Genomic DNA, 56067 nt, shown 5'->3' on the forward strand with positions numbered 1-56067 from the left:
CGACAACCCGCCTTCAACCGCAGCGACGACACGGTCGCGAAGATCACGCGATAAGGCTCGACCCATCCCTGCCGGCCTCCTTCGCCCGCACGGATCGTGAATCAGAAAACCGCGCCCATGTGAATCCCCATCGATTCAACCCGCTCGAAAATCGCTCCAGCTTCACGCTGCCGCGGCTGACTCGGCCATTCGGTTGCGGCACAAGAACCAGCACAGCCATCGACTTGCCGCAGCCGCTTTCGCCGACGACGCAGAACGCCTCACCCGCCGCCACGCGGAAGCCCGCGCGGTCCAACACCCGCACCGCGCCAAACTCGACGCTGAGATCCTGCTCCTCCAGCTGCGCGCTCATCGCTCGCGCCGCCTTGGACTCAGCCCGTCATTCAGGCCGTCGCCGATCAGTCTCCAGCATGTCAGCGCGGTTGAGGCCGAGGAAGCTGAGCCCGCCCTCGAACAGGATGGCCGCGCCGATGGTTAGCGTGCCCGAGATCCTCAGCGGCGGCAGCGCATTGGGCAGGATCAGCCGCCACAGGATCCGCCCGTCCCGCACGCCGGCGGCACGGGCGGCGCGCACAAAATCCAGCTCGCGCAGGTGCGGCACCTCGGCCCGCGCCGGCCAGAGCGCCAAGGCCCATGGTGCCCCCCTTGCCCTGGCCGACGAAGGAGCCGCAGCGCTGGAGGCGGTGGGCTGACTGCTCCGCCTCCTCCTCTTTGGCAGCCCCCGGGGTGTGGATGCACCGGCATGGATCCCCTGGGGTGCGGCCGGTGAAGATCAAAGGGCCTTCTCTCCCAGGCTCAGAAGCCGCCGGGCAGGAATGCGGCAGGGGCGGCGGCTGGCGGGAAGGGGTTGAAGCCGGGGGGTGTCATGGCGCGAGGCTTCCAGGAGGCGAGGGGGCGGCCTGGGCCGCCCCGCTCCCCCCCCCTGAAAATCTGTTCTCATGGCGCATGGATACGGTTTCTGATGGCTGGCGCGGGATACCGCTCAGAGGCGTTCCAGCGCCAGGGCGATGCCCTGGCCACCGCCGATGCACAGCGTCACCATGCCGCGCCGGACCCCGTCGCGGGCCATGCCATGCAGCAGCCGCGTGGCCAGGATGGCGCCGGTGGCGCCGATCGGGTGGCCATGGGCGATGGCACCGCCCTCGACATTGATGATCTCCTCCGGCAGCCCGAGTTGCCGCGCGACCGCCAGGGGGACGGCGGCGAAGGCCTCGTTGATCTCGATGCGCTCAAGCATGCCCATCGTCCAGCCGGCACGCTCCAGGGCCTGCCGCACGGCCGGCACGGGGCCAAGGCCGAACAGCCCGGGCTCGACCGCCGCGACGCCGAAGCCGGCCAGCCGCGCCATGGGGGTGAGCCCCGCGCGCTCCGCCGCCTCGCGCCCGGCCACGATCATCGCCGCCGCGCCGCTGTTGAGGCCGGGGGAATTGCCGGCGGTGATGGTGCCCTCTGTCTGGAAGGCCGGGCGCAGCCGGGCCAGAGCGGCTTCCGTCGTCTCGGGGCGTGGGGCCTCGTCCTGGCGGAACACCTCCTGCCCCTTGCGCCCGGGCACGGGCACCGCGACGATCTCGGCGGCGAAATGGCCCGCCGCCTGCGCCGCGCCGAAGCGCTGCTGGGAACGCGCCGCCCAGCGGTCCTGCTCCTCCCGGCTCAGCCCGGCCTGCCGCACCAGCTCTTCCGTGTGCCAGCCGGAATGCTGGCCGGAAAAGGCATCCTGAAGCCCGTCGCGCAGCATGCTGTCATGGATCTCCGCCGGGCCCATGCGGTAGCCCCAGCGGCCGCCATCGAGCAGGTAGGGGGCGCGGTCCATGTTCTCCATGCCGCCGGCGATGGCGAGGTCATATTGCCCGGCGCCGATCTCCTGCGCCGCCGTGAGGATGGCCTGCGCGCCGGAGCCACAGACGCGGTTGACCGTCATCGCCGGGACGGTGACCGGAAGCCCGCCGCCGAGCGCGGCCTGCCGGGCCGGGTTCATGCGGTTTCCGGCCTGGATGACATTGCCCATCACCACGCCGCCGACGCGCTCGGCCGGCAGGCCACTGCGCGCCAGCACCTCGCGCACCACCAGGGCGCCGAGCTCGGTGGCGGGGATGCCCTTCAGCGTGCCGTTATAGCCGCCGATGGGGGTGCGAACGGGGTGGCAGAGCAGGATCTCGGGCTTGTGCATCGGTTGCTCCGGAAGCGTGGGGGGGAGAAGGGCGGCGGCTCAGCCTGGGCGCCGGAACCAGGCGCCGCCGCGCACGGCGAGGAAGAGGAGGCCGCCATAGAGCACCAGGGCCAGTGCGACCGCGGCGAAGAGCGCATCGAGCGAGCCGGTGAGGCGCAGCGCCAGCCATCCGCCCGGCACGGCCACCGCCAGCCGGAGGAAGCCGGCGGCCAGCGGCCAGCCCAGCCGACCCGCCCCCTGGGAGGCGAAGTAGAGCGCCAGCCCCAGGCCGAAGAAGCCATAGGCCGGCCCCGCCCAGCGCAGATACTGGCGCCCGGTGGCGATCATGCCGGGCTCGGTGCTGAACAGCCCGAGCCAGGCGTCCGGCCAGAAGGCGGCGGCCAGCCCCACCGCCTCGGTGAGGACGAAGGCGATGGCACCGCCGGTGAGGGCGATGCGCAGGGCCCGCTCCCGCTGGCCGGCGCCGATATTGGTGCCGACCAGCGCCACCAGCGGCGCGCCCAGGCCGAAGGCCAGCGGCACCAGCAGGTATTCGAGCCGCGCCCCGGTGCCGTAGCCGGCCACCGCCCCGGTGCCAGCGGCGCCCGCCACCAGGGCGGTGACGGCGGCGATGGTCACGTTCGTCAGCAGCGAGGTGAGCGCGGCCACCGCGCCGATGCGCAGGATCTCCCAGGCCAGCGCGCCGCGCAGCGGCAGCCGGCGGAAGCGGGCGGGGTTACGGCCTGAGAGGACATACCAGCCGAGCGCCACGCAGCCGCCGAGGTAGAACAGCAGAAGAGCCGCCCCCCCTCCGGCCACGCCGAGCCCCGGCACCGGACCCAGCCCGAAGATCAGCAGCGGCGAGAGCGGTAGCAGCAGCGCCACCCCGGCGCAGATGACGAGCGCCGGCACCAGCATGTTGCCGGTGCCGCGGATGATGCTGGCCAGCCCGTTCATCAGCCAGAGCAGCGCATTGCCGGCGAAGACCACGTCCGAATAGGCCACCGCCGCATCCAGCGCCGCGCCCTCGCCCCCCAGGGCCGCATAGAGCGGCCGCCCGAAGAGCAGCATGATGGCGGAGCAGGCGAGGCCCAGCACAAGGTTGAGCAGCAGGGCGTGCAGCACCAGCGCATCCGCCACCTCCTGCCGCCCGCCTCCCAGCGCCCGCGCGATGGCGGAGGAAATGCCGCCGCCCAGCGCCCCGGCCGAGACCATCTGCATCAGCATCACGGCCGGGAAGACCAGGGCCATGCCAGCCAGGGCATCGGTGCCCAGCCGGGAGACCCACCAGGTTTCGATCAGCCCGGTGGAGGCCTGGGCGAGCATGATCAGGATATTCGGCCCGGCCATGCGCAGCAGCATCGGCAGGATGGGGGCGTGCAGCAGCCGCAGCGTACGCGGGTCCGTCACCCGCGCGCCGCTGGCCGCCGCTGTGCCGGCGGGCAGTGTTCCGCCGGGCGCGCTCACGCCGCGGCCGCCGGCCGGTAGCGGGCGGCGGCGTGGCGGTGCGAGAGGTCGGGCCCGAGCGCCTGCCGTGCCGCATCCGCCGCCTCCCAGGCCGCCATGTCGGGCAGGGAGGGCAGGGTCACCAGCTCACCCATGTCGAGCCCGGCCAGAGCGGCCTCCACCATCTCATCAGCCTCCATCACCATCTCCGGCGGCAGGGTGGCGACATCGATGCCGGCGGCCTCCCACAGCGCGGTGCGGGTGGCGCCGGGCAGCACCGCCTGGACGCGGATGTTGCGCCCCGCCAGTTCGGCGTTCAGCCCCTGGGTGAGGGCCAGCACATAGGCCTTGGTGGCGGCATAGACGGCGTTGAAGCGCTCCGGCGCCAGCCCGAGGACGGAGGCGATATTGACGAGCGTGCCACCGCCGCGCGCCACGAAGCCGGCCGCCGCCGCCTGCGCCAGCCGCGTCGCGGCGATGACGTTGAGCTGGACCATCGCCTCCAGCCGGTCAGGGTCGGAGGCGAGGACCGGCGCGGCGATGGCGGAGCCGGCATTGTTCACCAGCATGCCGATGGCCGGATCCTCCCGCAGCCGCGCGGCAATGCGGCGCAGCGCCTCCGGATCGGCGAGGTCGGCCGGCAGGGTCTCCACCTGCCGGCCGGTTTCCTGGCGCAGCCGGAGGGCGAGGGCCTCCAGCTTCGCGGCATTGCGTGCCACCAGGATCAGGTCGTGGCCGCGGTGGGCCAGGCGGTCCGCATAGAGCGCGCCGATGCCGGAGGAGGCGCCTGTGATGAGGGCGGTGGTCTGGGTCATGAGGGGCTCTGGGATTTAATAATGACGATCTCAATTTATAATCAGGTTGTGCCGGCCGCCATGTCTGTCAAGGCAGTTCCGGCGGGGCGAGGAGGCTGGCGATGGCAAGGGTGACGAAGGCACAGGCAGCGGCGAACCGGGAACGGATCCTGGAGGCGGCCGCGCGGCTGTTCCGCGAAGGCGGCACGGTCGCGGTGGGGGTCGATGCGCTGACCCAGGCGGCGGGGCTGACCCATGGCAGCCTCTACAGCCAGTTTGGGTCGAAGGAGCGGCTGCTGGCCGAGGCGCTGCGGCATGCCCTGTCACGGGGCCTGCTTTCCGCCCCGGTGGAGCCGGAGGCCAGCCCCGCCGCCGTGCTGGAGGCTGCCATCCACAGCTATCTCTCGCCACGGCACCGCGACGCGCCGGGCCAGGGCTGTGCCCTGGCCGCCCTGGGCTGCGAGGTGCCACGGCATGGGCCGGAGGTGCGGCGCAGCTTCACCGAGGGGGTCCGGCAGGCGGTCGGCCGTCTCGCCGCGCTGCTGCCCGGTGGCCGCCGGCCGGCCGAGGCGGATGCGATGGCCATCCTCGCCACGCTGGTCGGCGCGCTGGTGCTGGCCCGTGCCGTCGATGACGCGGCCCTCTCCGATGGCATTCTGGAGGCCGCCGCCGGCCGCTTGCGCGAACCCCGCGCGCCCCTGGACGCCGGCCAGGGCACGGCCGGGGAAGCGGCCCAGGTCACGCTCCAGGGCTGAGGCCTGCCGCTGGCGCCAGGTGCTGGGCGGGCACCCCATAGCGCGGCGGAACAGGCGGGAGAGATTCGCCTGCTCGGCTTTGCGGCCAGGGCCCTTGTGCTCGGTGTGACCGCGCCCGGGCGGTGGCGGTGCCTGCTGGGGCCACGGCGCGGGATATGCTGCTGCGTGCCGCCGCCGCGCGGGTCATCAAGGCGGAATAGGACGCGCCCTACCTGGCCCATCCCCAGTTCGAACCGCCTTGCGCCCTGGCGCGCTTCACCGCCAATGGCGGGCTGGAGCTCTGGCTGCCCAACCCGATGCCGGAGATGTTCCAGGCCGTCGCAGCCCAGGTGGCGGGGATCGAGCCCGCGCGGGTGGCGCTGCTGTCGCCCCTGTTGGGTGGCGTCTTCCGCCGGTATTTCCTCCATGCCTTCGCCAATCCCTTTCACCGGGCGATCCGCCTGGCCAAGGCGGTGGGCCACCCTGTGAAGGTGATCTGGAGCCGCGAGGAGGAGTTCGCCCGCGACGCCGTGCGGCCCATGGGCTTTATGCGCTTCCGGTCCTCGTGCCCCGCCAGATGCCGGCCGTGCATGTCCGCATCCTGGAAAGCGGCGCGCCGATGGGGGCGTCGGCGAGCCCGGGTGCCGCCCCGGCCATGGCCAATGCCGCCGCGCCCTGAAGGCAGGGGCGGACCTGCTCCGGGACGCGCGGCCCGGCTGGGCCGGGTGAGGGCGGTGCAAGCCCGGGGGCAATATCCTTTGTGCGCAGCGTCAGGGTTCGGCGGGGGCCAGCCTCCTTTCGGACGGTCCCTGCCAGCCGGGCGCCATGGCCATGTGGCGTGCCGCGATCCAGCCGAAGGCCAGGGCCGGCCCCAGCGTGATGCCCCCGCCCGGGTAATTGCCGCCCATGATGCTGGCCATGTCGTTGCCCGCCGCATAGAGGCCGGGCACCGGCTGGCCCGCCGCGTCCAGCACCTGGGCATGGCCGTTGCTCCGCAGCCCGGCGAAGGTGCCGAGATCCCCCACCACGACTTCGACGGCGTAGAAAGGCCCCTCGGCGATCGGCGCGAGGCAGGGATTGGGCTGGAACTCCGGGTCGCCATTGAAGCGGTTATAGGCTGTCGCGCCCTTGCCGAAGGCATGGTCCTCGCCCGTCGCGACATCGGCATTCCAGCGGGCCAGGGTTTCCGCCAGCCCCGCCGGGTCGATGCCGGCATGGCGCGCCAGTTCTTCCACGCTCCGCCCCGTCTTGAGATAGCCGGAGCGAAGATGTGGCCCGACCGGCACCGGGAAGGGTTTCACGAAACCCAGGCCGAAGCGGCGCAGGAAGGGCCTGTCCACCACCAGGAAGGCGCGGGCGGGCTGGCCCGGGGGCGTGGCGGCGAACAGCGCCTGGATGAAATCGTGATAGGAATTGGCTTCGTTCACGAAGCGCCGGCCATCCGGCAGCACGGCGATCAGCCCCGGCTTCGCGCGGTCGATGAAATGCGGGAAGACGCCGAAGCCGCCCTCCTTGCGGGGCACGCGGGAGACCGGCACCCAGGCGGCGGCATTGGGGTAGCCCTGCTCCACCACGCCGCCCACGCCCTCGCCCAGGCGCAGCCCATCCCCGGTATTGCCGGAGGGCGCCGGCGAAGAATGGCCGGTATTGTCGCGGTCATGCGGGAAGAGGGCGCGGCGGCGTTCCTTGTCCTGCGGGAAGCCGCCAGCGGCCAGCACCACGCCGCGATGGGCCCGGACGCGCAATTCCCGCCCATCACGCCGCAGGATGGCGCCGCGCACGGCACCGCCCTCGCGTTCCAGACGCAGGGCGGGAGCCTCGGTCCAGATCTGCACGCCACGGTCGAGCGCACTGCGGAAGAGCCGCGCGGCCAGGGCATTGCCATTGGTCAGCAGCATGCCCCGCCCGTTGAGCGCGAGATCCCGCAGATGCGCCGCCAGCCGCCCCGCGACATAGGCGGCCGAGGCGAGCGAGCGGGTGGCATTGAAGAAATGCTTCAGCTCCGGCCCTGAGCCGACCATCAGCCCGACGAAGGTCAGTTCCGGCAGGGGGGGGCGGAGGCGGCGCAATTCCCGGCCCAGTTCCTGCGCCCGGTAAGGCTGCGCCTTGATCGACCGCCCGCCGGAACGCCCCCCCGGCGCCGTCGGGTGGTAATCGGAAAAGGCCGAGGCGGGCTCGAATTGCAGCGCCGTCTCGCGCTCGAAGAAATCCACCGCCTGCGGCCCGGCCTCCAGGAAGGCATCCACGGCCTCGGCATTGAAGTGGTTGCCGGCCTCATGCCGCAGATAGGCGCGGGCTGCCTCCGCCGTATCCTCGATGCCGTCGCGGCGCGAGACAGGGTTGTCCGGCACCCACAGGAAGCCACCGGACAGCGCGGTGGTGCCGCCGACATAGGGTTCCTTCTCGGCGACGATGACCGAGAGGCCGCGCGCCGCCGCGGCCACCGCCGCCGACAGCCCGCCCGCGCCCGAGCCGACGACCAGGACATCGCATTCCACCGTGTCGCTCACTGCCTTTTCCTTCCCATGCTGGTGTCTTGGGCCTGGTGTCTTGGGCCGCCATCCGCCCGGGGCGGCGCTCACACGGCCAGGTAGCCGCCATCGACCACCAGCGTGCTGCCGGTGACGTAGCTGGACATGTCGGAGGCCAGGAAGACGACCGGGCCGACCAGTTCCTCCGGCTCGCCGTAGCGGCCCATCGGGATGCGGGCCAGGAAACGTTCGGAGCGTTCCGGGTTCAGCCGCGTCGCCTCGGTCATGCGCGTGGCGAAGGTGCCGGGGGCGATGGCGTTCACCCGCACGCCTTCCGGCGCCAGCTCCTGCGCCAGGGCGCCGGTCAGCGCCCGCACCCCGGCCTTGGAGACGGGATAGCTGACCGAGGTGTTGGTGGCGACGAAGGCGGCGATGGACGCGATGTTGATGACGCGCCCCCGGCTGCGGCGCAGCGCCTGCAGGAAGGCGCGGGTGACGTTCAGCGTGCCGCGCAGATTCACCTCCATCGCCGCGTCCCAGGCCCGGTCCAGCGCATCGTCATCAATGCCGTGGCGCGGGCAGAGGCCGGCATTGTTCACCAGCACCGACACTTCGCCCCATTCCGCCGCCGCGCGCGCCGCCAGGGCGCGGCAGGCCGCGGCATCGGTGACATCCAGCGCGGCGGAAAAGGCCGTATGGCCCTCTGCCGCAATGCGCGCGGCGGTGGCGGCGGCCAGGGTGGCGTCGATATCGGTGGCGATGAGGCGCGCGCCATGCCGGGCCAGCCCCAGCGCCATGGCGGCGCCATTGCCTTGCCCCGCGCCGGTGACGAGGGCGAGTTGTCCTGACAGCAGCATGCGCGACCTTTCCTTCCCAGGCCGCCGGGCCTGCATGGGCCCCGCTGGCCGCCCCTTCCGTCGAGGGGAGGGGCCTGGGGCAGAGGGGAGCATGGAGCGAATTTATTCGCAATAGACAAAAATATTGGCGTGGACCGTTTTGCTCGTTGCGTAGGATTTTGCCGCCGCATAGCCTCCTGTCAGATCCGGGCATGCAAGACCCGGCGGGCACAGGGGAGGAAAGCGCGCCGGCCCGCGCCGCCTTGGCTTGCCTCCTGTCCTGGCCAGAAAACCGCCGCGCGAAGGGCGCGTGGCGAGACAGGAGGAAGCAATGCAGTACCGACCCACCCGCCGTGACCTGGGGCGTGGCGCCCTGGCCGCGCTGCTCGCCGCGCCCGCGCTTCCTGGCCGCGCCCGCGCGCAGGCGCAGCCCGTGCGGCTCGGCTTCAATGGCGACCTCGCCGCCTCGCCCTCGGCGCAGTCCGGCCGCGCCGCCGTCACCGGCATCGAGGCGGCGATCGAGGATGTGAACCGTGAAGGCGGAGTGCTGGGCCGGCCACTGGCCCTTGTCATCCGCGACGACCTGTCGCAGCCGCCCAAGTCGATCCAGAACATGAGCGACCTGATCGACAACGAGAAGGTCGTGGCCGTGCTGGGGCCGACGAATTCCGGCAATGCCCTGGCCTGGCGGCATATCCCCAACCAGAAGCGCATTCCCGTGATGGGCTGCATCGGCTCGGCCACCGACATCACGAAGCCGATGCGCGAGGGGGCGGAGAACTACATGTTCCGCGTTGGCAGCGTGGACCGCACCCAGGTCGTCACGATCATGGGCTATGCGAAGAAAAATCCGCGCACCGGGCGGATCGGTTTCCTCACCGAGACCACCGGCTATGGGCAGGGCGGGCTGAAGGACCTGCAGGAGGTGGCGGCGGCCCAGGGGCTCTCACCCGTGGCGAGCGAGAAGTTCAACGTCAACGACACGGACATGACCTCGCAGCTCGCCAAGCTGCGCGCGGCGGGGGTGGAGACGGCGCTGGTCTGGGCGCAGGGCACGCCGATCGGCCAGATCATGCGCAGCATGGAGAAGATCGACTATTTCCCCACCGTGCTGACGAGCTGGGCGGCCGACAATCTCAGCTTCATCAATGCCGCCGGCCCGGCGCTGGCGGAAAAGCCGATCTTCCTGCGCACCGTCTCGGAGGAGCGCACGCCCTTCCAGCAAGCCTTCTTCGACCGCATCCGCCCGCGGCTCGACGCGGATTCCGCCTTTTCCTTCGCCGTGCATGGCTATGACGGCACCATGCTGCTGGCGCGCGCCATCCAGCAGGCCGGGCGCACCGATGGCCCGGCCGTGCGGGAAGCGCTGGAAGACCTGCAGGGCACGCTGCGCGGCTACGCCAAGACCTATGACAAGCCCTTCAGCAAGACCGAGCGCGAGGCGCTGACCGCCGCCGACCAGCGCTGGACCTGCTGGCGCGGCGGCAAGCTGGCCGCCTACAGCGATGCCATCGTCGGCAGCCTGCGCCCCGAGGACTTCAAGGGCTGATCCCGCCCGGCCCCGTGCGCGGCGCGGGGCCGGAGGCTTCCACCACGCCCCGGAGAATCATCGCCCGTGCTGGCAACCCTGCTGCAAGCCCTGGTGAGCGGGCTGGCGATTGGCGGCGTCTACGCGCTGCTCGCGCTCAGCTTCAGCATCACCTTCACCACCACCCGCACGCTGAACTTCGCCCAGGGCGAGTTCATCGGCGTGGGCGCGTTTCTGGGCGTCACCCTGCTCTACCTCCTGGCCCCGGGCGAGGGCGGCAGCTTCTCGGCGCTGGCGCCCGTGGCGGCGGAGGGGGGGCGCTATCCCGTGGCCGCCGCCGCCGCCGGCGCGGCGCTGGGCGCGCTCGGGCTGCTGCTGTTCCTCGCCGCCATCCGGCCTTTCGCCGGCAAGCCCGGCATGTCCTGGGTGATGAGCACGATCGGCTTCGGCATCATCCTGCAATCGCTCGGCCTGGCGGTCTGGGGCCCGGCGCCGGTGAACATGCCATCGCCCTTCGGCGATGGCGTGATCCGCCTGGGCGGCGCCGGGGTGCGGCCGCAGGAAGTGGCGGTGCTGGTGGTGGCGGTGCTGCTGATGCTGGCGCTGGACATCACCCTGCGCCGCACCCGGCTGGGCAAGGCGATGCGCGCCGTGGCGCATGATCCGGCCGTGGCGGCGCTGATGGGCATTCCCGTCACCGCCATCATGCTCGGGGCCTTCGCGCTTTCCTCCGCCCTGGCGGGGCTGGGGGGCGTGCTGGTGGCGCCCATTGCCTCCGCCTCGCTGTTCATGGGCATGGGCATCGCGCTGAAGGCCTTCTCCGGCGCCATCCTGGGCGGGCTGGACAATCCGCGCGGCTGCATCTTCGGCGGCTTCGCCCTCGGCCTGCTGGAATCCGGCGTGGCGCTCTGGCAGGCGCAATGGCGCGAGATCGCTGTCTTCCTCATCATCATCCTCGTGCTGGCCATCCGTCCCAACGGGATTTTCGGCCGGCGCGCGCTGGACAAGGTGTGAAGCCGATGCGCCACGCTCTGCTGGCCACCGCCGTCGCCGGACTCGCCGCCCTGGCCGCCGCCGTGCTGGAGAATGACTTCTATCTGCGCATCCTCTTCAACATCGGCATCTATTTCCTCTGCGCCGCCGGCATGAATGTGCTGCTGGGCTTCGCCGGGCAGAAATCGCTGGGCCAGGCGGGGCTTTTCGCCGCCGGGGCCTATGGCGCGGCGCTGCTCACCACCTCGGCGCTCGATCTCGGGCCGTGGCTCGCGCTGCTGCTGGCGGTGGGGATCGCGGCGGGCTGTGGCGTGCTGATCGCCGTGCCCTCGCTGCGGGTCCGCGGCCCAAGCCTGGCGATGGTGACCCTGGCCTTTGGCATCGTCACCGAGAAACTGGTGACGGAGGCCGAGATCTTCGGCGGCGCCATGGGCATCTATGCCATCAAGCCGCTGACTTTCGCCGGTGTGCCGCTGGAGATGGTGCAATGGGTCTGGCTGGTGGTCGCGCTTGGCCTCGGGCTGCACCTGCTGCTACGCAATCTTCTGACCGGGCGCTATGGCCGCGCCTTCCTGTCCCTGCAGGCGGATGAGGTCGCCGCCGCCGCCGTCGGCGTCGCGGTGCACCGGACCAAGGTGCTAGCCTTCGTCATCGCCGCAGCCACCTGCGGGCTGGCGGGCGCGCTGGTGGCGCAGCAGAACCAGTATATCAATTCTGATTTCATCACCTTCCACCTCTCCATCTTCATCCTGCTGCTGGTGCTGTTCGGCGGGGCCGGCTCCTTCGCCGGTCCGCTCCTGGGGGCGGTGACGCTGACGGTGGTCAGCGCCCTGGTGGCGCGCTGGGCCTGGATCGAGCATTTCGTCCAGGGCGCGCTGCTGCTCTTCGCGCTCTATGTCATGCCCAAGGGGCTGGCGGGCGTGCTGGGCGGCCTGCTGCGCCGCGCCAGGGGGGCTGAGGCACCCCGCCGCGCCGGGGTGCCGGGGCTGGATGCCGTGCTGCCGCGGCGGCCCGATGCCCCGGCGCCCGGAACGTCGCTGCTGGAGGCCAGCCGGCTGAACAAGGCCTATGGCGGTGTCCGCCCGGCGCGGGAGATCTCGCTGAGCCTGGAGGCCGGGCAGATCCATGCGCTGATCGGCCCCAATGGCGCAGGCAAGAGCACACTGATCAACATGCTCTCCGGCGTGGTGCGCCCGGATAGCGGCCGCATCGCCTTCCGGGGGCAGGCGCTGGAGGGCGTGGCGCCACATGCCGTCTGCGCCCGCGGCATTGCCCGCACCTTCCAGAACCTGCGCCTGTTCCGCGAACTCTCCGTGCGGGACAATGTGCTGCTGGGCCAGCATGCGCGGATGCGCAATGGCTTCTGGTCCTCCCTGCTCGGCCTGCCCCCGGCATGGCGGGCGGAGCGCGCGGCGGCGGCGCGGGTGGAGGAGATCCTGCGCTTCCTCGGCCTTGCCGCCCTGGCCGGGCAGCCGGCCGGGGCCCTGCCCTATGGATTGCAACGCCGGGTGGAACTGGCCCGCGCCCTGGCGACCGAGCCGCATCTCCTGCTGCTGGACGAGCCGGCGGCCGGGCTGAACCCGCAGGAGACGGCCGAACTCGGCCAGCTCCTGTTGCGCATCCGCGCGCAGGGCATCACCCTGCTGCTGGTGGAACACCACATGGATCTCGTCATGGGCATTTCGGACCACGTGACCGTGCTGGATTATGGCGCGGTGATCGCCGAGGGCACGCCGGCCCAGGTGCAGGCCGATCCGCGCGTGATGGCGGCCTATCTCGGCACCGAGGAGGCGGCGGAAGCGCCGCCCGCGCCCCGGCTGGCGGTGGGGGCGTGAGCGCGATGCTGGAGGTCGTTGACGCCTCGGTCGCCTATGGGCCGATCGAGGCCGTGAGCGGCCTGTCCATCCGTGTGGAGCCGGGGCAGGTGGTGGCCATCGTGGGTGCCAATGGCGCGGGCAAGACCACGCTGATGAAGGCCATCGCCGGCATCCTGCCCCTGGCCGCGGGCCGCATCCTGCTGGAGGGGAGGGATATCACCGCCATGCCGGCGCATCGCCGGGTGGCGGCGGGCCTCGCCCTCTCCCCGGAGGGGCGGCAGGTCTTCCCCGACCAGAGCGTGCGGGACAATCTGGAACTCGGCGCCTGGTGCCGCGACCTGCGCCCCGCCGCCCTCGAAGCGGCGATCGAGGAGCAGTATGCCCTCTTCCCCCGCCTGCGCGAGCGCCGGGACCAGATGGCGGTGACGCTCTCCGGCGGCGAGCAGCAGATGCTGGCCATCGCCCGCGCCCTGATGGCCCGCCCGCGCGTGCTGCTGCTGGACGAGCCCTCGCTCGGCCTCGCGCCGCTCGTCATCCGCGAGATCTTCGCCATTATCCGCGGCCTGCGCGCGCGGGGCATCACCGTGCTGCTGGTGGAGCAGATGGCCAACCTCGCCCTCGGCATCGCCGACCATGCCTATGTGCTGGAGACGGGGCGCGTCACCCTGTCGGGGAGCGGCGCGGCGCTGCTGCAGCATCCGCAGGTGCGCGCGGCCTACCTCGGCGCGGGGCACTGACCGGCGCCACGGGGGCCGCGCTGCGGTAGCCCAGCCCGGCGGAAAGCCGCCGGGCCAGGGCGAGCACGGCGGCCGTCTGCGGGCTGTCCGGCCCGCAATCCAGCATCCCCGCATTGCCGATGGCGGTGACGGCCAGCTGCATCTGCTCCATATGGTCGAAGACCGGGGCGCTGACGGCATTGATGCCCGGCACCGGCACGCCTTCCGTGGTGGAATAGCCCAGGCTGCGGATGGCGGCGATGTCGTGCTCCAGCCGCGCGGCCGAGGTGGCGCGGCCGACCTTGCGGTTGGTGCCGCCGATGCCGCGCAGCTCCTCCTCCAGCAGCGGGCGCACCTGGGCCATGGGCAGGAAGGCGGCGAAAAGCTGCCCCGTCGCCGTGCCGGTGATGGTGTAGACCGAGCCGGCGCGCAGATTGACGTGGATGGCCTGGTTGGACTCCTGCACCTGGATGATGGTCGGCCCATGCGTGCCCCAGACCGCCAGCGTGACCATCAGCCCCATCTCGGCGGCGAATTCGGCCGCCGCCTTGCTGGCCATGCGCAGCGGGTCGGAACTGCGCATCCGCGCCAGCCCGACCTCCAGCGCGAAGGGGCCGAGGGCGTAGCGGCCGCTGGCCTCATCCTGCTCCACCAGCCCGAGCTTGCGGAAGCTGAGCAGATAGGCATGGGCCTGGGCCGGCGTCAGCGCCGCCGCCTGCGCCAGGTCGCGCAGCATGGCGGGCTGGCCGATCCGCACCAGCGCTTCCAGCAGCCGGCCGCCCACCTCGACCGACTGCACACCCCGCCCTGACACCATGCCGCCCAGCCTCCATACGCGGCAGGGCCGAGAGGCCCCGCGCCGCGCAATATCGCCGCATCCCCCGGGCGCGTGAAGGGCGGGGCCGCGACCTCAGTCGAGCACGATGCCGCGTTCCCTGATCAGCGGCACCCAGATGGCGCGCTCGGCCTGGATCAGCGTGCGGAACTCGTCCGGCCCGCCCGTGAGCGGCTCCAGCCCGATGCTGCGCATCTTCTCGGCCACGGCGCGGTCCTGCTGCGCGCGGGCCAGTTCCGCCGTCAGCCGCTCGGCGATGGCGGGGGGCGTGCGCGCGGGCACCACCATGCCCTGCCAGGCGGAGGCCTGGAAGCCGCCAAGGCCGAGCGCCTCCTGGATGGTGGGCACATCCGGCAGATCCGGGTGGCGGGCGGCGGAGCAGATGGCCAGCGGCTTCACCCGGCCGGAGCGGAGATATTCGGCGCCGGAGGGCAGGTCGAGGATCATGGCCTCGAAATTCCCCGCCAGCAGGTCGTTCAGCGCCGGCGCGGCGCCGCGATAGGGCACGTGGTTGAAGCGGGCGCCGGTTTCCTTCGACAGCCGCTCCATCGTCAGGTGATGCGGGGAGCCGATGCCGGGCGAGCCATAGTCGATCTGCCCCGCGCGGGCCGTGGCGGCCTCGAACAGCGCGCGGGCGCTGGTGAAGGCCGAGTTCTGTTTGACCGTCAGCACCAGGTGGAAGCGCGCCATCAGCCCGATGGGGCGGAAATCCGTGTCCGCGTTGTAGGGCAGGCTGCGGAACAGGGCGGGGTTGAAGACCAGCGTGCCATTGTCGGCGCTGAAGAGGGTGTAGCCATCGGGCGCGGATTTCGCCGCCGCCTCGGCGCCGAGATTGGTGGCGGCGCCGGGGCGGTTCTCCACCACCACCGGCTGCCCGATGCGGGAGGAGAGGGCCGCGCCCAGGATGCGCGCCAGCGTGTCCGTGCCGCCGCCCGCGGCATAGGCGACGATCCAGCGCAGCGCGCGCTCGGGATATTGCTGCGCCTGGGCGCCGCGCCAGGGCAGGGCGGTGGCGAGCCCCGCCGCGAGCGTGGCGCGGCGCGAAAGGCTGGTGATGGTCATGACGTTTCTCCCGCTGGGGCGGCGGGGCGGCCGGATCTTCGCGCCGGCTTCATCCCGCCATCTCGGTATCCACGCCCTCAGGCCAGGGCGGCACCGGAGGCCGCCCCGCATGTCCGGCGCCGGGGTGGAGGGCGCCGGAAACCTGCCGCCACGCGCGAAGGCCGCGCGCTCAGCGCTCCAGCTCGGCGGATTTCATCGCCGTGCCATGCTCCAGCGCGTGCCACATCTCCACATCGCGCGCGGCGGTCCAGATGCGCGGGGTGTCGATCCCCTGCGCCTCGTCATAGGCGCGGCTGACATTGAAGGGCATGCAATGCTCGAAGATCACCCAATGCCCGTATTTCGGGCGCATCGCCGCCATCGCTGCGTCATAGACCTCCTTCAGCGAGGCGCCCCTGGCCACGCCGGCCCTGGCGATGGCGAAGAGGTCGGTGGTGAAGTCGATCGTGCCCTGGATGGCCCCGTCCACCTCGGCCCTGTTCACCAGGCTGCGGCCGCGCCCGGGCACCAGCTTTTCCGGCCCCAGCGCGCGGATGGCTTCCAGCGTGGCGGGCCAGTCGGCGAAGTGCGCGTCGCCGCAATAGGGCGTCGCGCCGAATTCCACCGTATCGCCGGCGAAGAGAACTTTGTCCTGTGGCAGCCAGACCACCGTATCGCCGGCGGTGTGGGAACGGCCGATATGCAGGATCTGCACCTCCCGCCGGCCCAGCCACAGCGTCATCCTCTTGTGGAAGGTCAGGTGCGGCCAGGTGAGGCCGGGGATGCTCTCCTTGCCACGGAACAGGCGGGGGAAGCGGCCGATCTCGCTGTCCATGTCCTGCTGCCCGCGCTCCACGATCATGCCGCGCGTGACATCGGAGGCGATGATCTCCGCCCCCTCATAGGCCGTGGCGCCGAGCACGCGCACGGCATGGTAGTGGCTCAGCACGACATGCCGGATGGGCTTGTCGGTGACCTTGCGGATGCGGCTGATCACGTCGCGCGCCATCTGCGGCGTCGCCTGGGCATCGAGCACCAGGACGCTGTCATCGCCGATGACGACAGCGGAATTCGGATCGCCTTCCGCGGTGTAGCCATAGAGGCCGGGGCCGAGTTCCTCGAAGGAGATCACCTTCTCGGCGAGGTCGGTGGTGCTGGCGAAACCGGACATTTTCGTCGTTCTTTCCTGGAGAAGAGAGGGGGGCAGCCTCAGGCCACGGCCTGCAGGACGGGGTCCTGCCCGGCCGGGACCACGCCGTGGCGCGCCAGGGCCATGGCCTGGCGCAGCACCGCCGCATCGCCGACATGGTTGGCCAGCAGCAGGATCAGCTTGGCATTGACCAGCCGGCTCTGCTCCGGCGTCAGATCCTGGTGCAAGGCCACCAGCGCCTCATAGAAATCATCGGGGAAGGCGATGTTGGGCTCGGTGTTCAGCATGGCATCTTCCTCACGCATGGCCGTCACGCATACCCGGTGGCGCGGGCGAGCGCCTGGCGCAGACAGGCCGGGTCGAAGCGCCGCCAGCGGGCGCAGACGTGCTGATCCGGCCGCAACAGATAGAAGGTGCCAGGGCGCGCATCATAGCGGCGGGCCAGCAGGCCTTCGGTATCCTCCAGCACCAGCACCCCCTCCACGCGGTGTGCCGGCACGCCGCGCGGCACCACCAGCACCGGGCGCAGCATCTGGCGCAACGCCTGGCCGCCCGCCGGGAGGGCGCGCAGGGCTTCCTCGGCCACCGCCGTGTCGCCATCGCTGAACAGCAGGCCGATAAAGGCACCGCTGCCCAGGGCGGACAGAAACCAGCCATCGCCGGCCACGCCGCGCACCGGCGCATCGGCGGCCGGCGCGCCCGGCACCAGGGGGCCGGAAAAGCCATCCGCCGCCACCTCTGGCGTGTTGAGCGCGGAGTCGGTGTAGGTGCTGGGCCGCGACAGGCGGCCGCTATTCACCAGCCGCCGGGCGAAGACGCAATCGCGCGCCAGTTCCAGCGTGGCATCGCGGAAGGCGCGGCTGGCCTCGCTCTTCGGCGTGATGAAATCGGTGCTGCGGGTCGAGTTGCGGATGTTCTCATCCGCGGCGAAGACGCGCTCCTGGTCATAGCTGTCCAGCAGCGCCTCCGGGGCCAGGCCCTCCAGCACGAGGCGCAGCTTCCAGGCGAGGTTCTCCGCATCCTGCACGCCGCTATTGGCGCCCCGCGCGCCAAAGGGGGAGACGCCATGCGCGCTATCCCCGGCGAACAGCACGCGGCCGTGGCGGAAGCGCTCCATGCGCAGGCAGGAGAAGGTGTAGACGCTGACCCATTCCAGTTCGAAGGTCCGCCCGGGGCCCAGCAGCGCCTGCACGCGGGGAATGACGCGCTCCGGCTGCCGCTCGGCTTCCGGGTCGGCATCCCATCCCAGCTGGAAATCGATGCGCCAGATGCCATCCGGCTGCCGGTGCAGCAGCACGGACTGGTTGGGGTGGAAGGGCGGGTCGAACCAGAACCAGCGCTCGGCGGGAAAATCCGCTTCCATCCGCACATCGGCGATCAGGAAGCGGTCGCGGAAGCTGCGGCCCTTGCTCTCCAGCCCCATCGCCTTGCGGATCGGGCTGCGCGCGCCATCCGCCGCCACCAGCCAGTCACAGCGCAGGCCATAGCTGCCCTCGGGCGTGGCGACCCGCAGCGTGACGCCCTCCGGCCCTGGCTCCAGCGCCTCCACCCGGTTCTTCCAGCGGATTTCGAGGTTGGGCAGGGAGATGGCGCGCTCCAGCAGGAAGCCCTCGGCATAGTATTGCTGGAGGTTGATGAAGGCCGGGCGGGCATGCCCTTCCTCCGGCAGGAGATCGAAGCTGTAGACAGGATCTTCCCGGAAGAAGACTTTGCCGCGGTTCCAGGTGACGCCCTTGTCCACCATGCGCTGCCCGCAGCCCAGGCGGTCCCAGATATCCAGCGTGCGCTGGGCGAAGCAGATGGCGCGCGAGCCACTGGAAAGCCGGTTGTCGTCATCCAGCAGGAGGACCGGAACGCCCTGCTGCGCCAGATCAATCGCCGCTGTCAGCCCGACCGGGCCGGCGCCAACGATCACCACCGGATGGCGCGCCGGGGCGGGCGCGTCCTGCTCGGGCGAGCGGGTGTAGTCCAGCACAAGGCGCTGATAGTCGACAGCCGCTGCGGCGCTGCTGCTCATCCTGTCCTCCCAGGGCCACCTTTGGCGGTGGCTTCATGACATTCTCTCTGGCTCCGGCCTTTGCAGGGGCCGGTTACTCGGCGTCGGGCTGCCGCTCCGGCACCGCCGCGAGGAAGGCCGGCAGGGTGGCGGAGGCGGCCTCGGCGGCCAGCAGCCGCGGCAGGCCAGACAGATCGCAGCCAAAGCGCCGCGCATTGGCGAGCTGCGGCACTAGGCAGAGATCCGCCAGCCCTGGCGCGGTGCCGAAGCAGAAGGGCCCGGACTGCCGGGCCAGCAGGGCCTCGCAGGCTTCCAGCCCCTCCCGGATGATCCAGCGCGCCCAGCCCGTGACATCGGCCTCCGCCACGCCCATGCCGCGCAGCCGTGCCAGCACCTTGAGGTTCTGCACCGGGTGGATGTCGCAGGCGATGGCCTGGGCGAAAGCGCGCACGGCGGCCCGCTCATCCCGCCCGCGCGGCAGCAGGGGCGGGTCGGGCCAGCCTTCCTCCAGCCATTCGCAGATGGCCAGGGATTGCGTCAGCACCGCGCCCTGCTCCGTCTCCAGCGCCGGGACCAGCGCCTGAGGGTTCAGCGCGCGATACGCCGGCGCGTGCTGCCCGCCATGGCGCAGGTGGTGGAACACCGGCTCCGCCTGAAGCCCCTTCAGGTTCAGCGCGATGCGCACCCTCCAGGCGGCGGAGGAGCGGAAATAGCCATGCAGGCGCATGCCCTCCGCCCTCACGGTGCCGGGGCGGCGGGCAGGATGCGGGCGCGGCATTCCCCGAAGCCGACCGGGGCCGCGCCCTCGCGCGCCGCGCGGGCGCGCAGGATGATCTCGTCGCCATCCTCCAGGAAGCGGCGCGTCTCGCCGGAGGGCAGCGCCACCGGCTCGCGTCCGCCGCGCGTGCTCTCCAGCAGGCTGCCGAAGCCACCGGCCTCAGGGGCGGAGAGGGTGCCGGAGCCGAGCAGATCGCCCGGGTTCAGGTCACAGCCGCCGCTGGTGTGGTGCGCCACCATCTGCGCCACGGTCCAGTACATGTGGCGGGTGTTGGACAGCGCCAGGCGGTGCGGCGCCAGGCCACCTTCCCGCATCGCCGGGGTCGAGATCAGCACCTCCAGATCCAGGTCGAAGGCGCCGGCGCGCTGGTCCGCCGCATCCAGCAGATAGGGCAGTGGGGCGGGGTCGCCCTCCGGGCGGGCGGGCTGCGGCACGCGGAAGGGGGCCAGCGCCTCCGGCGTCACCACCCAGGCGGAGAGGGTGGAGGCGAAGTTCTTCGCCAGGAAGGGCCCCAGCGGCTGGTACTCCCAGGCCTGGATGTCCCGCGCTGACCAGTCGTTCAGCAGGCCATAGCCTGCCACATGCTCCGCCGCGCGGGCGATGGGCACGGGCTCGCCCAGCCTGTTGCCGGTGCCGATCCAGACGCCGAGTTCCAGCTCGTAGTCCAGCCGCTCGCAGGGGGCGAAGCGCGGCGCGGCGTCATCCGGCCCCTTGATCTGGCCACGCGGCCGGCGCACCGGCGTGCCGCTGACGCGGAGGGAGGAGGCGCGGCCGTGATAGCCGATGGGCACGTATTTGTAGTTGGGCAGCAGCGGATTGTCGGGGCGGAAGACGCGGCCGACATGGGTGGCGTGATGGATGCCCACGTAGAAATCGGTGTAGTCGCCGATGCGCGCGGGCAGGTGCATCGCGCAGTCCGCCGCCGCGTGCAGGCAGGGCTCGGCGCGCTTCCGGTCCGGGCTGCCCTCGGCCAGGATGGCGGAGAGGCGGGCGCGCAATGCGCGGCGCGGCGCGGCGCCGAGGGCGAGGAAGGCGTTCAGCGTCTCGCCCGCGGCCGCGCGCGCCGCCATCTCGGCCGAGCCGCTGAACAGCCCCGCCCGCAGCGCGGCGGAGAGATCCAGGATGCTGTCGCCAATCGCCACGCCGCCGCGCGGCGTGCTCTCCCCCGGCGGGGTGAAGATGCCGAAGGGCAGGTTCTGGATGGGAAAATCCGCATGCCCCTCCGCCCCCGCGACCCAGCAGCGCAGGGCCGGGTCATGGGTGGCGTCGAGATCGGGGGCGGCGGGCGCCAGGGTGATGCTCAAGGCCGGCGGTCCTTACGGGCGCGAGGGATCGAAATGCTTGCGCAGCCCCAGGCCATAGCCGGCATAATCCTTCTGGAATTGCGGCGCCTCGGCGGCATAGCGGGTGACGTGCTGGGGGAAGCGCGTCTCGAACATGAAGGCCAGCGTGCCTTCCAGCTTGTGCGGTTTGAGGTCGGCATTGCTGGCGCCCTCGAAGGCGGCGAGATCCGGGCCGTGCGGCAGCATGCAGTTGTGCAGCGAGAAACCGCCGGGCACGAAGCCGCCGCCGGTCTTGGCGTCATAGACGCCATAGATCAGGCCCATGAACTCGCTCATGATGTTCATGTGGTACCAGGGCGGGCGGAAGGTGTTCTCCGCCACCAGCCAGCGGTCCGGGAAGATGACGAAGTCGATATTCGCCGTGCCCGGCGTGTCCGAGGGCGAGGTGAGCACGGTGAAGATCGAGGGGTCGGCGTGGTCGAACAGCACCGGGCCGACGGGGGAATAGCGCCGCAGATCGTATTTGTAGGGCGCGTAGTTGCCATGCCAGGCCACGACATCGAGCGGCGAATGGGCCAGCTCCGTCTGCCACAGCCGGCCGCCCCATTTGATGGTCATGGTCGAGGGTGCGTCGCGGTCCTCGAAGGCCGCCACGGGCGTCATGAAGTCACGCGGATTGGCCATGCAGTTGGCGCCGATCGGGCCGCGCTCCGGCAGGGTGAAGGCGCCGCCGTAATTCTCGCAGAGATAGCCGCGCGCCGGCTGCTCCCCCGCCGGCCCCTCGGGCAATTCCACCCGCAGCTTGACGCCGCGCGGGATGACGGCGATTTCGCCGGGCGCGATATCGATGATGCCGAATTCCGTCCACAGCCGCAGCGCGCCCTGCTCGGGCACGAACATCATCTCGCCATCGGCGTTGTAGAAATACGCATCCCGCATGGAGCGGGTGACGAGGTAGATATGCGAGCCCATGCCGGCCTGCGCCGCGGCATCGCCCGCCGTGGTGATGGTGCGGATCCCCTCGAGGAAGGAAACACCTTCCTGCGGCAGTGGCAGCGGGTCCCAGCGCAGCGGCGCGGGGGGCATGACCATCTCGGCGCAGGGGGCGGTGCGCCACAGCCCGGCCCCGACCTCGCGGAACTGCCCCCAATGTGCCACGGTCGGGCGGATGCGGTAGAGCCAGGAGCGTTCATTCGTCGCGCGTGGCGCGGTGAAGGGCGAGCCGCTGAGCTGCTCGGCATAGAGGCCGTAGGCGCATTTCTGCGGCGAGTTGCGGCCGATCGGCAGGGCGCCGGGGAGGGCCTCCGTCTCGAAGCCATTGCCGAAGCCGGAGAGATAGCCCGTGCTGCCCAGCCTCTCCGCTTGCGCGGCGGCAAGGCCAGATCGTAGGGACAGGTTCATTTGGTGTCCTCCCGGGAGTGCGGTGCCTGCGCTGTCCTGGCCGCGCCATCCGATTCATATCGTCTCATATGAGATTAAAAGCGAAAACATGCCGCCGAGCAAGCCCCTTGTCGAACCGTTGATCCTGCGGGATTTCCTGCCCTATCGCCTGTCCGTGGTGACGGAGGCGGTCAGCAGCCTGTTCGCCACGCGCTACCAGGAACGCTTTGGCCTCAGCATTCCGGAATGGCGCGTGGTGGCGGTGGTGGGGCAGCAGGGGGAACTGTCCACGCAGCAGGTGATCGAGCATACCGGCATGGACCGCGTGCGCGTGAGCCGTGCCGTGATCCGCCTGGCCGACAAGGGCCTGCTGGAACGCCGCGCCCATCCGCAGGATCAGCGCGCCCAGGTGCTGCGCCTGGGCGAGCCGGGCCGAGCGATCTATGAGGAGATCGTCCCCCTCGCGCGCGATCTCCAGGCGCAGCTTTCCGCCGCCCTGACGCCGGAGGAATTGCGGACACTGGGCGAGATTCTCGACAAGATCGGCCACCGCACGCACGAAATGGCCGGGGAGGAAGAGGCCGGTGGCCCCGGCGGCTGAACGCCACCCTCTGGCTCGTCCCCATGGCTCGTCCCCTGGCGTTGCGGATTGCCGGCCTCGCGGGGGCGGACTATCCTCAGGAAGAATGCCGCCAGCCGTATCTCCTTTCCGCACAAGACAGATCAGCGCCCATGCCCGGACGTTCCGCTCCATGACCTTCGCCGTCACGGGCATTCTGTTGCGAGGCGGGTGGCCTCATCGCATCTTCCACGCCCTTTGGCGGGCTCTGGCGCCTGCCGCCCCCGGCCCGGAGGCATGGCGATGAAGCGCCGGGCACTGCTCGCCGCGCCTTTCCTGGCCATGGCCCGCCCCGCCGGGGCAGAGGCGGGGGGCGGGGCCAGCGGGGGCGATGGGGAGGATTGGCCCCGCCGCATCACCGACATGGCCGGGCGGGAGGTGGTGCTGAAGGCGCCGCCGCGCCGCGTGGCCCTTGCCGAAAGCGCGGTGCTGCTGAACCTGACCCTGATCCATCCCGACCCCGTGCCGCTGCTGGTGGGCATGGGCGGGGATTTGCGGCAGATCGACGCCCATGCCCTGGGCGCCATGACCCGCCGCTGGCCGGCCCTGGCCCAGGTGCCGCTGCTCAGCCGTCAGGTTGGGGAAGACCTGCCGGTGGAGCGGTTGGTCGCGCTCGCCCCGGATGTGGTCATCATGGCGGCCTGGCAGCAGCGCCGTGCCGGCACGGCCGAGGCCCTGCGCGTGCTGGACAGCGCCGGCGTGCCGGTGGTCTTCGTCGATTTCTTCATCAACCCGCTGCGCCGTGCCCTGCCCTCGCTCCAACTGCTGGGCGAGGTCTTCGGGCGCCGGGCGGCGGCGGCGGAATACGCGGCTTTCTATGAGGCGAAGCTCACCGGGCTGCGTCAGGCCGTCGCCGGGCGAACGGGGCCGCTGACGCTGTTGCAGGCCTTCCCGGGCCGTTGGCCCTGCTGCTGGGTCTCGGGCGAGCAGGGCGGGGGAGAACTGCTCGCGGCGCTGGGCGGGCGCAATGCCGCGCGCGGCAGCCTCGCCACGCCCGGTGGTGGCACGCTGGGGCTGGAGCAGATGCTGGCCCTGGAGGCCGAGGTCTATATCGGCACGGGGGTGTCCGGCGGCGGTGGCGAGGGCGAAGGCATCCGCCTGGGCTGGGGCGTCGAGCCCGCCCAGGCGCGGCGCAGCTTCGCGCGCGTGCTGCAGGCGCCCGAGCTCGCGCATCTGCCGGCGATCGGCCGGCACCGCACCTTCGGCTTGTGGAACCCGCTTGGCGGCACGGCGCTCAATATCGTGGCGCTTGAGGCGATGGCCGGCTGGCTCTACCCCGACCTCGCCCCCCGCTTCGACCCGGCGGCGAGCCTGGCGGAGATCAACCGCCGCTTCGCCGCCCAGCCCTGGGAAGGCACCTTCTGGACCGGTGCCTGACCTACCAGCGGTAGGACAGGTTGGCGATCACCGTGCGCCCGGTGCCATAGTAGCAGTAATAGGCGCTGCTGCAGGAGGCGACATAGCGCGTATCGGCGATGTTGGAGGCATTCACGGCCAGCCGGTAGTTGCGCCAATCATAGCCGATGGTGGCATCGGCCAGGGTGACGGCCGGCATGCGGTAGGTGTTGGCGTTGTCGCCATAGAAATTGCCCATGTAGCGCAGGCCACCGCCCAGGCTGAGGCCGGCGAGCGGCGAGTCCTCGGCGAAGCGGTAGCGGGCGAAGAGGCTCGCCATATGCTCGGGCACCAGGGCCGGGCGGTTGCCTTCATTGCCGGTCGTGGTCCGGCCGCTGGCGACCGCGCTGTCCTGCGTGATCTCACCGAGCATGTAGGTATAGGCGCCGATCAGCTGCCAGCCGCCGCCAAGCTCCGCCAGGGCCTCGACCTCCAACCCCTTCACATTCACCTCGCCTGTCTGCACCTGCACCGAGGCGCCGGCCGAATTGGTCGTGCGTGTCGTCACATTGCTCTGCGTCAGGTCGAAGAGGGCCGCGGAGAGGAAGCTCTGCCGGCCGGGCGGCTGGTATTTCAGGCCGATTTCGTATTGCTCGCCTTCCGTCGGGCGGAAGGCCTCGCCGGTCAGCCCGTTGGTGCCGATCACCGGATCGAAGGAGGTCGAGTAGCTGACATAGGGGGAGAGGCCATTCTCCGCCGCATACATCAGGGCGATACGGCCCGTCGTCGCGCTCTGGTCCTGGTCCGTGCGGGTGCGTGTCAGATAGGAATTCTGCTCGGTGCTGGCCCAGTCATGCCGCAGCCCGGCGACGAGGATCCAGTTCCGCCAGCGGAGCTGGTCCTGCAGGTAGAGGCCGAGCTGGCCGAGATTGTCCGAGCGGTCGACAGCCGAGAGCCAGCTCCTGCGCGGATCAGCGACGGCCGCGCCATAGACCGGGTTGAAGATGTTGATGGCGGGCGCCGTGCCGAAATAGCTGGCATAGGTGCCCCAGAACTGCCGCGCATCGGCGCCGGCCAGCAGCTTGTGCGTCACCGCGCCGGTGGTGAAATCGGCCTGCAGGCCATTGTCGAGATTGAGCGTCTCGGACCGCTCGCGCTGGACGAGGGCGCCGCGGCTGAGCGTCGCACCGCTGAGCGAGCGGCCATACATCGTCTCATAGGCGACGCGATTGTAGGTGTAGCGCGCATTCTGGCGGAAGGTGAAGATCGCATCGAGACGCCGCTCGATATCCCAGCCGAAGGTCACGGCCAGCACGTCGGAGCGGTTGTAGCTGTCCTCGCCAAGATAGCGGCTGACGGGAATGCGCCCGCTCGCGGTGTAGAGCGTGCCAGTGGCGGGCAGGCCGATGGGGGAGCCGCCCTGGTCATACTGATAGGAGGAGAGCAGGGTGACGCGAGTGTCGTTGTCCGGCCGCCAGGTGAGGGCAGGGGCGATGAAATAGCGGTCGTCTGGGACGTTATCGACGCCGGTATCGGCGTTCCGCACCAGGCCGGTCAGGCGGTAGGAGAACGCGCTGCCCTCGCCCAAGGGGCCGCCCAGGTCGAAGCCCGCCTGCAGGCGGCTGTCGGTGCCGGCTGACAGATTCACCTCGCCGAAGGCCGTTTCGGTGGGCCGTTTGCTGACCATGTTGATGAGCCCGCCCGGCACGCTCTGCCCGTAGAGCACCGAGGAGGGGCCGCGCACGATCTCAATGCGCTCCAGGCCGTAAAGCTCAGTCGAGGTCGGCCCCAGGGTTCGCATCAGGCGCAGGCCGTTGAGATACTGGCTGGCCCGTGCGTCAAAGCCGCGCAGGCGGAAGGCATCGAAGCGCGGGTCATAGCCCGAGAGGCCGGTGGTCATGCCCGGCGTGTAGCGCACCGCCTCTTCTACGCTGCGCGCCGCCTGGGCCTCGATACGGTCGCGGGTGATGACGGTGACGGCCTGGGGCGTCTCGATCAGCGGCGTGTCGGTCTTTGTCGCGCCGAGGGCGCTCTCCGCCACGATGCCCTGGACGGGGGCGGTGGCCTGGCCACGCTGGGCCTGCACATCGATCGTCGGCAGCACCGTCACGTCCTGCGCCTGCGCGAGGGCGGTGGCGGGCAGCAGCAGAAGCGCGGTGGTGGTGCGCAGCAAGGCGCGGAGGGTGGGCGTCATGGCGGGGCGTGGCTCCTGGCGCTTGGTCAGGGCCGCACTACTTCAAGTAATAATCATTTGCAAATTGTAGCGACGCTGGCCAGGGAACGCATGGTTGGGTTTCCAAAGGCCTCAGGCCTTTGGTGGGGAGAGTTTGAGAGGGGCGAAGCCCCTCTCAACAGTATGCGCGTTCTCGTAAACGGCCTCTCAGGCTTCCGCCAGGATGCCGGCACCGCTGTGGGCACTCTGGCGGAGCCGCTGGAGGAAGGAGTCTTCCAGCATCAGATCGGCCTCGGTGACCAGCGCGCCGCGCGCCACATCCCGCCGCAGCCGCTTGTTGGCGGCGAGGTAGAAGGGCGCCAGCCCGGCGGCCTCGGCGGCGGGCAGCAGCAGGGCGGTGCAATCGGTCATGACATGGTGATGCCCGCCCATCTGCAGCACCTCGCCGGCGCGGAAATCGCGCCCGGCGCGCGCCACCATCACGGCATGGACCTGCTGCCTGTCGCTGCCCGAGGCGCGGCCATGCCCGGCGGCGGAGAGCAGGGAGAGCGGCGTCTCCAGCCCCATCAGGTGGTAGGGCAGGAAGACGCAGGCATAGCGCCCGTTGCGGCTCACCACATGGCCTTTCTCGCGCAGCATCTCCCACACCACCTTATCGCCGCAGCGGAGGATGACGAAGACGCCGCCACCGAAGCTCACCTCCTCCGGCCCGCGCAGGCAGTTGAACACATCCACCACGCCGCTGCGGTCGAGGATGCCGCCCTCGGCACGCGGGATGAAGATATCGGCCAGTTCGGTGATGCGGCAGAGCGGATAGCTCAGCGCGTCACAGGCCGGCAGCAGCCCCGTGGAATTGGCCACCACGTTCATCTCGCAATAATCGGGTGTGGCGCTCTGGGGCAGGCCAGCAATGGCTGCGGCGCGGGCGGCGAGCGTGGCAGGCCCATCCTCGCCCAGAGTCCAGAGCCCGGCCAGGCCCGGCGCCGCGCAGCGCTGGCCGGCGCAGGTCACCTCGCCTGTCGCGGCATCGAAAACGAAATCGTATTCGCTGGCCTTGCCGGCGGCCACCACCTCGAAGCCCAGCAGCCGCGCCCAGGTGACGAGGCCAATCAGGTTTGCCGGCTGGTCGCCATCGGCCGTGGTGTAGACAAGGCCCTTCTCGACCGCGAGGCGGTTGAGATGCGGCCCCACCACGGAATCCACCTCCTTGCTCACCATCGCCACATGCGCGCCGCGTTGCAGGGCGTCATGGGCGATGCGGGCCCCCGCCTCGGGCTGGCCGGTGGCTTCCACGAGAATGTCGAGCGGCAGGGCAGCCAGCAGCGCCGCATCGCGCAGCACGGCGATGCGCCCCGCCGCATCGGCCGCCCGCACCGCGGCGGCATCGTGGCAGAGCAGGGCAGCACCCGGCGGGTAGCCCAACTCCGCCAGCAAGGTGAGCACGCCATCCGCATCGAGGTCGCACAGCGCGGCGGGGCGCAGCATCGGCATGGCGCGCAGCTGCGCCAGCAGGGTGCGGCTGAAGCTTCCCCTGGCGCCCGTCAGGCCCAGCCGGAAGGTCTTTCCGGCCAGATCCCGGAACAGAATCTCGTGGTTCATGGCGTGGCCTGCGGCTCCAGGGCGGGGTTGCGGCGTTCCAGTTCCAGCAGCAGGGCGGAGTGGTCCGGGTCGCCCTCGGTGGCGATCAGGCCGCGGTAGAGCGCGGCCGTGGCCGCCGTATAGGGCAGCGCCGCCAGCCCCAGCCGCTCCGCCGCGTCCAGCGTGTTGTCGAGGTCCTTCAGATGCGTGACGCAGCGGCCGCGCGTCGCGAAGTCACGTTCCACCATGCGGGCGCCGTGCAGCTCCAGCACGCGGCTTTCGGCGAAGCCGCCGCGTAGCGCCTCGCGCAGCTTCGCCGGGTCGGCGCCGCCGCGCGTGGCCAGCAGAAAGGCCTCGGCCACGGCGCCGATGGTGGCACCCACGATCACCTGATTGGCCAGCTTCGCCAGCTGCCCCGCCCCGCTCGGCCCTACCAGCGTGGCGCGGCCCAGGGCGCGGAAGGCCGGTTCTGCGCGGGTGAAAGCCTCCGGCGGGCCGCCCGCCATGATGGCCAGCCTCCCCTCCTGCGCTCCGGTGGTGCCGCCGGAGACGGGGGCATCCAGATGCAGCACGCCGCGCGCGGCAAGGCGGCGCGCATGCTCGCGCGCCTCGGCCGGCTTGATGGAGGACATGTCGGCCACCACCGTGCCGGGCGCGAGAGCCTCGGCAAGGCCGCTGCCGAACAGCACGTCCCCGACGATCGGGCCATTCTCCAGCATCAGCACGACCAGTGCGGCGCCCTCCGCTGCCGCGGCCGGGGTGGCGGCGACGCGGGCGCCGGCCGCGGCCAGCGGCGTGGCCTTGGCGGCGGAGCGGTTCCACACCGTCACCGCATGGCCAGCGGCCAGCAGGTTGCGCGCCATCGGGGCGCCCATCAGCCCCAGCCCGAGGAATCCGATCTTCATGCGCCCCCCTCCGCATTGGCGGCCATGGCGGCGCGCGGCGCTCGGCGGCGGCCCAGCAGCGCGGCGGCCAGCGGCCACAGCAGAAACACAATGGCCAGCGTCGTCAGCGAACCGACCAGCCAGTTGGACCACAGCACCCCGACCGAACCGTTCGAGATCAGCATGGACTGGCGGAAGGCATCCTCCGCCTTGTCGCCGATGACCATGGCCAGCACGAGCGGCGCGATGGGGTAGTCGAGCTTCTTCATCATGTAGCCGGCGGCGCCGAAGGCGGCGGCCAGCCAGAGATCGAAGGGCGCGCCCGCCACGGTATAGGCGCCGACGATGCAGATGGTGACGATGACCGGCCCGATGATGCTGAAGGAGACCGAGAGCATGGCGGCGAAGAGCGGCACCGTCGCCAGCGCCAGCACGACGCCCACGAGATTGCCGAGATACATCGAGGCGATCATGCCCCAGACGAAATCCTTCTGCTCGACGAAGAGCATGGGGCCGGGGTTCAGCCCCCAGATCATCAGCCCGCCCAGCATCACCGCCGAGGTGGCGGAGCCAGGAATGCCCAGCGCCAGCATCGGCAGCATGGCGGAGGTACCGGCGGCGTGGTCCGCCGTCTCCGGGGCGATCACGCCCTCCGGCTCGCCCTTGCCGAACTGCGCGCGCCGGCGCGAGGCGCGGCGGGCGATGCCGTAGGACATGAAGGAGGCCGCCGTCGGCCCGCCCGGTGTCACCCCCATCCAGACGCCGACGGCGCTGCCGCGCAGCATGGCGAGCCAGTAGCGCGGCATGCCCGCCGCCGCCCGCAGCATGGCGGCGGGGCTGAGGCGGCCGCTGGCGCCCTTGAATTCCGGCCCCTCCTCGATGGTCAGCAGCAATTCGCCCAGGCCAAACAGCCCGATGACGACCACAAGGAAGGAAATGCCGCGGATCAGCTCCGGCAGGTCGAAGGTCAGGCGCATGGCGCCCGAGACCGTGTCCATCCCCATCATGCCGAAGCCGAAGCCCAGGCCCATGGAGATGATGGTCTTGAGCGGCGCGCCGCCGCCGAAGGCGATGAAGGAGGCGAAAGCCAGCAGATAGACAGCGAAATATTCGGGCGGCCCGAAGCGCAGCGCGAAGCTGGCGACGGAGGAGGAGAGCAGGGTGATGACGATGATGCCCACCAGCGCGCCGAAGCCGGCGGAGAGGAAGGCATAGGTCAGCGCCTCGGTTGCCCGGCCCTGCCGCGCCATCGGATAGCCGTCGAAGGTGGTGGCGACGGAGGAGGGCTCGCCGGGGATGTTGAACAGGATGGAGGTGGTGGAGCCGCCGAACAGCGCGCCCCAGTAGAGGCTCGTCAGCAGGATGATGGCCGAGACCGGGTCCATGCTGAAGGTCAGCGGCAGCAGCAGCGTCACGCCATTGGGCGCGCCGAGGCCAGGCAGCACGCCCACCAGGATGCCGAGCAGCACCCCCGCCATCATCAGCAGGATATGGTGCATCGTCAGCGCGACCGAGAAGCCGTGCAGCAGCGCGTCGAGATTGGAGAGCATGGCGGTTTCCTCAGCCCAGGCCGAGCAGGATCTCCAGGGGCCCCTTCAGCAGAGGCACCTGGAACCAGCGCTCGAACACCACGAAGGTGGCGAGGGGCACGCCGAGCGCGACGCCCAGCGCCACCCCCCAGGAGCGCCGCCCGCCGAGGCGGATGCTGCCCAGCAGGTAGAGCGCCATGGCGACATAGAGGCCGAGCCACTGTGCTACGGCGACCAGGCCGAGGATGGGCAGGCCGAAGCGCAGCACGCGGCCGCCGCCTTCGCCCTCCACCACCACGACGCGGCGCAGCGCCGCGCGCCCGCGCCAGGCCTGGAGCGCGACCAGCAGCGCCGCCCCCATCAGGATCAGCGAGACGCGGAAGGGGAAGAACCCCGCCTGGGGCCCGTCCGAGGCCCAGCCCCAGTCCAGTTCCAGCGCGCCCGCGAGGCCCGTGGCGCCGGTGGCGAAGACCAGGGCGGCGAAGGCCAGTTCGAGTTGCAGTCGTGTCACCATGGGGGTCCCCCCTGTGGGCCGCATGCGGGGCCGTGGCCTCAGTTCACCAGCCAGCCCTCGGCGCCGTAGAGTTCACGGGCCGCGGCCTCCTCGGTCTGCATCAGGGCGCGCATCTGTCCGGGCGTCAGCAGCGCGGCGCTCTGGCTGGTGCGCTGGATGTAGTCCTGCCATTCCGGGGTCTCGCTGACGCGGCGCAGCACATCGGCCCAGAAGGCCTGGGCGGCGGCGGGCACGCCGGGTGGCAGGAAGACGGTGCGCGGCATCCGGAATTCCTCGACCGGGATGCCCTGGCTGGCGCAGGTCGGGATGTCGGACCAGGACTGGGTCTCGGTCACGCGCGGGCCGGGCGGCAGCGGTTCCCGCCGGAAGACGCAGAGCGGCCGCACCTGCCCGCCGCGCCAGCCGCCGACGCTCTCCGAGGGGTTGTTGGTGTTGGAGTCGATATGCCCGCCGGCGAGCTGGACGCCGACTTCGCCGCCGCCGCGATAGGGGATGTAGGTGAAGCGCGCGCCCGTCGCCTTCTGCACCAGCAGGGTCAGGGTCTGGTCGGTGTCGCGCGTCTGGCTGCCGCCCATGCGGAGCCTGCCGGGCTCCTCCCGCGCGGCGGCGATCAGGTCGGCGGCACTCTGATAGGGTGCATCCTGCTTCGCCCAGAGCAGGAACTCGTCGAAGGCCATGGCGGTGACGGGCGTCAGGTCGAGCGGCTTCCACGCGACCTTGGCCACCAGCGGCAGCAGCCAGGCATTGTTGGTGCCGAAGATCACCTTGTGCGCATCGCCCTGCGCGCCCCGGCCATAGACGAAGCCCTCCGCCCCCGAGCCGGCGCCCTTGTTGGTGACGACGATGGAGGTGGGCACCAGCTCGTGCTTGGTGATGGTCGCCTGCACGGTGCGGGCGAAGAGATCGGTGCCGCCGCCGGCGCCGGAGGTGACGATGAATTCCACCGGGCGTGTCGGCTTCCAGGCCGGTTGCGCGGCGGCGGGCAGGGTGGCGGCGAGGGTGAGGCCGAGCATGGCGGCGGCCCGCGGGAACAAACTCATGGACTTTCCTCCTCTGCGTCTGGGGTGCGCCGCATGCCCTGTTGGCGGGTTCTCGCGGCGGTGGTGTCGTCAGGCGGCCACGGCGCTCTCCCGCGTGGCCATGCGGGCGGCCAGCAGCATGGCGTTGCGCATGGCGCCCGGATGGGCGATGCCGCGCCCGGCGATGTCGTAGGCCGTGCCATGCGCGGCGGTGCAGATGGGGAAGGGGAAGCCGCCCATCAGCGTGACGCCGGCATCGAAGCCGATCAGCTTCATCGCGATCTGGCCCTGGTCGTGGTACATGGTCAGCACCGCGTCGAAATCGCCGCGCCGGGCGCGGACGAAGACGGTATCGGCGGGGAAGGGGCCGTCGCAGCCGAGCTGCTCGCGCTGGCCTTCCTCGACGGCGGGGGCGATGATGTCGATCTCCTCCCGCCCGAAATTGCCATTGTCACCGGCATGCGGGTTGAGCGCGGCCACCGCGATGCGCGGCCGCGCGACGCCGGCGGCGCGCAGCGCGTCATGCGTCAGCCGCAGATTGTCCAGGATGCTCTCGCGCGTCAGCAGCGCGGCGACATCCTTCAGCGGCACGTGGGAGGTGACGCGGGCATTCCACAGCCCCTCCAGCACGTTGAACTCCTTGGCCACGCCGTGGAAGCCGATGGCCGCGGCGGAAAAGCCGATCTCATCCTCATAGCCCGGCGTCACCAGCCGCATCGCCGCCTTGTTGAAGGGGGTGAAGCAGACGGCATCGGCCTCGCCCGCCGCGGCCATGGCCAGGGCGCGGCGGAAATTCTCCGTGGCGAAACGGCCGCTGGCCTCGGAGATCCGCCCCAGCGGAATGATGGCGGGGTCGCAATGGCCGAGATCGAGCAGCAGCGGCCGCCCGGCGCGGCGCGGCGCGGGCGGGTCCTCCGCGCGGCGGATCTCGATCTCGGGCGCGAGGCCGGCGATGCGCGCGCCCTCCGCCAGCACGCGGGCATCGCCGAGGACGGTGATCTCGGCCGCCGCGCGCACCGCCTCATCCGCCAGGATTCTGGCGGTCAACTCGGGGGAGATGCCGGCGGCATCGCCCATGGCCAGCGCGATGCGTGGCCGGCCCGCTTCGTTGTCGCTCATCCTGGCCCTCCCTGTGGTTGCTCAGCTTTCGTAATACTGCATACAGTATGATTCGGTACGAAGCGCCGCATGGCTTGTCAAGCGATGTTGGATTAGGAAGCGCGCGGGGTGGCGGAAGGAGCAGGCATGGCGCTGGTGCGGTCAGAGGAGATGGAAGGGGCGGGGCCAATCATCCGCCGCCCCTTGCAGGAGGAGGTGGCGGCGCGGCTGCGTGACCTGATCACCCAGGGCATCATCCCGGCGGGGGCCCGCATCAACGAGGTGGCGCTGGGCACGCAGCTCGGCGTCTCCCGCACCCCGCTGCGCGAGGCGGTGCGGATGCTGGCGGGCGAGGGGCTGGTGGAACTGGTGCCGGCCCGCGGCGCGGTGGTGCGCCGCATGTCGGCCAAGGACATGGCGGATAGTCTGGCGGTGCTGAAGGCACTGGAGTCGCTGGCCGCCCGCCTGGCCTGCGCCGAGGGCACGGCGGAGGGCATCGCCCGCGTCGCCACGCTGCACGCGGCGATGATGGAGCGCTACGCGGCGCGTGACCGGCTGGCCTATTTCAAGCTGAACCAGGCCATCCACTCCGCCATCGTCGCGCTGGGCGGCAATGCCACCCTGGCCTGGGCGCATGAGGCGGTGCAGTCGCGCATGAAGCATATCCGCTTCATCGGCAATGCCGGTGAGGAGAAATGGGCCGGCGCCGTGGCCGAACACGCGGCGATGATCGCCGCCCTCCAGGCGCGGGATGGCGAGGAACTCGCCCGCGTCCTGTGCCTGCACCTGGACCGCACGATGGAGCGGGTGCGCGACGTGCTCTGACCCGCGCGCGGGGGGGGCCCCCCCGCCCCCCCCCCCCCCCCCCCCCCCCCCCCCCCCCCCCCCCCCCCCCCCCCCCCCCCCCCCCACGGCAACGTCAGTCCAGGGCGATGCCGGTGCTCTGGATGATCTCCCCCCACCGTGCCGTCTGCTGGGCGATATAGGCGGCGAATGCGGCGGGCTGGAGCGGGGCGGGCTCCAGCCCCATCGGGATATAGCGCCCCGTCACCTCGGGATGGCGCAGGGCGGCGGTGATCTCGGCATGCAGCCGCTGCAGGACCGGCTCCGGCGTGCCGGCGCGGATCACCGCGCCATTCCAGCCCTCCATCAGCAGGTCCGGGGCGCCCAGCTCGCTGACGGTCGGCACATCCGGCACCTGCGGCAGGCGATGCGCGCCGATCACCGCCAGGGCGCGCAGCTTGCCATCCAGCACGAAGGGCAGGCTGTTGGGCGCGACATCCGGCATGAAGTCGAGCCGCCCCGTCATCAGGTCCTGCAAGGCCGGGGCGGCGCCGCGATAGGGCACATGCACCAGTTCGGCGCCGGTCTTGCGCCGCAGCATCTCGCCCCAGAGATGCGGGGAACTGCCGGTGCCATAGGAGCCGAAGCTCAGGCCCTGGCCCTGCTTCGCCGCAGCCACCAGCCCGGCGAAGTCGCGGATCGGCCCCTGCGCCGCCACCACGAGGATGGAAGGCGTCATGAACAGCCGCGTGACCGGCAGGAAATCGCGCACCACATCGTAGCTGAGCTTGCGGTAGGCGGTCGGGTTGATCGCCAGCGGCCCGACATCGCCATAGAACAGCGTATGGCCATCGGCCGGCTGCTGCCGGAGATAGGTGGCGGCGATCTGCCCGCCCGCGCCGGGGCGGTTGTCCACCACCACCGGCACCTTCAGGCTCTCCGCCATTTTCTGCGCCAGCAGCCGGGCGACACCATCGCCGAAGCCGCCGGCGGCATAGGGCACCACCCAGGTGACGGTGCGGGTGGGGAAGTCCTCGGCCCGCGCGCGCGCCACGCCGCAAAGCGGGGCGGCGGCGCCCAGCGCCAGCAGGTGCCGCCTGTTGAGACGCGTCATATCCGTGTTCTTTCCTGTTGTCCTGGACGTTGCCCCGCGCCGTGCCGTGGTGGCCCGGCGCGGGCGGTTTCAGCCGCGCGCGGCGCGGCCACGCCCCGTCCGGGGCGCGGGCGCGTCGAGCAGGGTCAGCAGAGCCTCGGCCGTGTTGCCGATATGGCCGCGCAGCGTCTCCACCGCCGCCGCCTCGCGGGCCAGCACCTGCCGGGCCAGCACCTGATGCGCCAGCAGGATCTCCGCCCAGTCCCCATGCGCGCTCTTGATGACGCGGCGGTAGCGCGTCTTCTGCACATAGAGCTCATCGCAGAAGCGCCGCAGCGCGCCGAGCGGGCAGGCCTCGATCAGGGCGCGGTGGAAGCGGTGGTGGCGTTCCTCGTAGCGGTCCATCCAGGCCTCGCTGCCGGGGTCGCGCTGGCCGATCTCGCGCTCCAGCATGGCAAGGGTGGCGACGATGCCATCCTCCCAGGCCGCCCCACCCTCCGCCATGGCCAGGCGCAGCGCCTCCGGCTCGACGACCTGGCGGGAGCGCGTCACGTCCAGCAGATGGTCGCGCGTGACGGGCGGGACGGCATAGCCCTTCTGCCCCTCGAAGGTGACGAGCCCTTCGGCGGCCAGGCGCGAGAGCGCCTCGCGCAGGGGCGTGATGCCCAGCTCGTATTGCGCGCTGAGGTCGCGCAGCCGCAGCCGGGTCCGTGGCGGCAGCTGGCCGGTCACGATGTCTTGGCGCAGCCGGCGCGCGGCGGCCTCCGCGAGGGTGGCTTTGGGGATTTGTTCGAACATACACAGATGTTATATTTTTCTGGCTACCTCCTGTCCAGCGGAGTAGGAGGGGCCAGGGCGCGCCCGGCGCGCCGGGGCGGAACCGCAACCGGAAAGGAACATCGCTTGAAGCTGGCTACGCTGCGCTCCGGGGAACCGGATGGCCGTCTTTTCGTTGTCGCGCGCGACCTCTCGGCCTGTGCGCCGGCGCCTGTCGCGACGCTCCAGGCCGCGCTCGAATCCTGGCAGGAGGCCGAGCCGGTGCTGCGCGCCCTGGCGGCGGCGGTGGAGGCGGGGCAGGCCCCCGGCCTGCGGCCTTTCCGGCCGGAAGAGGCGCTGGCGCCCCTGCCGCGCGCCTGGCAATGGCTGGATGGCTCGGCCTTCGCCAGTCACGGCGCGCTGATGGCGAAGGTCTTCGGCATCTCCGACCATGCCGAGGGCAGGCCGCTGATGTATCAGGGCCTCTCGCATCGCTTCCTGGCGCCCTCCGAACCCGCTCCCTTCCGCTCCGAGGCCGATGGCATCGATTTCGAGGGCGAGTTCGGCGTCATCACCGATGCGGTGCCCGCCGGCACGGCGCCGGAGGCGGCGCTGGCGCATATCCGCCTGGTCGTGATGATCAATGACTGGTCGCTGCGTGTGCTCGGCCCGCGCGAGATGAAGACAGGATTCGGCTGGGTCCAGGCCAAGCCCGCCTGCGCCATGGCGCCCATCGCCGTGACGCCGGACGAACTGGGCGAAGCCTGGAACGGGGGGCGGGTGCATCTCCCCCTGACGGTGGATTGGAATGGCGCGCGGTTCGGGGCACCCCTGGGCGGCGCGATGGGCTTTGGCTTCCACGAGCTGGTCGCCCATGCCGCCGCGACGCGGGACCTTTGCGCCGGCACCATCATTGGTTCCGGCACGGTCTCCAACGAGAATTACCGCGAGATCGGCTCCTCCTGCATCGCCGAGCGGCGAGGCATCGAGATGCTGGACGAAGGCGCCGCCCGCACCGGCTATATGCGTTTTGGCGACAGGGTGCGCATGGAGACCGTGGCGCCGGATGGCCGGTCGGTCTTCGGCGTGATCGAGCAGCATGTGGTGCCCTTCGCCGCCACCCCCGCCTGACAGGCGGCACCGGCCCTGTTCTCCGCACTGTGGAACCGGTCGCGCCAAGGGGAGGTTTGTGCAAAAAGTCACGTAAAATAGAAAAAACACAAAATCCTGGAATTGCCGTGGGCGGGGGAGGCCGTTAGCCTCCCCCGGACGCGACCTCCGGGAGGATCCGCTTGCCTGCTGCCGCCGCGCAAAATCCCGCGCCCCTGGTGCTGGAGGGAGTCTCGCGCCGCTTCGGCGCCACGATGGCCGTCCATCCGCTGGACCTGCGCCTGGAAGGCGGGGAGATGCTGGCTCTGCTCGGCCCTTCCGGCTGCGGCAAGACCACCACCCTGCGCATCGTCGCCGGCTTCGAGGCACCGGACCAGGGCCGCGTCCTGATCGGTGCCGAGGATGTCACGCCATTGCGCCCGGCGCGGCGCCGCCTCGGCATGGTGTTCCAGGGCTATAGCCTCTTCCCGCATATGACGGTGGCCGAGAACATCGCTTTCGGCCTGCGCATGCAGGGCCTGCCCCGGGCGGAGCGCGCGGCGCGCGTCACGGCCATGCTCGACATGGTGCGCCTCGCCCCGCTCGCCGCGCGCTATCCCCGCCAGCTGTCGGGCGGGCAGCAGCAGCGCGTGGCGCTGGCGCGCGCCCTCGTCACCAATCCGCGCGTGCTGCTGCTGGATGAGCCGCTGGGCGCGCTGGACAAGAATCTGCGCGAGGAAATGCAGTTTGAGATCCGCGCGCTGCAGCGCCGCCTCGGCATCACCGCGCTGCTGGTCACGCATGATCAGGAAGAGGCGCTTTCGATGAGCGACCGCGTCGCGGTGATGCGCGCCGGCCGCATCGTGCAGCAGGACACCCCCACGGCCATCTATGAGCGGCCGCGCACGCGCTTCGTCGCCGCCTTCCTGGGCACGGCCAACCTGCTCGCCGGGCGGGCGGAGGCCGGGCGGCTGCATCTTCCCGGCGGTGCCCATCTGGCGCTTCCGGCCCCGGCCGAGGGCCCCGCGCTGCTCTCCATCCGGCCCGAGCGGCTGCGGCTGGGCGCGGCGGCGCATGGGCTGGAAAACCAGGTTCCCGCGACACTGCGCGGCACGGCTTTCCGCGGCAGCGCCACGCTGTGCGAGCTGGAGGCGCCGCTGCTGGGGCAGGTGGTCTATGCCGCCGTGCCCGCCGGTGGCGCCATCCCGGCGCCGGGGGAGAGCGTGCCGCTGGGCTGGGCGGCGGCGGATGGCGTGCTGGTCGGGGATGATCCGTGAACGAAGCTGTTGTCCAGGAGGCGCGGGCGCGCATCGGCATTGATGTCGGTGGCACCTTCACCGATTTCGTGCTCTTCGATCCCGCTGCGGCGCGGCTGCTGCGCCACAAGCAGCCCAGCACGCCGGAAGACCCCTCCCGCGCCGTGGCCGAGGGGCTGGCGGCGCTGCTGGAGGCGGCGGGGCTGGGGCCGCAGGCGGTCGGGCTGCTGATGCATGGCACCACCATCGGGCTGAACGCGGTGATCCAGCGGCGCGGCGCGCGCATCGCCCTGCTGGTCACCGAGGGCTTTCGCGATGTGCTGGAGATCGGCCGCAGCCGCATGCCCTCCTCGCTGAATTTCCACGCGCGCAAGGAGGAGCCCCTGGTGCCGCGCGCGCGCGTGGTGGAGATCGCCGCGCGCTTCGATGCCAGCGGCCGCCCGACGCGCTGGCCCGATGCAGCGGAACTGGACCGCGCCGCCGCCGCGCTGCGCGCCCTGGCGCCGGAGGCCGTCGCGCTGATGCTCATCAACGGCTATGCCGCGCCGGAGGCAGAGGCCGAACTGGCCGGGGCCCTGGCCAGCCGCCTGCCGGGGCTGCCCGTCTCCTCCGCCGCCGCGCTCTGGCCTGAGATCCGCGAATATGAGCGCAGCCTCGTTGCCTGCATGAATGCCGGCATTCAGCCGCTGATGCTGCGCTATTTCGACCGGCTGCGCGAGCGGCTGGCCGGGCAGGGCATCCGCGCGCCGGTTTTCGTCACCGCCTCCAATGGCGGTTCGCTCAGCCTCGCCACGGCGCGGGCGCGGCCGGTGGAGACGCTGCTCTCCGGCCCGGCCTCCGGCGTCATGGCGGCGACGCGGCTGGCGCGGCAGGCCGGCGTGCCCCGCATCATCACCTTCGACATGGGCGGCACCAGCAGCGACATCGCCATTGCCGCCGATGGCGAGCCGGAATTCGCCACCCGCACCGAGATCGGTGGCCTGCCGCTGGTGCTGCCGGTGGTGGCGGTCAGTGCCATCGGCGCCGGGGGCGGCTCGGTGCTGCGGGTGGATGCGCAGGGCGTGCTGAAGGTGGGGCCGGAAAGCGCCGGCGCCGATCCCGGCCCGGTGGCCTATGGCCGGGGTGGCACGCGGCCCACGGTGACGGATGCCTATCTCGTCACCGGGCTGATCGACCCGGCGCGTTTCCTGGGCGGGCGCCTGGCGCTCGACAGCGCGGCGGCGCACGCGGCCCTGCGGGAGATCGCGGAGGGGCTCGGCCTCACCGGGCCTGACGCGGCGGAGCGTGCCGCCTGGGGCGCGCTGCGCGTCGCCACGGCCGGGATGGTGACGGAGATGTTCAAGACCCTGGCCAGCCGCGGGCTGGATCCGGCGCAGTTCGCGCTGCTGCCCTTCGGCGGTGCGGGCCCGACCCATGCCAATCTGCTGGCCGAGGAAGCCGGCCTCGCCACGGTGCTGGTGCCCGCCGGCGCGGCCACCTTCTGCGCCTTCGGTGCCGTCTCGGCCGATCTGCGGCGGGATTATGCGCGCAGCCTGCGCCGCCGCCTGGATGCGGAGGGCGCGGCCCTGCTCGCCGCCCGCCTCGCCGCGCTGGAGGAGGAGGCGCGCGGCTGGCTGGCCGGGGAGGGCGGTCTGGCCCAGGACGCCACGCTGCGCCGCGCCGCCGATATGCGCTATGCCGGGCAGGCCTATGAACTGCGCGTGCCGCTCGACGGTGTGGCGCCGGAACCGGCGGCGCTGGCCGAGGCTTTCCACGCCGTGCATGAGCAGCTCTACGGTTTCCGCGACAGGACGGCCACGGTGGAGGTCGGCACGGCACGGCTGGCCATCATCGGCCAGGTGGCGCCGGTGCCGCTGCCGGAACTGCCCGCCGCCACGCAGCCGCTGCCCCCCGCCGCCACCCGCGCGGTGTTCCTGGGCGAGGGCTGGGTGCGGGCGGCGGTGCATGACCGCGCCAGCCTGCGCGCCGGCCATGTCATCGCCGGCCCCGCCATCATCGAGCAGGCGGACACCACCACCCCCATCCTGCCCGGCTGGCGCGCCGTGGTGGACGGGCTCGGCAATCTCGGCCTGGAGAGGGCGGCGGCATGAGGCTCGATCCCGTCATGCTGGAAATCCTCGGCAACAAGCTCACCGCCGCGACGGAGGAAATGGGGCTGACGCTGCAACGCGTGGGCCGCACCCTCTACGTCAAGGAGACGGCGGATTTCTGCTGCGCCCTGGCGGGGCTGGATGGGCGCTTCTTCGCCTATCCGCGCTCCATCGGCGTCTCCGGCTTCGTCGGGCTCGACTGCCTGCCCGCCATCGCGGCGGTGGGGGAACTGGCCCCGGGCGATGTCATCCTCACCAACGACCCCTATCGCTCGCGCGGTCTGGCGACGCATCTGCCGGACCTGCATGTCATCGCGCCCTGTTTCCATGAGGGGCGGATCGTCGCCTATGCCTGGGCCTTCCTGCATTGCTCGGATGTCGGCGGGCGCGTGCCCTCCTCGATCTCTCCCACCAACAGCGAGATCTTCCAGGAGGGGCTGCAGATCCCGCCGCTGCGGCTGGTGCGCGGCGGCGCCATCGTGCCCGAGGTGGAACTGCTCTTCCGGGCCAATTCCCGCACGCCGGACGCCAATATGGGCGATATCCGCGCCATGCTGGCGGCGCTGGAGGTGGGGCGCGCGCGCATCGCCCGCATCATCGCCCAGCATGGGGCCGAGGCGCTGCTCGCCGCCCAGCAGGATCTGCCCGACTATGCCGAGCGCCGCGCCCGCGCCGTGCTGGCCGCGCTGCCTGAGGGCGAGTTCCGCTTCGTCGATTACCTGGACAGCGATGTCGTCTCCGACCTCCCGGTGCGCCTGGCCGTGGCGCTGCGCCTCGCCGGTGGCGGCATCGAGATCGACTTCACCGGCACGGACCCGCAGCTGGCGGCGGCGATGAACATCCCGAGCGTGGGGCAGGTGCATCCCTGGCTGACGCTGCGCGTCATGGCGCTGGTGGCCACGCGCGACCCCGGCGTGCCGCTGAATGCCGGGCTGCAACGGCCGATCCGCATGATTGCCCCCGAAGGCACGGTGGTGAACCCGCTGCCCCCCGCTGCCGTGGGTGTGCGCCATGCCGCCTGCGTGCGGGTGAACGACCTGCTGAACGGTGCCCTCGGCCTCGCCGCGCCGGAGGTGATGACGGCGGCGAACAGCGGCATGATCGTGCCCGTCGTGGTGGCGGAGCCGGATGGCCAGGGCGGGCGCAATGTGCAGGTGGTGGAGCCGATGACCGGCGGCACCGGCGCGCGGCGCGGCGCCGATGGCACGGATGGGCGCGACCCTTCCATCTCCAACCTCGCCAACAACCCGGTGGAGACGGTGGAGGCCGAACTGGCGCTGGAAGTCGAGCGCTACGCCCTGCGTGCTGACTCCGCCGGCCCTGGCGAATGGCGCGGTGGCTGCGGGCTGGAACTGGTCTTCCGCATCGGCGCCGAGGGCAGCCTGGTGCTGGCGCGCGGCATGGAACGCGCCCTGTTCCGCCCCTGGGGCACGGCCGGGGGCGGGCCGGGGGCGGCGGCGGAGTTCACCGTGCTGCGCGAGGGCGCGCTGGACGAGACCCTGCGCCGCGTGGACATGCTGGAACTGCGCGCGGGGGACCGGATCCGCCTGCGCACCGCCGGTGCCGGCGGCTATGGCGAGCCGTTCCGCCGTGACCCCGCCGCCGTGCTGCACGATCTGCGCCAGGGTCTTGTCTCGCCGGAGGCGGCGGAGCGCGACTATGGCGTTGTGCTGCGCGAGGGCGTGCCCGATCTGGAGGCCGACCTGGAGGCCACCGCCGCGCGCCGTGCCCGGGGCGGCGCGACGGCCCCCTGGGGCAGCGCGCGCGAGGCCTGGGAGGCGGTCTTCACCGGGGCGGCCATGGCGCGCCTCTCCGCCGCGCTGGCCGCCCTGCCGCTGGCGCGGCGCCAGCCGGTGCGGCGTGCATTGTACGCCGCCGTGCTGGCGCATCTGCCAGCGGATTTCCCCGCCGCCCCCGCACCCGCCGTGGCCCTGGAAGCCGCGCGGCGGGCGCTGGCCACGCAACTCGACCACATCGCTCCCGAAGGAGGCTGACCATGGCTCTCTGGACACGTCGCGGGCTTGCCGGCGCTACGGCCGCGCTGGGCCTCTCCGCTCTGCCGCATCGCCCGGCGCGGGCGCAGGGGAAGAGCATCACCGTCACCGCCCTCGGTGGCATCTGGGAAGAGGCGGTGCGCACCTGCTTCGCCCAGCCCTATGAGAAGGCCACCGGCAACCGCGCCCAGGTGCTGATCGGCAGCCCGACGCAATGGCTGGCGCAGATCGAGGCCAATCCGGCCCGCCCACCCATCGATGCCCTCGTCACCATCCCCGATCTCGCCATCGCGGCGGTGCAGAAAGGGCTGGTGGAGCGCTTCACCGTGGAGAAGACGCCCAACCTCGTCCACACGCCGGAGGAGTTCATCGCCCCGCTCGACGGGCATGGCGTGCTCTTCGACTATGGCGTGGCGGGCTTCACCTTCCACAAGGGGCGGGTGAAGCAGCCGCCGAAATCCTTCGCCGAATTCGTCGAGCGCACGGCGAAGGGGGAGTGGCAGGCCTCGCTGCCCGGCATCGGCTACGCGGTGACGCCGATCATGCTGATCTGGGCGATGGCCAAGGCGCTTGGCGGCGGGGTGGACAATGTCGATCCCTTCTTCGAGGCGGTGCGGAAGATGGGCCGCAACGTCTCCTTCTGGAACAGCCCGAACGACTTCGAGAATGCCCTGGCCAGCGGCGATGCCGATATCGGCATCTATTTCGATGGCCGCACCTGGGCCTGGAGCGACAGCGGCGCCAGCTTCGCCGGCTTCCTGAACCCGAGCGAGGGTGGCTCGATCAATGCCATCGCCATTCAGAAGCCGAAGAATGCCAGCGAGGAGGCCTGGCCCTATCTCGACATCATGCTGAGCGCCGAGGCGCAGCTGGCCTTCGCGAAGAAGCTGAACTACGGCGTCACCAACCGCCTCGTGGTCTATCCGCCGGGCCTGGCCGAGCGCATCACCCCCTGGCAGCAGGCGGCCTTCCCGCCCTATGCCGAGATCGCGGCGAAGCGCGCCGCCTGGGTGGACCGCTGGAACCGCGAGATCCGCCGCTGATGCGCCGGCTGCTGCCGCTCGCCCCGGCCCTGCTTTTCCTGGCCGGGTTCTTCGTGCTGCCGATGCTCGATATCGTCGGGCGCAGCATCACGGCGGCGGATGGCAGCCTGACCCTGGCGCGCTACGCCCTGCTCTTCGGCGACGCCTTCTATCTGCGTGCGATGGCGGAGACGCTGGCCCTCTCGGCCGGCGTCACGCTGCTCTGCGTGCTGGCCGGCTATCCGGTGGCCTACTACCTCGTGCGCCATGCCGGGCGCTGGCGGGGGGTGATCCTCTTCACCCTGGTCGCGCCGCTGCTCACCTCCATCATCATGCGCACCTTCGGCTGGCAGGTGCTGTTCGCGCGCCGCGGGCCGGTCAACCTGCTGCTGGAGGGGCTGGGGCTGGTCGAGGCGCCCATCCGCTTCACCGGCAGCCTGGGCATTGCCATCGCCGCCCTCGTCCATGTGTTGCTGCCCTTCATGGTGCTCTCCATCACCCCGGTGCTGCAGAGCATTGACCGGCGGCTGGAGGAGGCAGCGGCCATCCTCGGCGCCGGGCGTTTCCGCGCCTTCCTGGAGGTGACGCTGCCGCTCTCCTGGGAGGGTATCCTCACCGGCTGCATCCTGGTCTTCATGGTCGCCAATGGCAGCTTCGTCACGCTGCTGCTGCTGGGCGGCGGGTTGCAGACGCTGCCGCTCCTCATCTACCAGCAGTTCAACACGACGCGGGATTTCGGCATGGTCAGCGCCATGAGCACGGTGCTCCTCCTCCTCGCCCTGGCCTGCCTGGCGCTGCAACTGCGCCTGGTGCGGAAGGGCGGCTGAGATGCGCCGCGCGGACCCCGCCCTCTGGCTGCTGCGCGCCGTGGTGGCGCTCTTCATCCTGTTCATGCTGGCGCCGATCCTGGTGGTGGTGGCGCTCTCCTTCACCTCCGCCGGCTATGTCGTTTTCCCGCTGCCGGGGCTGTCGCTGCGCTGGTTCGCGCGCATGCTGGACTACGCGCCCTTCCTGCAGGGTCTCCGGGTCAGCCTGCAGGTGGCGCTGGGGGCGACGCTGCTTTCCGTGCTGCTCGGCGTGCCGGCCAGCCTCGCCCTGGCGCGCAGCCACCACCCGGCGGCTCTCGCGGCCATGACCTTCCTGCTCTCGCCGCTCTCCATGCCAATGATCGTCTTCGGCTTCGCGGCGCTGTTTTTCCTCTCGCGCATCGGCCTCGGCCTGTCGCTGCCGGCGCTGCTGGTGGCGCATGGCTGCGTCTGCCTGCCCTATGTGGTGCGCGTCACCGCCGCCGCCTATCGCGGCCTGCCTCCGGCGCTGGAGGAAGCGGCGGAGGTGCTCGGCGCCTCGCGCGCGGCGGTGCTGCGCCATGTCGTCCTGCCGCTGCTGCGCCCGGCGATTGCCGCGGGGTCGCTCTTTTCCTTCCTCGTCTCCTTCGACAACCTGCCGCTCTCCTTCTTTTTCGGCAGCCCCGGCACCAACACCCTGCCGGTGGTGATGCTGAGCTATGTCGAGCAGCAATTCGACCCCGCCATCGCCGCCATCAGCACGGCGCAACTGGCGGTGGCGGTGCTGCTGCTGGTGCTGGCGGACCGCTTCTACGGCCTGGGCCGGCTGGTCGGGCAGGAGGGCGGCGGCTGAAGCGCGCGGCGCGGCTTGATCTGCGCCAAGCCGCCACAACCCGCGCCGTGCCATGCTGCCCCCCGCCCGCGCGACGCGGGCAGGGGAAGGCCAAACGCCATGCGCCGCTATCTGCTTCTTGCCTGGGTTGCCCTGGGTCTCGCCGCCGGGCTTGCGCTGCATGGCCTGGGCCTGGGCCTGGGCCTGGGTCTGGGCTGGGGGGAAGCGGCCTCCTGGGTCTGGGCCGCCGCCGCCCTGCCGGTGGCGGCGCGGGTGGCGCTGGATCTGGCGCGCTCGCTGCTGGGCGGACGGCTCGGGGTGGATGGCATCGCCCTCGCCGCCATCCTCGGCGCCCTGGCCCTGGGGGAGAATGCCGCTGCCGCGGTGATCGGCCTGATGGTCGCGGGCGGCGAGGCGCTGGAACGCTGGGCCGAGGGCCGCGCCACCCGGGCGCTGAGCGCGCTGATGGCCCGCGCGCCCCGCCGCGCCGCGCGCATCCGGGGTGAGGCGGTGGAGGAAATCGCGGTGGCGGAGATCCGCCCCGGCGACCTCCTCCTGCTGCGCCCCGGCGAGACCGTGCCGGCCGATGGCACGCTGGAGGATGCCGCCGCCACGCTGGATGAAAGCGCCCTGACGGGCGAACCCCTGCCGGTTTTGTTCCAGTCCGGTGATGCGCTGCGCAGCGGCGGGGTGAATGCCGGCGGCGCCTTCCGCCTGCGCGCCGCGCGGGAGGCCGGGGCCAGCACCTATGCCGCCATCCTGCGCCTGACGCAGCAGGCCGCCGCCGCCCGCGCGCCCCTCACGCGGCTGGCGGATCGCTGGGCGCTGGGCTTCATCGCCATCACCGCCCTGGTGGCGGGCGGCGCCTGGGCGCTGAGCGGTGATCCGCGCCGTGCCCTGGCCGTGCTGGTGGTGGCCACGCCCTGTCCGCTGATCCTGGCCGCCCCCGTGGCGCTGGTGGCGGGGATCGGCCGTGCCGCGCGCCGGGGCATCGTCGTGAAGGGGGGTGGCGCGCTGGAGCGGCTGGCGCGCATCCGCACCGTGGTGTTCGACAAGACGGGCACGCTCACCCCCGGCCGCCCGCGTCTGGCCACGCTGGATGCCGACCCGGCGCTGGGGCGCGAGGCCGCGCTGCGCCTGGCGGCGGCGCTGGCCCAGGGCTCGACGCATCCGGTCTCCGCCGCGCTGGTCGCCGCCGCGCGGGCGCAGGGCCTTGCCCTGCCGCTGCCCGGGGCGGTGGCCGAGCAGGCGGGTGGCGGCCTGTCCGGCCGGGTGGAGGGCCGCGCCCTGCTGCTGGGGGCGGAAGGCTTCCTGCGCGCCGCCGGGGTGGAGCCGCAGGCGGGCTTCCGCGTCGCCGCGCAGGTCTCGGCCGCCGCCGGGGCGGTGGCGTGGCTGGCGGTGGAGGGGCGGGCCATGGCCGCCTTCGTCATGGCCGACGGGCTGCGGCGGGAGGCGCCGCGCGCCGTGCGGCGGCTGCGCGCCCTGGGGGTGCGGCGCATCGTGCTGCTCACCGGTGACCGTGAGCAGGCCGCCATCCCCGTCGCCCGCGCCCTGCGGCTGGACGCGCTGCGCGCCGGCCAGTCCCCGGCGGAGAAGATCGCCGCAGTGCGGGAGGAAGCCGCGCGCGCCCCCACGGCGATGGTGGGAGACGGGGTGAACGACGCCCCCGCCCTGGCCGCCGCCGATGTCGGCATCGCCATGGGCGCCGCCGGCACCGCCGCCGCGGCCGAGGCGGGGGATGTGGTGCTGCTGGTGGACCGGGTGGACCGGGTGGCGGAGGCGGTGGCCATTGCCCGCCGCTCCCGCCAGGTGGCGCTGCGGGCCATGGGTCTGGGCATGGGGCTGTCGCTGCTGGCCATGGCGGCGGCGGCGGCGGGATGGCTGGCGCCGCTGGCCGGGGCGCTGGTGCAGGAGGGCATCGATGTCTTCGCCATCCTCTATGCCCTGGCCGCGCTGCGCCCGGGGCCGGAGGAGGCCGAGGCCGCCGGCCTGCCCGCCGCCGCCGGCCTGGAGGCACGGCAGGAGGAGCATACGGGGCTGCGCCAGCTCGCCGATGCGCTGCGCGACGCCGCCGAGGCGATCGACCCCGTGGCCGGTGCCACGCTCCCGCTGGGGCCGCTGGAGGCAAGGCTGCGCGAGGAGCTGCTGCCCCATCAGTGGGAGGAGGAGCGGACGCTTTATCCCGAGGCCGCGCGCCGCCTGGGCGGGCAGGACCCGATGGCGCCGATGGTGCGCATGCATGCGGAGATCGAGGCCCTGGCCGAGCGGGTCGCGGCGCTGCTGCGGCTGGGGGAGGGGGGCGCCGGCTGGGCCGCCATCGCCCCCGAACTGCGCCATACCCTGGTGACGCTGGAGGCACTGCTCCGCCTGCATCTCGCCGTGGAGGAGGAGATGCTGGCGGGCTTCACGGCCGAGGCGCCGCCCGGCCCCGGCTAGGCCGGCTGTGCCGCCAGGATTGGCTTCGCCGCGAGGGTGGCGCGGATGGCCAGGCCCCAGCCGCCATAGAAGGCGACATGCGCCAGCGCCTCGCCGAATTCCTCCGCCGTCACGCCCAGCCGCAGGGCGCGGCCCAGATAGGACGGGAAGAACTCCGCCTGGCCGAGCGTGGCCAGGGCGGCCAGCGTGGCCAGGGCGCGGTCCCGCGGCGTGAGGCCGGGGCGGCGCCAGACCTCGCCTTCCAGGAGATCCCCGGTGAAATGCGCCAGGGCGGGCGAAACCGGCGCCAGCGTCTCCGCCAGGAAGGCGGCGCGCGCGGCGCTTTCCGCCGGGGCGGGGGGCGGCAGCAGCGCGGGCGAGACCTCGGGCAGCTGCGCGGCCGGGATGCCGCGCTGCGCGAAGATCTCCCGCACCACCGGCATCGCGCCGAAGGCGCTGGGCCAGCCGGCGTAGAAGGCGAGATGGGTGAGCAGCTCCGATACCTCCGCCCCTGTCAGCCCGCTGTCCAGCGCCTTGTTGACATAGTGCGGATAGGCCAGGGCCGCGTTGCGCGACACCAGGATCGCGAGCGTGACGAGCGCGCGGTCCCGTGGCGCGAGGCCCGGCCGGTGCCACAGCTCGCCCACGATCCGCTCCTGCGTGTAGGGGACCAGGACCGGGGAGACAGCCCCGATCATGGCGAAGAGCGGGGCGGTGTCATGTCCTTCATTGGTCGCCATGGCGGCGGGATCCCTGTGCTGGATGCCGGAAAGGGGGAGGGGAAGAGGCGGGACGCGCCGCCTCAGGCCTTGCCGCGCAGCAGTTGCGCCGTCACCTCGGCGACGCGCTGGCCCAGATGGGCGGCGGTCTTCAGGTCGCTCTCGATCGGCGTCACCTCGGGGGAGGCGTCGTCGGACTGCGCCATGGCGCCGAGCCAGCCGCCGATGCGGTTCATCTCGGTGCTGCTCTTGCCGGGGAAGAGGTCGAGCCCGACCCAGATCATGCCGTGCTGCGCCGCGAAGAGGGCCATGGAGACCAGGGCATTCAGCTTGTCGCCATGCATGGCGCCGGAATTGGTGAAGCCGGCGGCCACCTTGTTGCGCCATGCCTGCGGCAGCCAGGCGGCGCGCGTCGAGGCTTCCATGAACGCCTTCAGCCGGGCGCTGATCAGGCCGTTATAGGTGGGGGAGCCGAAGATGATGGCATCGCTGGCGGCCAGCCGCGCCCAGTCGGCCTCCCCGTCCGCCACGGCCAGCAGCAGGGCCTCAGCCCCCGCCACGCGCGCCACACCCTCGGCCACATGCCGGGCCAGCTTCGCCGTGTGGCCATAGCCGCTGTCATAGACGATTGCGATTTGCATGGATCCGCTCCTTGGGATGGGGCCGCGCGTGGCGGGGTCTCCGGTGGGCGGTACGATATCGGCGATTTCAGATTTGCAGTGCGGACAAGATCTCCGATATTTGTATCCTGAAAGGAACCAATGCGGCAGCCATGAGGGATCATCTGGACGGTGTCGGGGTCTTCGTCGAGGCGGTCGAGGCGGGGGGCTTCGCGCGCGCGGCGGAGCGTCTGGCGCTCAGCCGCTCCGCCGTGGGCAAGAGCGTGGCGCGGCTGGAGGCCCGGCTGGGCACGCGCCTCTTCCACCGCACCACGCGCACGCAGCAGCTCACCGAGGACGGGCAGATCTATTACGAGCGCTGCCTGAAGGCGCTGGAGGAACTGCGCGCCGGGGAGTCCCTGATCGATTCCGGGCGGCGGGAGGTCGTGGGGCCGCTGAAGGTCTCGATGCCCCGCCTCTTCGGGCGGCATTGCGTGGCGCCGATCCTGCTGGACATCGCGCGGGAGCATCCCGGGCTGGAGCTGGACCTGCGCTTCAGCGATACCCTGGTGGACATGATCGGCGAGCGCTTCGACCTCGCCATCCGCAATGGCGCGCCCGGCGAGGGCGGTGCCCTGAGCACGCGGCGGATCGCCACCCAGGCCAAGATCATCTGCGCCGCGCCCGCCTATCTCGCCGCGCGCGGCCTGCCGCGCGGGATCGAGGAACTGGCGGCGCATGACGCCTTGGTCTATTGGCGCGGCGAGCGGCTCTTCCCCTGGACCCTGCCCGATGCCACGGGGCGGCTGGTCGAGGCGAAGCTGCGCTGGCGCCTGCAATCGGACGACCATGAGGCGATTGTCGAGGCCGCCACGCAGGGCATGGGGCTGGCCTGGGTGCCCGCCTGGCTCGTGCGCGCGCAGCTGGCCGCCGGGCAATTGGTGGTGGTGCCCGGCTTTCCCTCGCCGCCGCTGGAGAGCTTCGCCGTCTGGCCCGGCGCGCGGCACCTGCCCCTGCGGCTGCGGGTGGCCATTGACCGGCTGGCGCGGGAGCTGCAATCGCGCATCGACCTGCCCGCCTGATGATCATGCCGGAGAAACAGGGGCTGGATTGATCATTCGCCCTGGCGCAGCGCGTCGATGACCACGCGGAGGCCGGGCAGGTTCTGCCGCCGGCTGGGGTAGTAGATGTAGTAGCCCTCGAAGGGTGGCGACCATTCTTCCAGCAGCGCGACCAGCCGGCCATCGTCGAGATGCGGCCGGACGAGGTCCTCCGGCATATAGGCGATGCCATAGCCTTTCACGGCGGCATCGATCATCGCGTAGTTCGTGTTGAAGGTCAGCTGGCCATTGACGCGGACGCGGAGTTCCTTGCCGTCGCGCTCGAATTCCCAGGCATAGAGCCCGCCCGCCCGTGCCTGGCGCAGGTTGATGCAATTGTGCCGCACCAGATCCTGCGGATGCTCCGGTGCCGGGTTCTGCGCCAGATAGCCGGGCGAGGCCACGGCGATCAGCCGCCAGTCCGGCCCGATGCGCACGGCGATCATGTCCTTCTCGATGCTTTCGCCGAGGCGGATGCCCGCATCGAAGCCTTCCTCCACGATGTTGCGGAAGCCGTTGTCGATGTTCAGTTCGACCTTGAGATCCGGGTAGTTCGCCAGCACCGGCGCCAGTTTCGGCCAGACGGTGCTGCGGAAGGCGTGGTCCGACAGGGTGATGCGCAGATGCCCCGCCGGCTTCTCGCGGAATTCCATCAGCGAGGCCATCTCGATCTCGATATCCGCCAGCCTCGGCGCCAGCACCTGCCGCAGCCTTTCCCCCGCCTCGGTGGTGGCGACGCTGCGGGTCGTGCGTGTCAGCAGGCGGATACCCATCCGCATTTCCAGCCGCTTGATGGTGTGGCTGAGCGTGGACTGGGTAACGCCGAGCTTCGCGGCGGCCTTGGTGAAGTTTTTCTCGTCAGCGACAGCAAGAAACCAAAGGAGATCGTTAAAATCTTCCTTGAACATGAAAGCCTCTCTCATTCTTTTCGCGGTATTTATCGATGGCCTCGATAAAGCTTAGAGATTTTCCGCGCTAATTCGGGGGCTCCCGCGTGCCTAGCTTGGGAGGCGTCCCACGCCTGCCCCGGCGCCTACACCGGCCCCTGCCACCCCGTTCCCGCACCCTGCCCCGCGGAGCGGCCCCTGAAGGAGAGTTTGATGGAGCTGAGCATTAACGGTTCCAAGCGCAATGTCGAGGCGGAGCCCGATACCCCGCTCCTCTGGGTTCTGCGCGACGAACTCGGGATGACCGGGACGAAGTATGGCTGCGGCCTCGCGCAGTGCGGCGCCTGCACGGTCCTGGTGGACGGGCAGGCCACGCGCTCCTGCGTCACGCCCGTCGAGAGCGTCGCCGGCAGCGCGATCATGACCATCGAGGCCATCGAGCAGGATCCGGTGGGGAAGAAGGTCGTCGAGGCCTGGGTGGCGAGCCAGGTGCCGCAATGCGGCTACTGCCAGTCCGGCCAGGTGATGGCGGCCACCGCCCTGCTGAAGCAGAGCCCGAAGCCCAGCGAGGACGAGATCGCCGGCGCCATGGTCAATCTCTGCCGCTGCGGCACCTACAACGCCATCGCCGCCGCCGTGCGGCAGGCCGCCCAGGGCTGAAGGGGAAGCGCGATGAATGAGATGAGCCAGCGCTTCCTGCCCCAGCGCTTCCTGGCCCAGGCCCAGGCGCCGCGCGCCGTGGCGCGGCCGGTGAACCTGTCCCGCCGTGGCCTGCTTGGCGCCGCCGCCGGGGCGCTGGTGCTGGGCGTCACCCTGCCGGGCGGGCGCGCCCGGGCCCAGGCCGCGGCCCCGGCCATCGTGCCGGGCACGCGCGTCAATGCCTTCCTGGCCATCCGGCCGGACAGCACCGTCCTGTTCCGCAGCCCCTTCATCGAGGGGGGGCAGGGCATCTTCACCGCCATGGCGCAGATCATCGGTGAGGAACTGGATATCGACCCGGCGCGCTTCACCCTGGAAGGCGCCCCGCCGGGGCCGGACTATCTGCTGATCGGTGGCGGGGCCCGCTTCACCGGCGGCAGCATGTCGGTGCGGATGAGCTATGAGGCGATGCGCAAGCTTGGCGCCTCGGCGCGGCTGATGCTGCTGCAGGCGGCCTCGGCGCGGCTCGGCGTGCCGGTGGCCGCGCTCTCCACCGAGCCGGGGCGCGTGCTGCATGCCGCCTCCGGCCGGGCCCTGGCCTATGGCGAGATCGCCGCCGAGGCCGCGAAACTGCCCGTGCCGCCCGCCCCGGCGCTGCGTTCACCCGCCGAGTTCCGCTGGATCGGCAAGCGCGTGCCGCGCCTCGATGTGCGCGACAAATCCACCGGCCGCGCGCAATACACCATCGACCTGACGCTGGAGGGCATGCTGCTCGCGGCGGTGCAGCACAGCCCGCGCCTGGGCGAGCAGCCCGGCGCCCTGGCCAATGAGGCCGAGGTGCGCGCCATGCCGGGCGTGCACTCCATCCACCGCCTGCCGGGCGCCGTGGCCGTCCTGGCCTCCAGCTGGTGGCGGGCGCGCCGCGCGGTCGAGGCGCTCCAGGTCACCTGGACCGCGGCCCCCGCCGGCACCGCGGCCGCCATGCCGGCGGATTTCTCCTCCGAGGCCCACAAGGAGAAGCTGAAGGGCATGGCCGGGGAGGGTGTGGCCTTCGAGGCGGTGGGCGATGCCGCCGCCGCCATGGGCAAGGCCAGCCGCGTGGTCGAGGCCACCTATGACGCGCCCTACCTGGCGCATGGCCAGCTGGAACCGCCCTCCGCCCTGGTGCGCTGGAACCAGGATGGCACGCTGGAGATGTGGATCCCCAACCAGGCGCCGGAGATGTTCCAGGCCGCCGCCGCCCAGGTGGCCGGGATCCCGCCGGAGAAGGTCATCCTGCATTCGCCGATCCTCGGCGGCTTTTTCGGCCGGCACTTCCTCTATGCCTCGGCCAATCCCTTCCCGCAGGCCATCCTGCTCTCCAAGGCGGTGGGCCGCCCGGTGAAGCTGATCTGGAGCCGCGAGGAGGAATTCCTGCGCGACGCGCTGCGGCCGGCCAGCGTGGCCCGCTTCCGCGCCGGGCTCGATGCCAGCGGCCTGCCGGTGGCGCTGCAGGCCGTGGCGGTGGGCGAGGGTGCAGTGAGCCGCTGGTTCGGCCGCCAGCCGGACAAGGTGGACAGTTCCGCCGTCGAGGGCATCGCGGGGAAGGTCTATGCCATCCCGGACCTGCGCGTCGGCCAGATCCATGTCGATGACCCGGCGGTCATCGGCTTCTGGCGCTCTGTCGGCCACTCGATGAACGACTTCTTCTACGAGACCTTCTTCGACGAAATGGCCGATGCCGGGCGGCAGGACCCCTATGAGCTGCGCCGGCGGCTGCTGGCCAGCAGCCCGCGCCACAAGGCGCTGCTGGAGGCGGTGGCCGATCTCTCCGGCGGCTGGAAGCGTGGCCCCTTCCAGGTGGCGGATGGCACGCGGCGCGCGCGCGGCGTCGCCATGGCCTCGCCCTTCGGCTCCGAGGTCGCGACCATCGCCGAGGTCTCTCTGCGTGATGGCGAGGTGGTGGTGCATGATGTCTGGGTCGCCATCGACCCCGGCAGCATCGTCAATCCGGCGGTCATCGAGTCCCAGGTGAATTCCGCCGTGGCGCTCGGCCTCTCCTCCGCGCTGCTGGAACAGGTGGTCTATGAGAAGGGCGAGCCGCAGGCGCGCAACTTCGATGGCTACCCCATCCTGCCGCCGGACCGCATGCCGCGCGTGCATGTGCGCATCGTCGAGAGCGGCGCGCCGATGGGTGGCATTGGCGAACCCGGCCTGCCGGGGGTGCCACCGGCGGTGGTCAATGCCATCGCGGCCCTGACCGGGCGGCGCATCCGCAGCCTTCCGCTCTCCAAGGTGGACTTCAAGGGGATGCAGGGGTGAGGCCGCTTCTCCTGGCCATGCCTCTCCTGGCCACCATCCTCAGTCCCGGCGCCACCCGCGCGCAGGAGGCCGAGGCGGAGGGGCAGCGGCTGTTCCAGCAGCGTTGCGGCGCCTGTCACCAGGTGGCGACCACCCGCAACGGCGTCGGCCCGCATCTGCAGGGGGTGATGGGGCGGGCCGCCGGCAGCGTGCCGGGTTTCTCCGCCTCGCCCGCATTGCGGAACTCCGGCATCACCTGGAGTGCGGAGACGATGGACGGCTTCCTGGCCAACCCCACGGCCACGGTACCCGGCACGCGCATGGCCCAGCGCTTCGCCAATGCCGAGGAGCGGCGCGCCATCATCGCCTTCCTCGGCACGCGCTGAGCGGGGCCACCCTCCCGCCCGGCTCCGCACGGGGCCGGGCGGATTACCCCCGCGGCGTGGATAGGTCCAAGCGATCCGCCGCCGGTAATGCCACCCGGCGCGCCCTGCTAGCTTTCACCCGGAGGGCGGGCGGCATGGCCAGGGCCGCCACGCCGGAACCGAGGTGCAGCGTGACCCATTGCCTGAAGACAGCACCGGCCCCCGATGGCCTCCCCGCCGGGTGGGGCTATTTCCTCCCGGATCCTCCGCCGCCAGGAGCCGCGCGGGGAGGGCAGGCCCCGTCATGAAGGCCCCGCCATCCATCCCCCTGACCCGCCGCGCGGGCCTGGCCGCGGCTCTCGCCGGCCTCGCCCTGCCACGCGCCGCGCGGGCCCAGCCTTCCAGCCCGGCGCGGGAGCGACCCATGCAGATCCGCTTCACCTTCCACGACCGCCGCTTCACCGCCACGCTGGCGGACAACCCCTCGGCGCGCGATCTCTTCTCCCTGCTGCCGCTCGATCTCCAGATCGACGACTACGCGCAGAACGAGAAGATCGCCTATCTCCCGCGCAAGCTGACGGAGGCGGGCAGCGGCCCCTTCTCCGGCGAGGCGCCCGGGGATTTCTGCTACTATGCCCCCTGGGGCAATCTGATCTTCTTCCATGCCGGCTACCGCTACTCCCGCGGGCTGATCCGGCTCGGGCGGATCGAGGAGGGCACGGCGCCCCTCCTGCTGCGCGGCCAGTTCCCGCTGCGCGCCGAGCGCCTGGGCTGAGCGCCTGGGCTGAGCCTGCGCCGCGCCTTCACCACAAGGAGAACACCCATGCTTGCCACCGTCCTGCACGGCCCTGGCGATGTGCGCTATGAGGCCGTCGCCGAGCCGAAGATCCTCAAGCCGACGGATGCCATCATCAAGCTCTCGGCCACCTGCATCTGTGGTTCCGACCTCTGGCCCTATCGCGGCCTCCAGAAGATGGAGGGGCCGGCCCATATGGGCCATGAATATTGCGGCATCGTCGTCGAGGTCGGCAGCGCCGTGACGACGGTCCGCCCGGGGCAGTTCGTCGTCGGCTCCTTCTGCATCTCGGACAACACCTGCCCGCATTGCCGCTTCGGCTTCCAGTCCTCCTGCGAGCAGCGCGAATTCATGTCCGGTGCACAGGCGCCCTATGCCCGCGTGCCGCTCGCCGATGGCACGCTGGTGCCAACCCCCGAGATCCCGCCGGATGATCTCATCCCCAGCCTCCTCGCCACCTCGGACGTGCTGGGCACCGGCTGGTATGCGGCCGATGCCGCGCGCGTGCAGCCCGGTTCCACGGTGGTGGTGGTGGGCGATGGCGCGGTGGGGTTGATGGGCGTGCTGGCAGCCAGCCAGATGGGGGCGGGCCGCATCATCGCCATGAGCCGCCACAAGCGCCGGCAGGAACTGGCGCTGGAATACGGCGCGACCGACATCGTCGCCGAGCGTGGGGAGGAGGGTATCCGCCGCCTCCGCCAGATGACGCGCGGCGTGGGGGCGGATTCCGTGCTGGAATGCGTCGGCACCCAGGAATCGATGCAGCAGGCCATCCAGTGCGCCCGCCCGGGCGCCATGATCGGCTATGTCGGCGTGCCGCATGGCGTGCAGCTGGATGGCCAGTCGCTCTTCTTCTCGCAGACCGGCATGATGGGCGGGCCGGCGCCGGTGCGCCGCTTCCTGCCGCACCTAATGGACCTCGTGCTGACGCGGCGCATCGATCCCGGCAAGGTCTTCGACCTGGATATCCCGATCGCCGACGTCGCGGCGGGGTACAAGGCGATGGATGAGCGCCGGGCGATCAAGACCCTGCTGCGGGTCTGACGGGCTCCTGATCCTGCGGTTCCCGGCCTTCCCGGGCCGGGAGCCGCAGGAGGCGGGGCACCAGCAGCCCCACCGGCAGGACCAGCAGGCCCCAGGCCAGCCCATAGCCCCCGGCATCGACGACCGCGCCGAAGGCGAGGGGGGCCAGCGCCATCGCGATCATGCACAGCGTGCTGGAGAAGCCGACCGTGGTGGCGATGGCGTTTTTCGGCGCGATCTCGGCGATTTGCAGCAGGTAGAGCGGGAACCAGCCAATGCCGAAAATGCCGAGCAGCGCCAGCACCGGGTAGAGCGCCCAGGCGGGCGTCTCTGCCGGCAGCAGGGCATAGAGCGCCGTCAGGGCCGTGCAGAGGGCCATGACCCAGCCCAGGCAGTGTTCGCGCCGGCCGGGCCAGAGGCGGTCCACCACCATCGGCAGCAGGGCGCGGCTGGGGATGCCGGTGAACTGCACGATGGCGAAGAGCGCCGCCGCCGCCACCAGCCCGAGGCCGAAACGCTCCGCCATGAAAGCGATGGCGCTGGCGGTGAAGGTGAACTGGAAGGAGGACATCGCGATGCCCGCGCCGAGCACCGGCCAGAAGGCCGGGTCTCGCCCCAGCACCGCCAGCAATTGGCGCAGCGGCAGGGGAGGCGCCTTGCGGCTCTCGGCCAGGTCGCCCTCGCGATAGAAGGCCCAGAAGAACAGGCCCCCGGCGATGCCGATGCCACCCTGGGCCAGCAGGGCGGCGCGCCACCCGCCGCTGGCCGCCAGCAGCGGCAGCAGCATGGCGGCGAGGGCGGTGCCGAGCGGCACGGCCGCCTGGCGGAAGCCGGTGGCCAGGCCCCGGTGC

The 56067-nt window shown here is 71.5% G+C and carries 50 protein-coding genes and 1 pseudogene (1 of these 51 only partly in view); 23 read left to right on the forward strand and 28 right to left on the reverse strand.

What is annotated here, in order from left to right:
- Positions 1-43 precede the first annotated feature (43 nt).
- The 5 genes from NON00_RS10130 to NON00_RS10150 form a co-directional block, all read right to left on the reverse strand.
- On the reverse strand, positions 44-352 hold the full coding sequence (locus NON00_RS10130) for a hypothetical protein (protein WP_256020284.1): 309 nt from the start codon (positions 350-352) through the stop codon (positions 44-46).
- A gap of 27 nt (positions 353-379) precedes the next feature.
- A complete protein-coding gene (locus NON00_RS10135) occupies positions 380-628 on the reverse strand; it encodes an ABC transporter permease subunit (RefSeq protein WP_256020286.1) in 249 nt (82 codons plus the stop codon).
- Between the two features lie 354 nt (positions 629-982).
- Positions 983-2167: a thiolase family protein gene (locus NON00_RS10140; protein ID WP_256020288.1), complete on the reverse strand. Its 1185-nt coding sequence runs from the start codon at positions 2165-2167 to the stop codon at positions 983-985.
- 39 nt (positions 2168-2206) lie between these two features.
- Positions 2207-3613 carry an MATE family efflux transporter gene (locus NON00_RS10145; protein ID WP_256020291.1) on the reverse strand — a complete coding sequence of 469 codons (1407 nt, stop codon included), beginning with the start codon at positions 3611-3613 and terminating at the stop codon, positions 2207-2209.
- Positions 3610-4407, reverse strand: coding sequence for an SDR family oxidoreductase (locus NON00_RS10150; protein WP_256020293.1), 798 nt, complete (start codon positions 4405-4407; stop codon positions 3610-3612). Before NON00_RS10150 ends, NON00_RS10145 begins: the two co-directional genes overlap by 4 nt.
- A 101-nt stretch (positions 4408-4508) precedes the next feature.
- Between NON00_RS10150 and NON00_RS10155 the strand changes: the two genes are divergently transcribed.
- Positions 4509-5141 carry a TetR/AcrR family transcriptional regulator gene (locus tag NON00_RS10155; RefSeq protein ID WP_256020296.1) on the forward strand — a complete coding sequence of 211 codons (633 nt, stop codon included), beginning with the start codon at positions 4509-4511 and terminating at the stop codon, positions 5139-5141.
- Between the two features lie 212 nt (positions 5142-5353).
- A pseudogene (locus NON00_RS10160) lies at positions 5354-5659 on the forward strand (molybdopterin cofactor-binding domain-containing protein); the annotation flags it as partial.
- A 231-nt stretch (positions 5660-5890) separates the two neighbouring features.
- On the opposite strand, the gene NON00_RS10165 reads toward NON00_RS10160, so the two are convergent.
- Both NON00_RS10165 and NON00_RS10170 read right to left on the reverse strand, forming a co-directional pair.
- Positions 5891-7630 carry an FAD-dependent oxidoreductase gene (locus NON00_RS10165; RefSeq protein WP_256020298.1) on the reverse strand — a complete coding sequence of 580 codons (1740 nt, stop codon included), beginning with the start codon at positions 7628-7630 and terminating at the stop codon, positions 5891-5893.
- A gap of 68 nt (positions 7631-7698) precedes the next feature.
- Complete coding sequence (locus NON00_RS10170) at positions 7699-8448, reverse strand: SDR family NAD(P)-dependent oxidoreductase (protein WP_256020301.1); 750 nt, start codon at positions 8446-8448, stop codon at positions 7699-7701.
- Between the two features lie 310 nt (positions 8449-8758).
- Between NON00_RS10170 and NON00_RS10175 the strand changes: the two genes are divergently transcribed.
- The 4 genes from NON00_RS10175 (at position 8759) to NON00_RS10190 (ending at position 13502) form a co-directional block, all read left to right on the forward strand.
- A complete protein-coding gene (locus NON00_RS10175) occupies positions 8759-9976 on the forward strand; it encodes an ABC transporter substrate-binding protein (protein ID WP_256020303.1) in 1218 nt (405 codons plus the stop codon).
- 66 nt (positions 9977-10042) lie between these two features.
- Positions 10043-10969 (forward strand): branched-chain amino acid ABC transporter permease, encoded by a 927-nt coding sequence (locus NON00_RS10180; RefSeq protein WP_256020305.1) that lies wholly within the window; start codon positions 10043-10045, stop codon positions 10967-10969.
- Positions 10970-10974: 5 nt separating this feature from the next.
- Positions 10975-12783 carry an ATP-binding cassette domain-containing protein gene (locus NON00_RS10185; RefSeq protein WP_256020308.1) on the forward strand — a complete coding sequence of 603 codons (1809 nt, stop codon included), beginning with the start codon at positions 10975-10977 and terminating at the stop codon, positions 12781-12783.
- Positions 12780-13502 carry an ABC transporter ATP-binding protein gene (locus NON00_RS10190; protein ID WP_256020310.1) on the forward strand — a complete coding sequence of 241 codons (723 nt, stop codon included), beginning with the start codon at positions 12780-12782 and terminating at the stop codon, positions 13500-13502. Before NON00_RS10185 ends, NON00_RS10190 begins: the two co-directional genes overlap by 4 nt.
- Here the strand turns inward: NON00_RS10190 and NON00_RS10195 are convergent.
- The 8 genes from NON00_RS10195 to hmgA all read right to left on the reverse strand — a co-directional run bounded on the left by NON00_RS10195 (position 13426) and on the right by hmgA (position 21965).
- Entirely contained in the window at positions 13426-14298 is an 873-nt protein-coding gene (locus tag NON00_RS10195; protein WP_256020313.1) for an IclR family transcriptional regulator, read from the reverse strand. The two genes, NON00_RS10190 and NON00_RS10195, sit on opposite strands and share 77 nt — an antisense overlap.
- A gap of 93 nt (positions 14299-14391) precedes the next feature.
- Positions 14392-15378 carry a tripartite tricarboxylate transporter substrate binding protein gene (locus NON00_RS10200; RefSeq protein WP_256020315.1) on the reverse strand — a complete coding sequence of 329 codons (987 nt, stop codon included), beginning with the start codon at positions 15376-15378 and terminating at the stop codon, positions 14392-14394.
- Between the two features lie 169 nt (positions 15379-15547).
- Positions 15548-16528 carry an MBL fold metallo-hydrolase gene (locus tag NON00_RS10205; protein ID WP_256020318.1) on the reverse strand — a complete coding sequence of 327 codons (981 nt, stop codon included), beginning with the start codon at positions 16526-16528 and terminating at the stop codon, positions 15548-15550.
- 38 nt (positions 16529-16566) lie between these two features.
- Positions 16567-16794: a DUF2783 domain-containing protein gene (locus NON00_RS10210; RefSeq protein ID WP_256020321.1), complete on the reverse strand. Its 228-nt coding sequence runs from the start codon at positions 16792-16794 to the stop codon at positions 16567-16569.
- A gap of 23 nt (positions 16795-16817) precedes the next feature.
- Positions 16818-18524 (reverse strand): FAD-dependent oxidoreductase, encoded by a 1707-nt coding sequence (locus NON00_RS10215; RefSeq protein WP_256020324.1) that lies wholly within the window; start codon positions 18522-18524, stop codon positions 16818-16820.
- A gap of 73 nt (positions 18525-18597) precedes the next feature.
- Positions 18598-19281, reverse strand: a complete 684-nt coding sequence (gene maiA, locus NON00_RS10220) for a maleylacetoacetate isomerase (RefSeq protein ID WP_370688701.1) — start codon at positions 19279-19281, stop codon at positions 18598-18600.
- Positions 19242-20585, reverse strand: coding sequence for a fumarylacetoacetase (gene fahA, locus NON00_RS10225; RefSeq protein ID WP_256020328.1), 1344 nt, complete (start codon positions 20583-20585; stop codon positions 19242-19244). Before fahA ends, maiA begins: the two co-directional genes overlap by 40 nt.
- Positions 20586-20597: 12 nt before the next feature.
- Complete coding sequence (gene hmgA / locus NON00_RS10230) at positions 20598-21965, reverse strand: homogentisate 1,2-dioxygenase (RefSeq protein ID WP_256020330.1); 1368 nt, start codon at positions 21963-21965, stop codon at positions 20598-20600.
- Between the two features lie 88 nt (positions 21966-22053).
- On the opposite strand from hmgA, the gene NON00_RS10235 reads away from it, so the two are divergent.
- Positions 22054-22545, forward strand: coding sequence for a MarR family winged helix-turn-helix transcriptional regulator (locus tag NON00_RS10235; protein WP_256020333.1), 492 nt, complete (start codon positions 22054-22056; stop codon positions 22543-22545).
- Between the two features lie 261 nt (positions 22546-22806).
- Positions 22807-23940, forward strand: coding sequence for an ABC transporter substrate-binding protein (locus tag NON00_RS10240; RefSeq protein ID WP_256020335.1), 1134 nt, complete (start codon positions 22807-22809; stop codon positions 23938-23940).
- Between the two features lies 1 nt (position 23941).
- On the opposite strand, the gene NON00_RS10245 is transcribed toward NON00_RS10240, so the two are convergent.
- The 7 genes from NON00_RS10245 to NON00_RS10275 all read right to left on the reverse strand — a co-directional run bounded on the left by NON00_RS10245 (position 23942) and on the right by NON00_RS10275 (position 32714).
- The gene (locus tag NON00_RS10245) at positions 23942-26092 is read right to left on the reverse strand and encodes a TonB-dependent siderophore receptor (RefSeq protein ID WP_256020338.1); all 2151 of its coding nucleotides are present in this window, start codon (positions 26090-26092) and stop codon (positions 23942-23944) included.
- A gap of 186 nt (positions 26093-26278) precedes the next feature.
- Positions 26279-27670: a homoserine dehydrogenase gene (locus tag NON00_RS10250; RefSeq protein WP_256020340.1), complete on the reverse strand. Its 1392-nt coding sequence runs from the start codon at positions 27668-27670 to the stop codon at positions 26279-26281.
- Positions 27667-28554, reverse strand: a complete 888-nt coding sequence (locus NON00_RS10255) for an NAD(P)-dependent oxidoreductase (protein ID WP_256020342.1) — start codon at positions 28552-28554, stop codon at positions 27667-27669. Before NON00_RS10255 ends, NON00_RS10250 begins: the two co-directional genes overlap by 4 nt.
- A complete protein-coding gene (locus NON00_RS10260) occupies positions 28551-30083 on the reverse strand; it encodes a tripartite tricarboxylate transporter permease (RefSeq protein ID WP_256020344.1) in 1533 nt (510 codons plus the stop codon). The genes NON00_RS10255 and NON00_RS10260 overlap by 4 nt, the downstream gene beginning before the upstream one ends.
- Before the next feature lie 10 nt (positions 30084-30093).
- Entirely contained in the window at positions 30094-30576 is a 483-nt protein-coding gene (locus NON00_RS10265; RefSeq protein WP_256020346.1) for a tripartite tricarboxylate transporter TctB family protein, read from the reverse strand.
- Between the two features lie 38 nt (positions 30577-30614).
- Entirely contained in the window at positions 30615-31616 is a 1002-nt protein-coding gene (locus tag NON00_RS10270) for a tripartite tricarboxylate transporter substrate binding protein (protein ID WP_256020348.1), read from the reverse strand.
- Between the two features lie 69 nt (positions 31617-31685).
- A complete protein-coding gene (locus tag NON00_RS10275) occupies positions 31686-32714 on the reverse strand; it encodes a 4-hydroxythreonine-4-phosphate dehydrogenase PdxA (protein WP_256020350.1) in 1029 nt (342 codons plus the stop codon).
- A 126-nt stretch (positions 32715-32840) separates the two neighbouring features.
- Between NON00_RS10275 and NON00_RS10280 the strand changes: the two genes are divergently transcribed.
- On the forward strand, positions 32841-33518 hold the full coding sequence (locus tag NON00_RS10280; RefSeq protein WP_256020352.1) for a GntR family transcriptional regulator: 678 nt from the start codon (positions 32841-32843) through the stop codon (positions 33516-33518).
- A 94-nt stretch (positions 33519-33612) separates the two neighbouring features.
- On the opposite strand, the gene NON00_RS10285 is transcribed toward NON00_RS10280, so the two are convergent.
- The gene (locus NON00_RS10285; RefSeq protein ID WP_256020355.1) at positions 33613-34590 is read right to left on the reverse strand and encodes a tripartite tricarboxylate transporter substrate binding protein; all 978 of its coding nucleotides are present in this window, start codon (positions 34588-34590) and stop codon (positions 33613-33615) included.
- Between the two features lie 69 nt (positions 34591-34659).
- A complete protein-coding gene (locus NON00_RS10290; RefSeq protein ID WP_256020357.1) occupies positions 34660-35367 on the reverse strand; it encodes a GntR family transcriptional regulator in 708 nt (235 codons plus the stop codon).
- A gap of 105 nt (positions 35368-35472) precedes the next feature.
- On the opposite strand from NON00_RS10290, the gene NON00_RS10295 reads away from it, so the two are divergent.
- The 8 genes from NON00_RS10295 to NON00_RS10330 all read left to right on the forward strand — a co-directional run bounded on the left by NON00_RS10295 (position 35473) and on the right by NON00_RS10330 (position 46829).
- On the forward strand, positions 35473-36456 hold the full coding sequence (locus tag NON00_RS10295; protein ID WP_256020359.1) for a fumarylacetoacetate hydrolase family protein: 984 nt from the start codon (positions 35473-35475) through the stop codon (positions 36454-36456).
- 161 nt (positions 36457-36617) lie between these two features.
- Complete coding sequence (locus NON00_RS10300; RefSeq protein WP_256020361.1) at positions 36618-37691, forward strand: ABC transporter ATP-binding protein; 1074 nt, start codon at positions 36618-36620, stop codon at positions 37689-37691.
- On the forward strand, positions 37688-39760 hold the full coding sequence (locus NON00_RS10305; protein ID WP_256020363.1) for a hydantoinase/oxoprolinase family protein: 2073 nt from the start codon (positions 37688-37690) through the stop codon (positions 39758-39760). Before NON00_RS10300 ends, NON00_RS10305 begins: the two co-directional genes overlap by 4 nt.
- Positions 39757-41754, forward strand: coding sequence for a hydantoinase B/oxoprolinase family protein (locus NON00_RS10310; RefSeq protein ID WP_256020366.1), 1998 nt, complete (start codon positions 39757-39759; stop codon positions 41752-41754). The genes NON00_RS10305 and NON00_RS10310 overlap by 4 nt, the downstream gene beginning before the upstream one ends.
- 2 nt (positions 41755-41756) lie before the next feature.
- Positions 41757-42797 (forward strand): extracellular solute-binding protein, encoded by a 1041-nt coding sequence (locus NON00_RS10315; protein ID WP_256020368.1) that lies wholly within the window; start codon positions 41757-41759, stop codon positions 42795-42797.
- Positions 42797-43603, forward strand: a complete 807-nt coding sequence (locus NON00_RS10320; protein ID WP_256020371.1) for an ABC transporter permease — start codon at positions 42797-42799, stop codon at positions 43601-43603. Before NON00_RS10315 ends, NON00_RS10320 begins: the two co-directional genes overlap by 1 nt.
- A 1-nt stretch (position 43604) precedes the next feature.
- Positions 43605-44414, forward strand: a complete 810-nt coding sequence (locus tag NON00_RS10325) for an ABC transporter permease (protein ID WP_256020373.1) — start codon at positions 43605-43607, stop codon at positions 44412-44414.
- 99 nt (positions 44415-44513) lie between these two features.
- Positions 44514-46829, forward strand: a complete 2316-nt coding sequence (locus tag NON00_RS10330; protein ID WP_256020375.1) for a heavy metal translocating P-type ATPase — start codon at positions 44514-44516, stop codon at positions 46827-46829.
- On the opposite strand, the gene NON00_RS10335 is transcribed toward NON00_RS10330, so the two are convergent.
- Together NON00_RS10335 and NON00_RS10340 are read right to left on the reverse strand one after the other, a co-directional pair.
- Positions 46826-47548: a carboxymuconolactone decarboxylase family protein gene (locus NON00_RS10335; protein WP_256020378.1), complete on the reverse strand. Its 723-nt coding sequence runs from the start codon at positions 47546-47548 to the stop codon at positions 46826-46828. The two genes, NON00_RS10330 and NON00_RS10335, sit on opposite strands and share 4 nt — an antisense overlap.
- A 62-nt stretch (positions 47549-47610) precedes the next feature.
- Positions 47611-48168, reverse strand: a complete 558-nt coding sequence (locus tag NON00_RS10340) for a flavodoxin family protein (RefSeq protein ID WP_256020381.1) — start codon at positions 48166-48168, stop codon at positions 47611-47613.
- 131 nt (positions 48169-48299) lie between these two features.
- On the opposite strand from NON00_RS10340, the gene NON00_RS10345 reads away from it, so the two are divergent.
- Entirely contained in the window at positions 48300-49208 is a 909-nt protein-coding gene (locus NON00_RS10345) for a LysR family transcriptional regulator (protein WP_256020384.1), read from the forward strand.
- A 32-nt stretch (positions 49209-49240) separates the two neighbouring features.
- On the opposite strand, the gene NON00_RS10350 is transcribed toward NON00_RS10345, so the two are convergent.
- Positions 49241-50134, reverse strand: a complete 894-nt coding sequence (locus NON00_RS10350) for a LysR family transcriptional regulator (RefSeq protein ID WP_256020386.1) — start codon at positions 50132-50134, stop codon at positions 49241-49243.
- A 192-nt stretch (positions 50135-50326) separates the two neighbouring features.
- Here NON00_RS10350 and NON00_RS10355 point away from each other — a divergent pair, with 192 nt between their 5' ends.
- The 5 genes from NON00_RS10355 (at position 50327) to NON00_RS10375 (ending at position 55237) form a co-directional block, all read left to right on the forward strand.
- Positions 50327-50773, forward strand: coding sequence for a (2Fe-2S)-binding protein (locus NON00_RS10355; protein WP_305123291.1), 447 nt, complete (start codon positions 50327-50329; stop codon positions 50771-50773).
- A 12-nt stretch (positions 50774-50785) separates the two neighbouring features.
- Complete coding sequence (locus NON00_RS10360; protein WP_256020391.1) at positions 50786-53053, forward strand: xanthine dehydrogenase family protein molybdopterin-binding subunit; 2268 nt, start codon at positions 50786-50788, stop codon at positions 53051-53053.
- The gene (locus NON00_RS10365; protein WP_256020394.1) at positions 53050-53418 is read left to right on the forward strand and encodes a c-type cytochrome; all 369 of its coding nucleotides are present in this window, start codon (positions 53050-53052) and stop codon (positions 53416-53418) included. Before NON00_RS10360 ends, NON00_RS10365 begins: the two co-directional genes overlap by 4 nt.
- A 283-nt stretch (positions 53419-53701) precedes the next feature.
- On the forward strand, positions 53702-54172 hold the full coding sequence (locus NON00_RS10370) for a cyclophilin-like fold protein (RefSeq protein WP_256020397.1): 471 nt from the start codon (positions 53702-53704) through the stop codon (positions 54170-54172).
- Positions 54173-54220: 48 nt separating this feature from the next.
- Positions 54221-55237 carry a zinc-dependent alcohol dehydrogenase family protein gene (locus NON00_RS10375; RefSeq protein ID WP_256020399.1) on the forward strand — a complete coding sequence of 339 codons (1017 nt, stop codon included), beginning with the start codon at positions 54221-54223 and terminating at the stop codon, positions 55235-55237.
- On the opposite strand, the gene NON00_RS10380 is transcribed toward NON00_RS10375, so the two are convergent.
- Positions 55215-56067, reverse strand: the 3' portion of a protein-coding gene (locus NON00_RS10380; RefSeq protein ID WP_256020402.1) for an MFS transporter. Its footprint extends 410 nt past the window's final position; 853 of the gene's 1263 nt are visible here — the last part of the coding sequence; its start codon lies off the right edge, out of view — the gene reads right to left on this strand; its stop codon occupies positions 55215-55217. The genes NON00_RS10375 and NON00_RS10380 overlap by 23 nt on opposite strands.

The organism is Roseomonas sp. GC11 (genome assembly GCF_024437745.1).
Lineage (GTDB): Bacteria > Pseudomonadota > Alphaproteobacteria > Acetobacterales > Acetobacteraceae > Pseudoroseomonas.

Excerpts from the sequence above, each read along its gene's own strand:
- NON00_RS10285 (WP_256020355.1), bottom strand. The coding sequence starts at position 34,590 with ATGACGCGTCTCAACAGGCGGCACCTGCTGGCGCTGGGCGCCGCCGCC.
- NON00_RS10210 (WP_256020321.1), bottom strand. The coding sequence starts at position 16,794 with ATGCTGAACACCGAGCCCAACATCGCCTTCCCCGATGATTTCTATGAG.
- NON00_RS10200 (WP_256020315.1), bottom strand. The coding sequence starts at position 15,378 with ATGACCATCACCAGCCTTTCGCGCCGCGCCACGCTCGCGGCGGGGCTC.
- NON00_RS10375 (WP_256020399.1), top strand. The coding sequence starts at position 54,221 with ATGCTTGCCACCGTCCTGCACGGCCCTGGCGATGTGCGCTATGAGGCC.
- NON00_RS10325 (WP_256020373.1), top strand. The coding sequence starts at position 43,605 with ATGCGCCGCGCGGACCCCGCCCTCTGGCTGCTGCGCGCCGTGGTGGCG.
- NON00_RS10310 (WP_256020366.1), top strand. The coding sequence starts at position 39,757 with ATGAGGCTCGATCCCGTCATGCTGGAAATCCTCGGCAACAAGCTCACC.
- NON00_RS10345 (WP_256020384.1), top strand. The coding sequence starts at position 48,300 with ATGAGGGATCATCTGGACGGTGTCGGGGTCTTCGTCGAGGCGGTCGAG.
- NON00_RS10370 (WP_256020397.1), top strand. The coding sequence starts at position 53,702 with ATGAAGGCCCCGCCATCCATCCCCCTGACCCGCCGCGCGGGCCTGGCC.
- NON00_RS10250 (WP_256020340.1), bottom strand. The coding sequence starts at position 27,670 with ATGAACCACGAGATTCTGTTCCGGGATCTGGCCGGAAAGACCTTCCGG.
- NON00_RS10240 (WP_256020335.1), top strand. The coding sequence starts at position 22,807 with ATGAAGCGCCGGGCACTGCTCGCCGCGCCTTTCCTGGCCATGGCCCGC.
- NON00_RS10315 (WP_256020368.1), top strand. The coding sequence starts at position 41,757 with ATGGCTCTCTGGACACGTCGCGGGCTTGCCGGCGCTACGGCCGCGCTG.
- NON00_RS10260 (WP_256020344.1), bottom strand. The coding sequence starts at position 30,083 with ATGCTCTCCAATCTCGACGCGCTGCTGCACGGCTTCTCGGTCGCGCTG.
- NON00_RS10155 (WP_256020296.1), top strand. The coding sequence starts at position 4,509 with ATGGCAAGGGTGACGAAGGCACAGGCAGCGGCGAACCGGGAACGGATC.
- NON00_RS10215 (WP_256020324.1), bottom strand. The coding sequence starts at position 18,524 with ATGAGCAGCAGCGCCGCAGCGGCTGTCGACTATCAGCGCCTTGTGCTG.
- NON00_RS10170 (WP_256020301.1), bottom strand. The coding sequence starts at position 8,448 with ATGCTGCTGTCAGGACAACTCGCCCTCGTCACCGGCGCGGGGCAAGGC.
- NON00_RS10320 (WP_256020371.1), top strand. The coding sequence starts at position 42,797 with ATGCGCCGGCTGCTGCCGCTCGCCCCGGCCCTGCTTTTCCTGGCCGGG.
- NON00_RS10335 (WP_256020378.1), bottom strand. The coding sequence starts at position 47,548 with ATGGCGACCAATGAAGGACATGACACCGCCCCGCTCTTCGCCATGATC.
- NON00_RS10140 (WP_256020288.1), bottom strand. The coding sequence starts at position 2,167 with ATGCACAAGCCCGAGATCCTGCTCTGCCACCCCGTTCGCACCCCCATC.
- NON00_RS10255 (WP_256020342.1), bottom strand. The coding sequence starts at position 28,554 with ATGAAGATCGGATTCCTCGGGCTGGGGCTGATGGGCGCCCCGATGGCG.
- NON00_RS10275 (WP_256020350.1), bottom strand. The coding sequence starts at position 32,714 with ATGAGCGACAACGAAGCGGGCCGGCCACGCATCGCGCTGGCCATGGGC.
- NON00_RS10340 (WP_256020381.1), bottom strand. The coding sequence starts at position 48,168 with ATGCAAATCGCAATCGTCTATGACAGCGGCTATGGCCACACGGCGAAG.
- NON00_RS10355 (WP_305123291.1), top strand. The coding sequence starts at position 50,327 with ATGGAGCTGAGCATTAACGGTTCCAAGCGCAATGTCGAGGCGGAGCCC.
- NON00_RS10360 (WP_256020391.1), top strand. The coding sequence starts at position 50,786 with ATGAATGAGATGAGCCAGCGCTTCCTGCCCCAGCGCTTCCTGGCCCAG.
- NON00_RS10350 (WP_256020386.1), bottom strand. The coding sequence starts at position 50,134 with ATGTTCAAGGAAGATTTTAACGATCTCCTTTGGTTTCTTGCTGTCGCT.
- NON00_RS10245 (WP_256020338.1), bottom strand. The coding sequence starts at position 26,092 with ATGACGCCCACCCTCCGCGCCTTGCTGCGCACCACCACCGCGCTTCTG.
- NON00_RS10290 (WP_256020357.1), bottom strand. The coding sequence starts at position 35,367 with ATGTTCGAACAAATCCCCAAAGCCACCCTCGCGGAGGCCGCCGCGCGC.
- NON00_RS10235 (WP_256020333.1), top strand. The coding sequence starts at position 22,054 with ATGCCGCCGAGCAAGCCCCTTGTCGAACCGTTGATCCTGCGGGATTTC.
- NON00_RS10330 (WP_256020375.1), top strand. The coding sequence starts at position 44,514 with ATGCGCCGCTATCTGCTTCTTGCCTGGGTTGCCCTGGGTCTCGCCGCC.
- maiA (WP_370688701.1), bottom strand. The coding sequence starts at position 19,281 with ATGCCGCGCCCGCATCCTGCCCGCCGCCCCGGCACCGTGAGGGCGGAG.
- NON00_RS10270 (WP_256020348.1), bottom strand. The coding sequence starts at position 31,616 with ATGAGTTTGTTCCCGCGGGCCGCCGCCATGCTCGGCCTCACCCTCGCC.
- NON00_RS10150 (WP_256020293.1), bottom strand. The coding sequence starts at position 4,407 with ATGACCCAGACCACCGCCCTCATCACAGGCGCCTCCTCCGGCATCGGC.
- NON00_RS10205 (WP_256020318.1), bottom strand. The coding sequence starts at position 16,528 with ATGTCCGGTTTCGCCAGCACCACCGACCTCGCCGAGAAGGTGATCTCC.
- NON00_RS10195 (WP_256020313.1), bottom strand. The coding sequence starts at position 14,298 with ATGGTGTCAGGGCGGGGTGTGCAGTCGGTCGAGGTGGGCGGCCGGCTG.
- NON00_RS10175 (WP_256020303.1), top strand. The coding sequence starts at position 8,759 with ATGCAGTACCGACCCACCCGCCGTGACCTGGGGCGTGGCGCCCTGGCC.
- NON00_RS10280 (WP_256020352.1), top strand. The coding sequence starts at position 32,841 with ATGGCGCTGGTGCGGTCAGAGGAGATGGAAGGGGCGGGGCCAATCATC.
- NON00_RS10130 (WP_256020284.1), bottom strand. The coding sequence starts at position 352 with ATGAGCGCGCAGCTGGAGGAGCAGGATCTCAGCGTCGAGTTTGGCGCG.
- NON00_RS10185 (WP_256020308.1), top strand. The coding sequence starts at position 10,975 with ATGCGCCACGCTCTGCTGGCCACCGCCGTCGCCGGACTCGCCGCCCTG.
- NON00_RS10265 (WP_256020346.1), bottom strand. The coding sequence starts at position 30,576 with ATGGTGACACGACTGCAACTCGAACTGGCCTTCGCCGCCCTGGTCTTC.
- hmgA (WP_256020330.1), bottom strand. The coding sequence starts at position 21,965 with ATGAACCTGTCCCTACGATCTGGCCTTGCCGCCGCGCAAGCGGAGAGG.